This is a genomic window from Acinetobacter sp. SwsAc6, from assembly GCF_013391565.1.
Lineage (GTDB): Bacteria > Pseudomonadota > Gammaproteobacteria > Pseudomonadales > Moraxellaceae > Acinetobacter > Acinetobacter cumulans.
Window position 1 is genome coordinate 115343 of record NZ_JACAXE010000005.1, and the last position, 57671, is coordinate 173013.

Here is a 57671-nt window from a genome sequence, read left to right on the forward strand (position 1 = left end):
TGATCATTTCACCGAGAGATGAGTTTTTCCCACCTACTAGTTCAACGTCATGTTTCCCTAATTTTTCTAGACCAATTACGCGCGCTTCCAAAGTTGTTACTCCACTTTTGCAGTATTAATCACTATCTTGGCATGAAATTATAACAAATTACTTAGCATTTTGGATTTACTAAGTGACAGTCATGTAAGATGGTTTACTATAAAGATTATATAGCACTTAGACAAATATTTGAGGAGAATTTTAATGTCAGAAGGTAAACAAATTCAGCGCAGTGTTTTTTTTATTTCTGATGGTACGGCCATTACCGCTGAAACCCTCGGACACTCTTTGCTGGCGCAGTTTCCGCATGTAGATTTTGACATTCATATCATCCCTTATATTACCTCTGAAGAGGCTGCTACAAACGTCGTAGCTGAGATCAATCAACGCTCACAACAAGACGGTCAAAAGCCTTTGGTGTTTGATACCTTAGTTGACCCTTATGTACGTGATATTATTAATACAGCTGATGCAATAAATCTTGATGTATTTGAAGGGCTTATTAGTAAGTTGTCTGATGAATTAGGCACATCGCCTACGACTTTAGTCGGACAAACTCATGCAGTGACTGATTCTGAGTCATATAAGGCCCGTATTGATGCGGTACATTTTGCTCTAGATAATGATGATGGTGCACGTACACGCCATTATGATAAAGCTGATTTGATTTTGATTGGGGTATCACGTTCGGGTAAAACACCGACGTCAATTTACCTATCTTTGCAGTTTGGAATTCGTGTTGCGAACTATCCTTTAACTGAAGAGGATTTGGATGATAATCGTCTGCCTGCAGTGCTTCGTCCCCATAAAAATAAGCTATTTGGCTTGATGATTGATGCAGAACGTCTTGTAGCGATTCGTTCGGAACGTAAAGCAAATAGCCGTTATGCAAGTTATAACCAGTGTCAAATGGAGTTGCGTGCAATTGAGGGTATTTATATTTCAGAAGGCATTAAGTATTTAAATGTGTCGGAAATGTCGATTGAAGAAATCTCAACACGTGTATTACAGATGACAGGTTTGAAGCGTCGAATCGGTTAACACTCAAATGAGCCACGCCTAAGTGGCTCATTTTTTATAAATATGAAATATGGATTGATAAGAATTTAATATCAGTATGTATAAAATAAATGCCATCTATAATGTCATTTTTTTATAAAAATAACCTCTTGAAAGAGTAGATTAGAGAAAGCGCTTATTTTGAATGGAAATAAAAAACTAAAAATTGAGCAAATTTTATTAGAAAAATTAAATAAAATATTTTAACCATCTAAATAATCATGATGTTTTTATTTGCCAAATTTAGACAAAAGTAGTGCGATTTCTATGTGCTAAATACGGATGAAAATGCTTTGATTCGACCCAACAATGTAGCTTATTTTTCAGATAGTTTTATGTACTAATTTGCTTTGATAGCACTTTTATAAGCACAAAAAAATGAACCAATTGATCACAAAACAATCAAATTAAATTCGTGAGCCTATACGAAACCAGCATAAGCTCATTTAAAAATGGATGAATTATGGTGCTTTTACATGGTGAATGATGACATCACATGGATAAAGATGATCATTAATCGCCTGAATTTCATGACTATGCACTTTCATAATTGGCCATGTCACTAAGGTGCAGTTGGGACGTTGTAAAGCCAAATAATAACTATCTGACTTTAAAAAAGTCTTATTTTGAATGGCTGTATTTGGCATGAGCAAATGCTTAAGCCATGTATCTTTAACTTGATCTTCTAAAAAACGTAGCGCTAAAAGGCTTTTAATGCGGTTGTTAAATAAGCGTCGATTTTTAATCACCAAAGGGTGTTCAATCAGTTTATGTATAAAACGTTCTGTTTTAGGCAAAACAAAATGAGGCTGTATTTGAAATACAGCAACTTGCTGTGCATGTTGACTGATGTGGTTCAGTTGCGTAGCCGTGTCTTGGTCGATACCAATTACTGCGACATTTTTATGGTTAAAGTCAAAATTTTTAATATCTTTTGAAGAAAGAAGTGTGCCTTTAAATTCTTTAAAATCAGTATATATATTTTGAAAGGCCTGATGCGTGCCATCGGGCTGTTGTTTGCTCATAAGTGGTGTTCCAATAATAATTGTTTTCGGGTGTATTTATAGGAATATAGATAGCGAACTTTCGCACAGAGGTAAAATACGGAATGTAATCTGGACAGTCATCCCGAAAATAATGCTGTAATCATCAAAAGATTATGTGAATTTGTGGGAAATTCGCAGAATTATGAATTGTCGAAGATTGGGGGGCTTTGCAAATAGCAACTTTCATTACAGAGATAAGAAGTCGATATGGAAAGAATATGAATGCTATTTGCAGGTCCAAATATTTTAAAGTTGGTTACGAATGCTCATCAAGCGTTCAAAACTGTCTAAGCGTTTCTGTGTGTCATAAATATCACAAGTAAAAATAAATTCATCGACATCATAGCGTTGTGCTAATGCTTCTAAGCCTGCTTTTACTGTGGAATTCGATCCAATTTGAGCTATGGCATAAAAACTTTCAACCGACATTTTTTCGGACGTAGACCAAATGCCTTCCATGCTTGGGATTGGTGCTGGAAGTTTGCCACGTTGGTTGCGAAACATATTTAAAATGCGTTGGTATGGTGTAGTTGCTAAGAATTCAGCTTCAGCATCGGTTTCAGCCACAACAACAGGAACCCCCATAGAGACATAAGGGCGCTCAAGGTATTCCGAAGCTTGGAAATTGTCGCGATAAATTTGAATGGCTTGGCCTAACATACGGGGTGCAAAGTGTGAGGCAAATGAATAGGGTAGGCCAAGCTGTGCTGCCAGTTGTGCGCTGAATAAGCTTGAGCCCAACAGCCAAACTGGAACGTGTGTACTTTGGCCAGGCGTTGCAATAATCCGCTGGTTTGGCATAGGGTCTTTAAAATATTGCAAAATTTCTGTGACATCACGAGGGAATTGATCTTCGGTTTCTTGCTGTCCGCGACGTAAGGCACGCATTGTATTTTGGTCTGTACCAGGTGCACGACCTAAACCTAGCTCAATACGGTTAGGATATAAGGTTGCTAATGTGCCAAATTGTTCAGCAACTACTAATGGTGCATGGTTAGGAAGCATTATTCCGCCTGAACCCAATTTGATCTGTTGTGTATTTGCCAGTAAATAGCCTAAAAGCACTGATGTTGCAGAGCTCGCAATCCCAGCCATATTGTGATGTTCTGCTACCCAAAGGCGTTCGAAACCCAGCTTTTCTGCATGTTGTGCCAGTTCCAAAGCATGATGTAAGGCATCTGCAATCGTTTTGTTTTCACGAACAGGTGCAAGTTCTAATATTGAAAATTTAATTTCATTTAAGTTACGCATAACTGGCCTCGTATTCTTTATATCGACATAATACGATATATGGGTTTGCATGTATATCGATAAATTTCGATATTAATCGCATTCAGCACAATCTATATAAGCATGATTATAAATGTGTTCGGGTCTGGGCTGTATTCCACCTTTAATAGGTATTCCTGTTGTATCGTATATATATTCGTTCTTCTAAAATGATGATTGATATAGTGGTTTAGATGTTTTGCTTGGACATTAAAAAAGCACCCGAAGGTGCTTAATATTGAGCGCTAGCCTAAGAGGCTATCCTACTTAGCGACGGTCTTGTTTGTACCAACCTAGGTGACGGCCGTTGTCATGGCGATAGGCTGAGTTGTTGTAGCGGTATTTAGAATTGCGGTAGCCACGATTGTCATAGCGGTCATCATAACGACGGTCTTGGCTAACTTTTTGGCCTAAAGCTACACCACCTGCAGAGCCCGCTGCAGCACCAATATATCCACCATTTGTGCCACCCATATTTTTACCAACGGTATAACCGCCAGCACCGCCAAGTGCACCACCAATAATTGCGCCATTACGATCACGTTTATTTGAGGCTGCTGCAGCACCTGCGCCACCACCAATTGCAGAACCAATCATAGCGCCAGTTTGGCCACCCATTTGATTACCAATGGCTGCACCTACAACACCACCAAGTGCTGAAGTAAGGGCTGTATTTGTGGCATTGCCTGCATTTGCGGCAGTCATAGTCATTGCTGAAGCAGCAAATACGGCACTAAAGAATACGGTTTTGATTTTCATTTTAAACTCCTAAGAGCATCACAATTTCTTCTTGAGTTAAATGTAAGAAAAAAGATGGAAAAAATAGTGAAGGCTAATATTGCTCAGTAGTATTATTTGGTTAATGCTTTGTAATTTTAGATCTTTAATTGCTTCACAATTAATTGAATATTCACAACACATTGTTTTATATGGTTTTATTTTGGTATTTGATTGTGTGTAAAAATTATAATCTTAAGAAAGATGAGCCTCCCATAAGTCCGCGTTTAGCTTGGGAAATAGAGATGTTGTTTTTTTGTTTTTTTTTCTATAATTTAGTTGTAACAGATTTCAAAAATATAATTTTATAAAAGAAAGACATAAGATATGAATGCCAAAGAAAACTTAAATTATGAAACAGTAATTCAGCTTGTAGAAACATTATATGAAACATGTTTAAACAGGAAGCCTGATGATTCAGGAAAAAAACAATATACTGAAATGATATTGAATGCGTCTGATCGTATATCTGTGACAAATCAGATTATTGCATCAATGATGAGTAGTGAAGAAAAATTAAATGCGAATAGAAATGCGCAATTAAATATACGAAATAAGGGAGCTTTTTTTACTAATAAGCTTCTTAAAAATAATATTCAATTTAAAAATATCGCATTGTTGGGAACATGTGTTTCAGAAAAAATAACAAATTATGGAAATCTTGCTGGTAGAAATATTTCTCATTATTTAATGGGGTCACTTCACTATGATCCAGTTCCTAGAGTTGAAACGAATCAGTTAGATGCAGTAATTGTACATCTCACATTACGGCATTTTTTATGGGATATTTTAGGTGGCTCTGTAGCTGGTGATGTGCTTCATGTACATAGTGATCATCAATTTGCTAAAAATTATGATCAATATTTGGAGCAGTTCAAAAAATATATTGGGGCTAAAATAGATCAAATCAAAAATGAGCTCAAATATGATGGGCCGATATTTTTTCTTTCATTTATAGAACCTCCTTTAAAAGCTCAGGGGGATTTTTTAATAAACCGCTCTAGATCTCTTTATAGATTTGTTCGTGATATAAATGATTATTTAGAGGATATTTTATCAAAAGAAAGTAATGTCTATTATTTTGAAATAAATGACCTTTTGAATTTTGTTGGCGACAGTCTAATAGTTGATAGTGTACAGAGTCATCTTTCACATAGTGGACTTAATGATGGTGAAGATACTCATTTAATGATTGGTTCTATTTTTGAAAGATTAGATAATATGTTGATTCGTATTAAAAATCTTTCTACCATAAAATTAATTATTACAGATTTGGATAATACTTTATGGAGAGGCGTTGCTGCTGAGTTTGAAACGATTATAGCTCATGAATTAACTGAGGGTTGGCCACTGGGTTATGTAGAAGCCTTATTAGAATTCAAACGACGTGGTGGACTTTTAGCAATCTCAAGTAAAAATAATCATGATGAAACTGTAGGTCGGTTTGATCATATTTGGCAAAGCACGATTAAAGTACAAGATTTTTGTGCACTTAAAATTAATTGGGATCCAAAATCTAAGAATATTGCAGAAATATTAGAAGAGACTAATCTTCTCCCTGAAAATGTTTTATTTATTGATGATAATCCGCGTGAAATCGAAGAGGTATTGAGTGTTTTTCCAACAATAAATACATTAGGTGGGGAGCCTCAGATTTGGAAAAATAAAATTTTATACGCACCAGAAATGCAAACTTTGCATATTACAAATGAATCTGCTGCAAGAACTGAGTTGATTCAGGCTAAAATTCAGAGAGATCACTCTGAAAAAACAATGAATCGTGAAGAGTTCTTACTCTCTTTAGAGCTTAAAGTTAATTTTGATATCATTTTGGATCAACAGAATGTCAACTTTATCAGAGCATTTGAACTTATTAATAAAACGAATCAGTTTAATACAACTGGAAAGCGGTGGACTGAGTCAGAGATTATTCAGTTATTAGATAGCAAAAAATTAAAAATTTATACTGCTCAAGTAGAAGATAAATTCAGTAATAACGGTATTGTTGCTGTTGCTTTGGTAGAAGAAGGCACAATTTCTCAAGTTGTAATGTCTTGCCGTGTTTTTGGTTTGGGTGTTGAAACAGCTTTATTGGCATATATTGCTAAAAATGATGTGGTAAAAGAGGCTTTGTACAATGATACAGGGAAAAATAAAGCATCAAGTTTCTATTATGCTGACCATGGCTTTAGTCAAGTAGGAAACGCATATACAGTTTCTGATTTACTTGTGGAGATGCCTCATTGGATTAGTGAGGTTGCTTAATATTATTGCTGTTTTGTTGATACTTGAAGACGATATGAATAGGGGTATTTAGAATAAAAGAGTCTTCTTTAGACATGATGCTCCATTTTTTAGCGTATAGTTTTTTATAATAAAAACCCGCTTAATGTCTGACATTGAGCGGGTTTTAAATTTAGATGTGCCGAATTAACGATGACGACGATGTTTTTTGTATTTACGGCTACTGTTATTGTAATTTTTGTCTTTAGAGATTTTATTCCCTAAAGCCGCACCACCTGCAGCACCAAGAGCAGAACCAACATAACCGCCATTTGTACCACCCATGCTTTTACCTACGGTATAACCAGCACCGCCACCAATTGCACCGCCAATAGCAGAATCTGTACGATTACGACGATCACTGGCTACAGCTGCACCACCAGCACCACCTAATGCAGCACCAATGGTCGCACCAGTATTGCCGCCCATATTTTTACCAATTGCAGTACCTGCAACGCTACCGAGTGCACTAGCAGCAGCAACGCGAGTGGTGTTGTCAGCGTGGGCGCTAACCGTAAATACTGAAGTGAGTGCTAAAGCACTACTAAGTAAAAGTGTATTCATTTTCATGGTTAACTCCATGTCCAATCGTGTTTGGACTCTTTAATTTCTTTAGATGGGGTAAATGTAACAAAAGAATTCTTTATAAATATGGAGAGCCTTCTCCAAATTAATGTGCTTTGGTGTAAGCAATGTTTTTCTTTGTAACAATTGTGAAAAAGTTGCCTTTAATTTCCTCAATTCAAAGCAATGATGAATGAATTAAGTAGAATAATGATTGGCGCTAGTTTTGAAATTTTGTCTAAAACAGCAAAATCATACTTTATTAGGCACAACTGAACGTCCTGAATATGTTCTTATTGAGGGTATTAGCCCTATAAGCACAACAGGATATGTTGTGGCGCTTAAATTTAGCTGAATTTAGGCAGATTAAAAATACGTTTTTGTCGGATTGGCGACATGCATGATATAGCCCATAGAAACAGGCGGAAGATAGAGTGATGTTGTGTCTTATATATAAGTTAAAGACACAAGCAGCTGAATAACAATAAAGATGTCATTTAAAACTGAGAATCTGTAAACTAAGCGCAAAATGAAGATTTGTCTGCTCTAGCCAAATTTTATTTCGCGTATTAGAGCAGGCGTTAAAGAGATATTTTGTAAAATGAAAGAATCACTGCGTTTGCGGTTGGATCAATTATCTGACCGTCACGAAGAATTAAATGCCTTACTCGCAGATGTTGAGGTAATTTCAGATAATAAACGTTTTCGTCAACTTTCACGCGAACATAGTGATTTGAGCGAAATTACTGAAGTATGGCACAAATATACTCAAGCTGAGGCAGATATAGAAACTGCTGAAGCTATGTTGTCTGATCCTGATTTTAAGGAAATGGCTCAGGAAGAAATTAAAGAAAATAAAGCTTTGATTAGCACTTTGGAAGCTGACCTTAACATCTTAATGATTCCTAAAGATCCGAATGATGCGAACTCTGCATATTTGGAAATCCGTGCAGGAACGGGTGGTGATGAAGCTGCGATTTTCTCAGGCGACTTATACCGTATGTATAGCAAATATGCCGAATCTAAAGGTTGGCGTATTGAAGTACTTTCAGAAAATGAAGGCGAGCATGGCGGTTATAAAGAAGTCATTTGCCTTGTAAATGGCGAAGGCGTGTATGGCCGTTTGAAATTTGAAAGCGGTGCGCATCGTGTACAGCGTGTACCAGCGACAGAATCACAGGGTCGTGTGCATACTTCAGCATGTACCGTAGCAATTTTGCCTGAAATAGATGTAGACACCACAGTAGAAATTAACGCATCTGATTTGCGTATTGATACTTATCGTGCGTCAGGTGCGGGTGGTCAGCACATTAACAAAACCGATTCGGCAGTTCGTATTACCCATCTTCCAACAGGAACTGTGGTGGAATGTCAGGATGAGCGTTCACAGCATAAGAACAAAGCCAAAGCGATGGCTTTACTTGCTTCACGTCTGGAAAATGCAAAACGTGCAGCTGCAGATGCGGCAACGTCTGAAATGCGCCGTGACTTGGTTGGCTCGGGCGACCGCTCTGAACGTATCCGTACCTATAACTATCCGCAAGGCCGTATGACCGATCACCGTATTAACTTAACGCTATATAAGTTAGATGCTGTGATGGAAGGCGACTTAACAGAATTGCTGGATAGTTTGCACCGCGAATATCAAGCCGACCAATTGGCAATGTTAGCTCAGCAGAATGGTGGCTAATGAATATTGCACAGGCGTTGGCCTATCGCGGTGAACCTGAAAGCTATGAGCGTCAGGAAAATGCATGGTTGCTCGAGCACATTACGAAAATTGATTCTTTTGATTTAATCATGAAGAAGGATCAAGCGTTAACCGCAGAGCAAGAACAAGCTTATCTCGCTGGTTTAGAACGTATTGCAGCGGGTGAGCCTTTGGCTTATGTTACGGGTTCACAGCCATTTTGGACTTTAGACTTAAAAGTGACTAAAGACACTTTGGTACCGCGTCCGGATACTGAAGTATTGGTTGAAACCGTGTTGCGTTTAGACTTGCCTGAAGATGCGCGTATTGTAGATTTAGGCACAGGAACAGGTGCCGTTGCTTTGTCATTGGCAAGTGAACGGCCTGATTGGTCTGTTACAGCGTCAGACATTTATGAGCCGACACTGGAAGTCGCAGAATACAATGCCAAAGCACATGATTTAGCGCATGTGAAATTTGTATTGGGTTCATGGTTAAAGCCATTTGGCCGTGAATTCTTTGATGTGATTGTGTCGAATCCGCCGTATATCGATGCAGACGATGTGCACATGAAAGATCTAGCGACAGAGCCTGAGCGCGCTTTAGTGGCAGATAAGCATGGTCTTGCAGATATCGAGCAAATTATTCAGCAAGGCAAAAAGCATTTAACCGTGAATGGCTGGGTTGCGCTCGAACATGGATATGATCAAGGTGAAGCGGTACGTCATCTATTTTTACAAGCGGGCTATCGATATGTCCGTACTGTAAAAGATTATGGCGGAAATGACCGTGTGACCTTAGGGCAATGGCAACAGTAATGTAGCTGAGCCAAAAACAAATGATAAAAGCGCATTCAATGCGCTTTTATTTTGAAAGGCGGTTACTGTTTAATAACGTCTCGCCAGCGAAGTAACCAAGTTTCTAGTGCTTGCATGACACGATCGGTTAACTTACCTAATATTGCCAATAAAATAATCGCTAAAATGACAATATCTGGTCGCGAGGTTTCTCGGCCATCACTAAGTAAATAGCCAATTCCTTGTGTTGCTGCAATTAATTCAGCAGCAATCATAAACATCCAAGATAAACTCAGACCATTACGTAGCCCAGTCAATATGCCTGGGGAGGCTGCTGGTAATATGATTTGCTGTACAAGTTGCCAATATTTTAAACGATAGACTTGAGCGACTTCGATTAATTTACGGTCTACGCCTTTAATTGCTGCTACGGTATTGGTATACACAGGAAAAAATGCACCAATTGCAATTAAAGTAATTTTTGAAGCCTCATCAATACCCAGCCAAAGGAGCAAAAGTGGTATCCATGCTAAGCTAGGAATAGACTTAATGGCTGAAAAACTTGGTTCTAAAAAGGCTTCAGCTTGTTTGCTTAGACCAACCCATACTGCAAAAAACAAGGCTAAAAAACTGCCGATTAAAAAGCCAATTAATACACGTAAGCTACTTGTCCAAATATGTTGCCATAAATCTCCAGCTGCCAATTCTGTGAAGCTTTGCCAAAGGCTACTGGGCGCAGGGAGTAAATACGGTTCAATCCAGCCTGCACGAACCAAATATTCACATAATATAAGAACTAAAACTGGGATCGTGAGCGCTTTTGCCCAAGTGCTTAACTTGGGCCTAGATGCTTCACTTTCAATTTTCAGTTTGAGTGAAGTAGGTGCTTTCGGTATTGCTTGAGAATGTGTCATAAGTCAAAAAATGCCTTTTACTTCACAGCATTTTGTGCAAATTTTGCATCAAGTAATTGAGTCACTACTTGGTTTACATCCGTGCCTTTACGTACTAAATCTTCTTCAGTCAAAATATTGCCTGCTTTTTGTAAGGCAGCAATATGTTTTGCAGTTGGAACGTTTTGATCGAAGTTGGTACGGCTAATTTGTAGTTTTGCAACATTTAAAGGAAGCTTAGATTCCTTGGCTAATAGTGTGGCAACTTGATCAGGATGTGCTTTGGCCCATTTTCGTGCTTGTTCATACGCCTTAATCACCGTGGTCACAGTTTCAGAGTTTTCTTTTGCAAAAGCATCTTTTACGCTTAAAACGCTATAGCTATTGAAGCTTACATTGCGGTAAAGCAGTTTAGCTCCAGACTGTAGTTGAGCCGAAGCCATTAATGGATCAAGTCCTGCCCAAGCATCGACTTGGCCACGCTCTAATGCCGTTTTACCATCTGGGTGTTGTAAATGAACCAGTTGTACATCTCGTTTAGTTAAACCAACTGTTTCTAGCGCTTGTAAAGTAAATAAATAGGGATCAGTACCTTTGGTTGCTGCAATTTTTTTAGCTTTTAAATCTTTTAAATTCTTAATATTTGAGTTTTTAGCCACCAGTAATGCGGTCCATTCAGGTTGGCTTTGAATATACACTGTTTTAATAGGGCTACCGTTGGCCTTGCTTAATACCGCAGCTAAACCTGCAGTGGAAGCAAAATCGATACTACCACTATTTAAATACTCTAATGAGCGGTTTGAACCTTGGCTAAATACCCATTTGATTTGGCTCTGAGGGAAGGCTTTTTCTAAAAGTTTTTGATCTTTAACCACTAAACTAGTTGGGGCATAGTAGGCATAATCCAGTTTGATTTCTTTTGGTGGTGCTGCCAAAGTCACTGTGGTTACTAAAGCCGTAGTAGCCAAGATAGCAAGTTGACGAATCGTTTTCATATAACCCCGAAAATGTATAGCGCAAAAATAATTCGTTATAAATACGTGCTGAAGTTAAATAGAGCAAAATAGAAAAAGTGATAACAAAATGAAAAATATAAAAATAGAGTATTTTAAATATTAAGTTATTGAAAAATATTTATTTTAAAAATTTAGTATGTGATTTTGTTTTATATATCAAATAGATCATAAAATTTCAGTTAAATTGATAAGTGTAGTTTAGGGCTGTAAAAAGGTTTTTTATACAAAATAAAGCGGCCATGTCGGCCGCCGTATTTTTAATGATTATTGTACTACTGTGATAGATTACATTGGGTAATCTTGTAGACATTCTGCCACTTCAACTTGGTTGAAAGCATCTGTTTCTACTGCAAGACAATAGGCAACAATTTTAGTAGTTGCTGTAATGTAAGCTTCATCTTTTAAATTGGCACCAGCTTGAACTTCTTGAATGGTTTCCGTTGAAATATCCAAGTGTTGTGCAATTTCAAGTGCCTGCTCATTTAAGAAAAATGTAGAGACAATATTGGCTAAATCAATATCAGAAATCTTAAGTAGTTCCTGATGAAACTGAGCTTCAGTCTGTTCAGTTGCTTGAAAAATTGATTCAGAGAAATTTTGTACCAAGCTTTGCTCGAGTACGTCTATCATCTTAAGCATGTGGGAGCCTTCGAGGTGATGAGATCAGGGAGTGAGATACAGCCAAAATAACAATAAGCAAAATGCTTTAAATTGAGTGAAAAATAACCTATTTAAAGGAGATTGGCAATCTTCTAGCGATGAACGTACAGTCGTATTTGTGTTTTTTAATAAACTATTGATAAATTTGTAAATTTTTCAATTAATCTAAAATTAAGCTTATTTGAGTGGTTTTAAATATTAGACTTCTGAAATTTCATTCTGTTGTTTTTGGCGGTACATCCCTGGGTTGACGCCTGTCCATTTTTTAAAAGCACGGTGAAATGCACTTGCATCATGGAAATTCAGTTGTTCACTAATATCTTGTAAGGTTAAATGGCTTTGTGCGAGCAAATCAATCGCAAGGTCACGTCGTATGTCATTTTTGAGTTGTTGAAAATTAATACCTTCTTGCTTAAGTCTACGTTGCATCGTGGCTTCCGACATATTAAAAAGGGGCGCTAGTTCAGTCAGTTCTTCCCAATCAGCCGTTGCGGTTTGCATAAAGTGTTTACGAATTTGATGGCCCAATGCATTGGGGTTTTTATAACGCACCAATAAGTTATATGGTGTATGCAGAATAAATTGATGCCAAGTTTTTTGGTCTTGCTTAATGGCTAAGTTTAAGTAGTTGGCATCAAACTGAATATAGTTTTCGTCGGCAGCATATTGAATATCATCACAAAATCGAACTTTATAGTCGTGATCATCGCTCGGCGCAGTGCAACGTAGCTGAATTCGATTCAAAACAATACGTTGTCCACATAACCAGCACATCAGGCCATGAATTAACATTAAATACGTGGCATAACTGAACATGCGTTTGGGCAAGGTATTTTCTTGAATCACAATATATACATAGTGTTCTTCCACAAAAAACTTACTTTTAAAATCATCTAAAATAAGATTTAAAAATTGAAGAATTTGCGTTAGAGCTTGTTTTAAATCAGCGCTTTGCGTAACTGATTTGGATAAGAATGTATAACTGCCTCGGCGCATGGGATGCGAGTCCATCCCAAAAAACTCATCATTCATTGCATCGGCAAGTACAATCCAAAGCTGTGCATATTGGCTTACCGACACACGAGTTTTATCCGAATGCAGCAGTTCAGGTGCAATACCCGCTTTTTGCAGTAAAGCAAAAGTGTCATAGCCTTGTTGTTTTGCATGAAGGAGTGCTTCATGTACAAGGCTAATTGAAATTGTCCCTTTGAAATAGTCGTGATCCAATCTAAATTCCATGATTGAGCTGAAGTATATTTTCTATTGTTCAAATACATCACGCGCGATGCAGTATTTGGAAATTGTACTCAATTTATTCTGTGATTACTCTGTGTCTTAAGTCGAATTTTAAAACATGTTGTTTAGGATAAAAGAAAATGAAAATCCAAGGAAAAGTGTTTGTAGTTACAGGTGGTGCGTCTGGTTTAGGGGCGGCTACAGCTACTTATTTGGTTGGGCAAGGCGCAAAAGTCATTATGGTCGATATGAACCAAGACTTAGGTGAAAGCTTACAACATCGCCTAGGTGAGCATGCTGAATTTGTTATGTTAGATGTAACTAGCGAAGCTGCAACAGAAGCTTTTTTTCAACATGTTGAGAATAAATATGGCCAATTAAATGGTTTGGTCAATTGTGCGGGGATCGCACCTTCTGCAAAAGTATTGGGTCGCGATGGTTTGCATGACTTGGCAATGTTCCAAAAAGTATTGAATATCAATGTGTCTGGTACATTTAATATGATTCGTTTTGGCGCGCGCTTAATAGCTAAATATGAATTAAAAGCGGGTGAAGAAGAGCGTGGTGTGATTGTGAATACAGCCTCTGTGGCAGCTTATGATGGTCAGATTGGGCAATCTGCCTATGCAGCTTCAAAAGGTGCAGTTGTCGCAATGACTTTACCCTTAGCTCGTGAGTTGGCTCGCGAAGCGATTCGAGTAATGACCATTGCGCCAGGGATTATGGAAACGCCTATGCTTAAAGGCCTACCGCAAAATGTACAGGATGCTTTAGGGCAAATGGTGCCATTTCCACCGCGTTTAGCAAAACCAGAAGAATTTGCGCACTTGGTAGGGCATATTTTTGAAAATGGCTACCTAAACGGCGAAGTGATTCGTTTGGATGGTGCAATTCGTATGCAACCTAAATAATTCATTTTAAGAAAAAACTTCTTGTTTCCTTTTGATGGGTGAGCAACGAAACTTAATTTATTGTTGGCTAAATGGGATGTTTGGCCAGTAGGTGGAGCAACCGCCACTGCAATGTATCCGATAGTGAAAATAATTAAATTTTAAAAGGATGTAAGCATGATTTTGAATGATGAACAAAAAATGGTTCAGGAAATGATGCGTGATTATTCACAAAATAAACTAAAACCTACTGCTGCAGAACGCGATAAAACTTCGTGCTTTCCAGCGCAAGAATTAAAAGAATTGGGCGCCTTAGGTGCTTTAGGTATAACTGTGTCTGAGCAATGGGGGGGTGCAGGCATGGACTATGTGTCTTTGGTTGTGGCTATTGAAGAAATTGCCGCAGGTGATGGCGCAATTTCGACCATTGTAAGCGTACAAAACTCTTTGCCATGTGGAATTACTCAACGTTATGGAACAGAGCAACAGAAGCAGCAATACTTAAGTAAATTAGCGACTGGAGAAATGTTAGGCTGCTTCTGCTTAACAGAGCCACAAGCTGGTTCAGATGCCAGTGCATTGATGTGTCAGGCTGTACGTGATGGTGATGAGTGGGTTATCAATGGTACCAAGCAATTTATCACCACCGGTAAATATGCTGATGTCGCATTGGTGTTTGCAGTGACAGATAAAGCAGCTGGCAAAAAAGGCATTTCATGCTTTTTAGTACCAACAAGTACTGAAGGTTATATCGTATCGCGTTTAGAAGAAAAAATGGGCCAACATTGCTCAGATACTGCAACGATTATATTTGATAACTGTCGTATACCTGCTGATCATTTATTGGGTAAAGAAGGTGATGGCTACAAAATTGCTTTATCCAATTTAGAATCGGGCCGTATTGGTATTGCAGCCCAGTGTATTGGTATGGCGCGGGCGGCTTTGGATGCAGCCATTGAATATGCCAATGAGCGTCAAGCATTTGGTGTCAATATTGTAGAGCATCAAGCGGTGGCATTTCGTTTGGCCGACATGGCCACACAGATTGAAGCCGCACGTCAGTTGATTTTTCATGCGGCCACTTTAAAAGATGCCAACTTAGCCTGCTTAAAAGAAGCGTCTATGGCGAAGCTATTTGCCTCAACTATGGCAGAGCGGGTGTGTTCAGATGCAATTCAAATTCATGGCGGCTATGGCTATGTTTCGGATTTTCCTGTTGAACGAATTTATAGAGATGTGCGTGTCAGCCAAATTTACGAAGGCGCATCCGATATTCAGCGCCTCGTAATTGCGCGTGAAGTTGCCAAGTCATAAGCATGAAGGCCGAAGTCATTAGACTTTGGTCGATGTTCAAAGCCTGCAATACAGATGAGGTTTATGGAAATTGCAGGCCTTCTTTAAACGTGTTTTTCTAATTATATAAAAAAGGCGTGAGTTTAACTTAGGCCAAATTGAAGTACGGGATGTACAGAGCCACACAGCAAGATGTGTGTAAGCAATATAACAATGCTGAAGTGACATAGAGCAGATGCCAAGTCCTCAGCCCACATGATATAGGGAATACCATGAAAACACTTGAACAAGCATATCTCGATTTTGATTTTGAAAAATTAATTACAATGCAATTACAAGGTCATTCTAAGGAAGTAAATGCCTATGTGGAATGTTGCCAGCGGTACGTTGGACAGTACAAAACAGCGTTTATTTGGGAAGGTAAGAATGGCGAATCGGCAACATGGACTTTTGAGCAACTAGATGAAGCCTCAGGCAAGCTTGCAAATTATTTTAAAGGTTTAGGTATTCAAAAAGGTGATTGCATCGCGGGCTTATTGCCACGTACAGCAGAATTACTCATAACTGTATTGGCTACATGGCGTATTGGAGCAATTTATCAACCCTTATTTACTGCGTTTGAATCTAAAGCAATTGAGCACCGTATTGAAGTTGCACAGACTAAACTGATTGTGACCAATACAGAGCAACGTGCAAAATTAAACAACCTTAAAGTGCCGCATATTTTAACGGTTGGGCAAGTCGATGTAATGCCTAACTCGATAGCTACTGAGGCGGATTTTTGGACAGTGATGGCCCAGCAATCTGTACACTGTGATGCAGAAATGCAAAGCTTTGATGACTATTTTTTAATGATGTTTACCTCAGGTACGACAGGTTTGGCGAAATCTGTACCTGTACCTTTAAAGGCAATGTTAGCTTTTAAAGGTTATATGACCCATGCTGTCGATTTACGTGAAGAAGATTCATTTTGGAACTTAGCTGACCCAGGTTGGGCTTATGGTTTGTACTATGGTATTACAGGGCCATTAAGCTTAGGTCATAGCATTATTATGGATGAGCGTGCATTTAGTGTAGATAACGCATTGCAAATTATTCAAAAATATAAAGTGAGTAACTTAACAGGATCGCCAACAGCATTTCGTTTGTTTTTTGGCTTTAAAGAAAAGTTTGATGAGTCAATTAAAACCCATTTGCGTGTGGTGAGTAGCGCGGGTGAGCCACTTACACCTGAAGTTATTCATTGGTTTAACCATGATCTAAATGTCAATATTTACGATCAATATGGTCAGACTGAATTGGGTATGGTAATTGCCAACCATCATGCCTTAGCGCATGAAAAGAAAGTAGGTTCTGCTGGGTATGCAATTCCTGGGCATCGTTTTGCTGTATTAGATAGTAATAACCAAGAAGTAGTAGCAGGCGGTATTGGTACCTTGGCCATTGATTGCTCACAGTCACCTTTGTTTTGGTTTAATGGCTATGGGGGCAATAATCGTAAATCATTTGTCGGGCACTATTATTTAACAGGTGATACTGTACGTTTAAACGAACATTTGGGCATCGATTTTATTGCTCGTGCTGACGATGTCATTACAACGTCAGGCTATCGCGTGGGTCCTTTTGATGTGGAAAGTACTTTGCTTGAGTGTGAAGAGGTTCTAGAGTCAGCAGTTATTGGTAAGCCAGACCCTGAGCGTACTGAGATTGTGAAAGCTTTTGTGGTGCTTAAAACACAATATGCTGGTACGGCAGAACTCATGAAAAAACTACAAGAATATGTACGTTCACGGTTATCAAAACATGCATATCCAAAAGAAATTGAATTTGTAGACAGCTTACCTAAAACATCAAGTGGTAAAATTCAGCGTAATTTGCTCAAGCAACAAGAAATTGCAAAATTAGAGCAGTTAGCCAAAGTGGGTTGAATAATTTAATTTATCTAAATATAAGGCGGTCAAATGACCGCCTTTATTGTTGATGTAATTTGTTATTTTTTAATATGTCGCATCTTTTTTAATGGTTGGCCATCGGGAGATGCTTTGGAAAAAACACGAAGCAAGTGATGGTGGCAAGCAATGCACAGGTGGCCATAATACTAATTAAGCCTATAGCGCCTACAGCTGAAGTACTTCCCGTAATTGCGGTAATGACTGCACCAAAGCCAAATTGCAGTGCACCCAATAAAGCTGAAGCTGTGCCTGCATTTTGGTGTTGAAAAGTTAATGCCAATTGTGTTCCTGTTGGCATAATAAAACCAAGCAAGGCAACAGCTATAAAGATAATAATACAAAATAGAATTAACTGATTTATACCAAAAATAAGACAACAGAAAAGCATAGCCATGACGATGAGTAAGGCAAATGTTGTAAATTTATAGGCGTTGAGGAGCCCAAACTTTTCATGCATTTTTGGCGTTAAAATGGCCGCAATAATTAAGCCAAAAGCATTAAAGGCAAATAGTAGGCTAAATTGGGTAGAACTCAGCTGATATTGAGAAATAAGGACACTTGCTGAGCCTGCAATGTAGGCAAAGAAAGCAGCCTGTGCAATACATAAGCTCAGTGCATAAATAATAAATTTACGGTCAGTAATGATGCGACCATACAGTTTAAATGTCTGTAAGAGCTTAAATTGTTGACGTAGCTTGATATCACGTGTTTCTGGTAGGTAAAGCGCGACAGCACTCATCACCACAATGCCATATACGGCAAGAAATGCAAAAATATTGCGCCAAGAACCCAAGGTTTGTAGGCCATTGCCGATCAGTGGTGCAACTACGGGTGATAAACCTAGAATTGCCAATACCATAGACATCATTTTACCCATGGCAGGGCCTTGATATTGGTCTTTAATCATCGCAAAAGCGATCACCATTCCAATAGACCCCCCAAGGCCTTGTACAAAACGAATGATTTGGAGTTGCATGACATTTGTTGCAAAAGCGCAGCTGATTGATGCGATTATAAAAATACTCAGCCCTAAATAGATCAGTGGCTTACGACCAAATTTATCTGAAAGTGGGCCATAGACCAATTGCCCAAGCATTAAACCCACAAAGAATGTCATTAAACTGAATTGTACTGCACCTTCGCTACTGCCTAGTGCCTCGGCCATTGCAGGTATGCTAGGCAAATACATATCAATGCCAATGGGGCCAAGTGTTGCAAGCAATGCAATAAGTATTGGCATTGCGCGATTGGGGGATGCTGTCATAATAAATCTGAATTGTTTAAATGGCGCACATTATGAAACTTACTGGTTTCTTAAGTCAAGGAAGAGCACATGGCTAAATTGGGTAGACCTTTGGCAATGACAGTAGAGCAACGCCGTAAAGAAATTTTTGCAGTTGCAGAACAGCTATTTGGTAATTATGGTTTTGAAAATGTCACGATGGCTCAAATTGCCAGTGAAGCAGGAATGTCTAAAAAAACGTTATATGCATATTTTGCAGATAAACGCGCCTTATTGAACTCATTGGTTGAGTCTTCTTATATTTGGCCAGAAGAAGCTTTTTCAGATTCTCCGTTGAATGCTGTAGACAGGTTAAAACAACACATGAAAATGATAGCTGAGCACGTACTTTCTGAGCGTCATATAAAATTATGTCGTCTATCCATTGCGGAACACGCGGATATGGACGGCATGACACATACGTTTTATGAAATGGGGATTGCATCGAGTCGTAATCACCTCATTGTAGCTATTGAGCGTATTTTGCCCTCAGACTGGCGTTTAGCGTTAACTGCAGAGGTTTTGGCAGACATGCTTTTTGGTGCTTCAATTACTAAACCTTTCATTGATGCTTTATTCATCAATAAAGAAGCAAATTTAAAGGAAATTCATCAAAGAATTGACAATACTATCGATGCAATGCTGATAATAGCTTGAATATCGATACCATAATTGTTTAAACGGATATTGAAATAGTGAATCAGTCATCGGACTTGGACTTAGAACTCAGCGAAGCAGAAATGCACCTGTATAGTCGTCAAATACTCTTAGAGGGATGGGATCTTGAAGCACAAGAAAAGCTCAAACTTTCTAATGTGTTGATTGTAGGCTGTGGGGGGATTGGTTGTGCATTGGCTGAGTTATTGGCACGCGCAGGTGTGGGAAAAATTAGCTTAATTGATGCAGATAGCATTGAAGTGAGTAATTTGCAGCGCCAAATGGCTTTTGGACCTGCAGATATTGGTTTTTATAAAGCAGATATATTGGCAAAGCGTTTAACACAAATTAACCCACATATTCAGGTGCACAGTACTGTCGCTAAGTTGGATAAAACCAATGCAGATTGCCTAATAGCATCGCAAGATTTGGTGCTCGATGGCTGTGATAATTTCACAACACGTTATTTGGTGAATCAAATTTGTCAGCAACACGGTGTGCCATTAATTAGTGCTTCAGCAATTGGCTTTCAGGGGCAATTGTTTATGGTCGAAGGCGATTCAGCGTGTTATGAATGTCTGTTTCCAAAAGAAGAACAGCAAAATGAAAGCCTACGCTGTGCGGACTCCGGTGTACTTGCGACCACGCCGAATGTGATGGCCAGCTTACAGGCGCATCATGCGTTATTATATTTGGGTTTAAACCTTAGGCCACTGAAGCAAAAGCTTTTATTGTGGAATGGTTTAAATATGACGCAGCGAATTTTAAATTTTATGCATGATGAAAATTGTGCAAGCTGTCAGGCAAGATAATCCTGCAAGGGCATAAAATTTTGCTACACTCACTACACTTTATTTTTCCTCAGACATTATGAAAAACAATATTTGGCTTGATGGATTACGTTCTGTTGCCCGTATGGGTGAAACAGCTGTGGTGGCAGCCAAGGCTGGCATTAAATACGCCACAGAAAAACCAAGCAATGCAAAGCTCATGCGTGAAACTTTTGAATCGCTCGGTTCTACATATATTAAATTAGGGCAGTTTATTGCCAGTACGCCTTCGCTATTTCCACGTGAATATGTGGAAGAGTTTCAAGGTTGTCTAGATCAGACACCAAGCTTGCCGTTTAGCTATGTACAGCAGGTATTGGCTTCGGAGTTTGCAGGCCGTAATTTAGATGAAATATTTGCATCTATTGATGAAAAACCACTTGCGTCCGCATCTATTGCACAGGTACATGCAGCAACTTTAGTGAGTGGTGAAAATGTCGTAATTAAAGTCCAAAAGCCAGGTGTAGAAACCATTTTATACACTGACTTAAATGTCTTACATTGGGCGACTAAATTACTTGAAAAAGCTGTACCTAAAGTTAAATTTGCGTCTTTGGCAGATATTGTTGAAGAAATAAAAACACGTATGGTGCGTGAAGTTGATTTTATTGAAGAAGCACAAAATTTAGATGATTTTGTGAATTATTTAAATATTACCAATAACCAAGCAGCAACAGCACCTAAGGTTTATCATCAATATTCAACTCGTCGTGTGCTGACTATGCAACGCTTGTATGGTGTACCTTTGACTGATTTTGATATGGTTAAAAAAGTTGCAAAAGATCCATCACAAGTTTTAATTACTGCCATGAATACATGGTTTGGTAGTCTGATGATGTGTAATAGCTTCCATGCGGACTTGCATGCGGGCAATCTTATGTTCTTAGAAGATGGTCGTGTCGGCTTTATCGATTTTGGTATTGTGGGGCAGTTAAAGCCAGAAGTATGGACTGCCTGTATTGCATTTATGGATGCATTGCAAAAGACCGACTATGCTTTAATGGCTGAAAATATGCTGAAAATGGGCATGACGGATCATAAAATTGATACCAAAGTTTTGGCTGATGATTTAGAGCGTCTGTTTAGTGGTGTATTGCTGGCAGATCCGCAAGAATTGCTCACATCAAATCCTTCGGATATCAATGACATTATGATGGATATGGTGGGTGTAGGCGAACGTCATGGCATCCGTTTCCCACGAGATTTTGCCTTGTTATTTAAGCAAATGCTGTATTTTGATCGTTTTATGCGTATTCTAGCGCCGTATACAGATATTTATGCTGACCAGCGCTTACAGATGGTGCAAAGTATAGACCCTAATCTGTTGCTAAAGCACTAAGCTTTAATGCGCTTACAGTCTTTATGGCTTTGACACACTATTTTAAATCCCCCTTATATAAGGGGGACTTTTGTATTTGAGAGATTTATGGACGCGATTATTATTGAAGGCTTAAAGGTAGAGACAGTGGTGGGCTGTTTCAATTGGGAGCGTCAAATTATTCAGCCTTTAATGCTCGATTTGCAGATTAATACCAGTTTAGAGCAGGCATCTAATTCTGATGAGTTAGACGATACACTCAATTATGCGGAAATTTGTGAAATTTCGGCAAAAGTGATTCAAGAAGCGCAACCTAAATTGATCGAACATGCAGCAAAACTGGTTTTGAATGCACTTTTTACTACCTTTCCAGTAGTGGAATCTATTATGATTACCATCCGTAAGCCTGCCATTATCCCGCAAGCAAATTCTGTAGGAATTCGTCTTGAACGTCACCGAAACGATATTCGCCTTAGCACTGGCGAGTAATTGCAATCCAAAACAGCATTTTCAACAAGCAATTGCACAACTCGCTCAATTCGGTGATTTAAGCTTTTCCAGTATTTATTTAATTCCGTGCCGAGATGCGATTGGTGCGGATTATTGGAATGCTGCGTGTTTATTGAAAAGTCATTTATCCGTAACGGATTTAGTCCTGCAATTAAAACGTATGGAAACCGATTCAGGGCGTATTCGACCTTCACATCAAATTACTTTAGATATTGATTTAATTGCATGGGGTAGTTGTTTGTCCAATATGCAGTTTAATGCCAAAAAATTACCTTTGGCATTGGATGTGAAAATTCCTATGTATGAGATTTGGTCAGATGCAGCTTTTGTACATGAGAAACATCACTTTCCTGTGGTCTCATGTCATGCATAGACTTGAGTTTCTATAATTTTATGTATTCAAATGTTGAGCACTTAGCGTTTGATTTGGGTGCTATGTTGGGTTATCGCATAGCAGATCATTTGAGTCTGTAAAACAGCAGTCATGCTAGATTTAGTGCTAAGATAGAAAAAATAATCATCATCAAGTTGTTGGCTGTATGAATTGGACTGAGCTCATTCAGCATTATGGCTATTGGGCCATATTTGCAGGAACTTTGTTTGAAGGCGAAACAGTACTTATGCTGGGTGCTTATGCAGTGCATCAGCATTTACTTAATTTTTGGCTATTACTTTCGGTTGCTATGCTTGGAAGCTTTATTGGTGATCAATTTTATTATCAATTGGGCGCACGCTATGGGCAAAAAATGCTTGAATCTCAGCCAGAGTTTGCCAAAAAATTTCAACGTGCCAGCCAATTTATCGATCGTTATCCAATTTTAACTATTCTGGGTATGCGCTTTGCGTGGGGACTTAGAACAGTATTGCCGATCGCCGTAGGCATAAAAGCTTATCCAATTTGGAAATATGTACTCATTAACATTGTGGCCTGCTTCATTTGGGCATGGGTAGTGATTAGTGCTGGAGTACACATCACGCATGCCTTACATGTATTTTGGCAGTACATATTGCCTTATGACGATGAGCTTTATACGATTGTTGCTGTGATTGCTTGTATTGGGCTTGCGCGGTTGGTGTATGGCTATCGAAAAAAAGTAGCTGAGCAAAGCTCTAAACATTAATAAAAGATAAACGCCGCTATGCATCGCTAATTAATAATGAAAAGCTATATGCTCAATTTAAAATACTAGTTTCTAAAATTTAAAAAGCCCGCAGATTAGCGGGCTTTTACATCTTATGTATGGCTTAAATAAAATAACTAGTTTTGGTCATGAGCTTTGAAATGGCTGTCATGGTGATTTTAACAGGTGCTGGAAGGTCAACACCGCCTGCATTAAGCGCCGTATCGCGATGGTGCAACTCATCAATGTTCATTTGATTTAAAATTTGATATGAGCGCTGATCTTGTACAGGTAGCTGACTCATGTGGTGTTCTAAATGCATGCTCACTTGACGTTCTGTTTCAGCGACAAAGCCCAAGCTATATTTATCGCCCGCAATACCTGCTAAAGCACCCATACCAAAAGACAGACCATACCATACAGGGTTTAGTAAGCTGGTATGGCTATCCAGTTCTTTGAGTCGATCTTCACACCATGCTAAATGATCTTGCTCTTCAATGGCTGCTTGTTGCATTTCACGACGTACATTGGGTAACTTTGCAGTGAGCGCTTGGCCATGATAAAGCGCTTGTGCGCATACTTCGCCACTATGGTTGACACGCATTAAGCCTGCAACATGGCGAGCTTCACTTACAGCCAACTGTGTGTTGGTTCCATTGGCAGGGTTCTCACGTTGCGCAGAAGTGCTTCCAGGAACTAAACTGCGTAGCGCTTGGTCAAAAGAATGGATGAATTTGTCTAGACCGGTGTATTGACGCATGAATTAATCCTCCAACGAGACGTGTGCAGTTTTAAGCATAGGTTTTAAACGCAGGAGGAGCCAAATAGAGAAAATAGCACTCAACACTGCGGTTATGCAGAAAAGTATTTTAATATCAATCTTCAATATACTTAAGATGATAATTGAAAATATAGCAGAAGATACCATGAAAACAGCATTTAATATGTTGTTTGCCGCTACGATGCGCGCACGATGTGAGCGAGGTGAATAGGCTTGCATCATGGCATAGAGTGGCACAATATAAAAACCACCACTAATACCAAGTAAAGTCACTGCAAACATCACATTATAATAACTCCAGCCCCCTTGGAATACATCACTGAGGCTGAGTAGCGCACCTGTACGCTCTGGTACAAAAGTAAGGCTGGCTGCTAAATATAAAGCGAATACTGTAAGCCCAATGGCACCTAATGGGACCATTTTAATATTGACTTCTGTACCCCCAATTTTACGGCACAATAATGAACCTACACCAATACCAACAGAAAAGAAGGTCAGTAATAAACTCACGACATTTTCAGATGCATGTAAATTTTGCTGTGTCAGCTGTGGAATTTGAGTGAGGTAGGTTGCACCATAAAACCAATACCATGAGTTGCCTAATAAAATCGTAAAAATTAAAGGCAGGCTTTTGGCATAGCGCAAGGTTTGACCACTGGTACGAAAGAAATTCCAGTCAATGTCTATATTGGGTGAGGTGACTTGCTGTTTTAAAATAAAGCGACTTGATAAATAGCCTAAGCAAGCAATTGTGATTACCGTGAGGCTAATCCATAGCAAATTGCCTTGCGATAGGGAAATCACCGCACCACCCAAAATCATCCCGATCAAGATGGCCATAGATGTGCCTGATTGGAATAGCGCATTGCCTGACATAAGCTCTTGTGGCTTAAGGATTTCAGGCAAAATAGCGTATTTGATGGGCCCAAAGAAGGTGGAATGTGTGCCCATTAAAAACAGTGCGCACAATAATAGCCATAAATTGCCTAATAAAAAGCCTGCAGTCCCTAAGAGCATAATCAAAATTTCAGCAATTTTAAGCATTCGAACAAGCTGTGAACGCTCGTACTTATCTGCAAGCTGTCCAGCCGTCGCAGAGAAGATGAAGTAGGGTAAAATAAACAGTAAGGCTGCTAAGTTATTTAAAGTACTAATACTTGCTGTTTGTTGTTGAATCCATCCATACGTGATAACGAGAAGTAAGGCTTGCTTATAAACATTATCATTTAATGCCCCAAAAAATTGGGTGAGAAACATGGGTAGGAAACGACGGCTACCGAGTAAATGTTCACTGTTCTTCATATGATATGTGCTACATAAAGTTTTATTAAGAAATGTGAGTGTTTAGTAAAACGACGAAGAAAATCATGTAAGATACTTTAAAGCCTAGGAAAATGGCTCAACTCCACTGAATTTTGGTTCTTGAACTTAACTTCAATGGATTGAAAGATCCATTTCATAAACACGTATGTTTAGAGTTCGCTATGCCAGAAAAAATAAATTTTAAAAAGACCGCACTTCACTTAAGTATAAGTCATTTGACACTCGGGCATCATAACAACAAACGTTTGTGTTTAAGTATCTTTTTAACATTGTTTGCTCAGCATATCATGGCTCAAACAGTTGAAAAACATACGCCTGTCGCCGATGCAACCCAAGTGGAAATGGTAAATGCATTAAAGACTGAAGCCAGTCAGCAAGGTGTTTCTGAGGAAGAGCTTCGTCAAAAAGTTGAACAACAGCTGACACAGCCAGCTCCTGTAGACAGCGTACAAATGTTACAAGAACAACAAAATTCTCAGACATCAATAGATGCCTTTAAACCAATTGAGTTTGAAGATTTAGAAAGTTTGCCAGTTGAACCAATTGATCAACAGCTTGCAAATGAAATCTTTAAAGTTGCAGAAGAGGCGAAAAAGTCTGCTCAGAACTATAGAGCAACACAAAATAATGAAGTTGCAGTTGCAGATATCACACAACAAGAACTGCAAGAAATTAACCAAGCTCCAGTCAATGTAGATGTATTAATGCAATCTATCCGCGCGGATAGCGACATTGCGATTCAAGAAAATCAAACGGGTCGTGAGCTGGTGGTGGGTTTAGATAATCAAGAAGCTGTTGACGATAAGCAACCCAATTTCTTTAAACGGTTATTATATAAAGTGCGCCCGCCACGCCAAATGAATACAGCAAAAGTGCCACGGATTACTGCAGATGTTGTTTTGGTGTCTTCGCAAAATGAAAGCAATGTCTCAAATAAAGATTATGCGGAAGCATTAGAAAACTTAAAAGCCAATATTAAAGGTAAGTTGTCGAGTTTTACGCAAGAATCGTTCAGCGACTTTCCTTCTGCTTTACCTCAGCTACGTGCGTTGTCAATTCAGGCTTCACAGGCTGTGGGTTTTTATAATTCTGAGTTTAAATTTGAGAAAACTAGTAATTCTCGTGTTCGCGTACTTGTTACACCAAATAGCCCTGTAGTCATTCAACAGCAAAATGTTGAGTTTACAGGCCCTGGGGCGAATCAAGCACAGTTCAAAGTGATTGGTGTATTGCCAGATCAAGAAGAAGGTGGTGTGTTTAATCATGGTTTATATGAAAACACTAAAGTTCGTATAGATAATGCAGCATCTAATAACGGCTATTTTGACTCATATTGGCGTTTGCATGATGTGAAGGTTGCGCAGCCACAAAATACTGCCGATATTAACTTGCGCTTTGAAACAGGTGAGCGTTATAAGTTGGGTGATGTCGAATTTAGAATGAGCGACCCAACTAAACCATTCCCTTTGAATGATAAAATTTTACGTAGTTTAGTGACATGGCAAGAAGGTGCGGATTATGCTTTTTGGCGGGTAAATGGCTTAGCCAACAATCTAACCAACTCACGTTACTTTAACTACACTTTGGTGGATGCAGTCCGTCCAGATCCAATAGAAAAAGAGCTAGACTTACCGCCAGATTTACAAAAGCTGGTCGATCAAAATCAACTGTCAGCAGATGATTTAGCAGTACAAGATAAAAAAGCGGTAGCTTCAGATCATGAAGTTACACAGCATGTAGTCAATGAAGATCAATTTGCAGGTGTGAAAGACCCAGAGCAAAAAGCGAGCCTACGCAGTTTGGCGGAGCAACAAGAGCAAAAAGATAACGAGCAAGATGTATTAAAAGATAAAGCACGTGAAAGCAAAGTTGTTCCTGTGATTGTCACTTTAAATGCTGACAAGCTAAATAGTGCAGAAATGGGTGCTGGTTTTGGTACAGATACAGGTGTTCGTTTACGTGGGCAATATCGCCGTGCCATTGTAAATGAGCGTGGACATTCATTTGATGCCAATATGGAGCTGTCACAAATTCGACAGTCTATAGATGGTCGCTATAACATTCCTTATAAACACCCACTGAATGATTACATTAGCCTAGTAGGCGGTTATGAGCGTGAAGAGCGTGATAATGTCGGTGGTGATGTTAACTTGTTAATTGAATCTGCAGTTGCAGGTGCTGACCGAATTATTAAAAACCCACGTGGTCAATGGCAACAAACTTATGGTCTACGCTATCGATTAGACCGTATTACAGAAAACGGCTTAGCTGCTGTCGATATTGATAAAATACCTGAAGCTTTCTTAGTAAATGCCAATAGCCAGCAACAATCTTTATTGGTGGGTTATGAAGTATCTAGAACAGACACGGACAAACGTGTAAACCCAACGGTTGGTTTTAAGCAGACTTATAAAGTCGAGTTAGGTTCCGAAAAATTATTGACCGATGCTGACATGGCAATCGTGAATGCGGGTTGGCGTTTTATTTACTCTTTAGGTGAAAATGACAACCATCAGTTTGTGGGTCGTGCCGATGCAGGTTATATTTTTACTAAAGATTTTAGTAAAGTGCCCTATAACTTACGCTACTTTACAGGTGGCGATCAAACCATTCGTGGATTTGACTACAAGAGCTTAGCTGCATCTGAGTCGGGCTATAAAATTGGTGGTCAAGCATTGGCGGTCGGTTCTTTAGAATATAACTATCAATTTAAAGATGGTTGGCGTGCGGCAATTTTTAGTGATGCAGGCAATGCCTATGACAAAGATTTTAATACCAAAACCGCTTATAGCGCAGGTTTAGGTATTCGCTGGGCATCACCAATTGGGCCAATTCGTATTGATGTTGCATCGGGTTTATCTGATGATAATCACCCAATACGAATTCATTTCTTCATTGGCTCACAATTATAAAATACGGTAATAGAGAGAGTTATGGCTGATCAAGAACAGCAGCAAGAAAACAATAACCAGCCAGAAGAAAGTGTACCTAAGCGACGCCGTATTTTAAGAAGTGTCTTGCTTACACTTGGCCTTATTATTGTATCGCTCGCGGCTGCATTGGCTGTGATGTTTTCTACAGACAAGGGCAGTAAGTTTTTGCTCGACCGTGTTTTAGAGCGCCAACAAATTATTCAGTATGAATATGAGGGTGGTAATTTATGGCGAGGCATTATTTTACGTAATGTTTTGGTCAGCCTAAAACCTGTAGACGTCAAAATTGATCGTGCTGATGTAAAATTAGGCTGGCGTGCAATTTTAAATAAAGAAATTCACTTAAGCCATGCTGATGTTAGAAATCTACAGATCATCACTAAACTCCCACCAAGTGATACACCTTTTAGCTATAGTGATATTCGTTTGCCATTTGTATTACGTGTAGATGATGCAGATGTAGACTATATGCTCATTAAAACCCATTCAGCAGGCGTAGATTTTTATGATATTCATTTAAATGATGCCTTGTGGTCAGGTACAAAACTTGAGTTTAAAGACTCGCGTGTTGATATGGGCTATTTAGCCGTACGTAGTGCAACGGGTTCAATGGACTTTACAGGTCGTTATCCAATTCATGCAGATGCTGTGGTGAATTTACCTTCATTACGAGAAAGCTTAAATATTCATGATATTAACGTTGCAGCTCGCGGTACTTTAGAAAGTATTCAGGCGGGTGTGGCAACCAATACGCCAGACTTACTGACGGGTTGGGCAGTTGTACGTCCAATGGATCATCACGTGCCAATGAAAGGTGCATTAAAGTTTAAAAACTACAATTGGCCACTCTTAACAGACTTCAAGCTACATTCTAAAAAAGGTGTGGCAGAGTTTCAGGGCAATATCGATCGTTTAGACTTAAATGTCAGAACGGATCTGAAAGGAAAAGATCTACCTGAAGGCCAGTACAGTGCCATCATGCATACCGATTTGATTCATCAACTAAATATTGACGACTTAAATGCACAGTTAATGCAAGGTGCTGTGAGCGCTGCTGGTGTGGTGAGTTGGAAGGATCATGTCACTTGGGATATTCGTGGTGCATTATCCAAAATTAATCCTAAAGATAAATTAATTCCACAAGTGGTACAGGACTTTTTACCACCAAGTCTAGACGGCAAAATAGGCTCTAAGGGTACACTAGAAAATGGTCTGCATTTAACAGCTTTGGTTGACTTTGATAAATACGAAACATGGAATCTAAAGTTAGATCAAAATCCAGTTAAAAATGATAAACCACAGCCAATGCTGATGAATGTGTCTTGGAAGAATATTGATCGCGCTGTGCCTTATGTTGGATGGTTAAGTAGTGCTTCTGGTGATGCGAAATTAGCATTGGTTGAAGGTCAGCAAAATATTTTTGTTGCAACAGCTGTGTCCGCACATGATAAAGGCATGCTTCCTGCAGGCCAGTATCAGGCTCAATTAAACCTCAAAAATAACAATTTGAATGTGCCAAGCTTTAGCTATATTGCACAGCAAGGCGCACTTAAAGGCAGTGCCGTGGTTCAGCTTCCAGATGACAAGCGCATGCTGAAGTGGAACGCACAGCTTTATGCAGATCATTTTAATCCGCAGAGTATTGCTGCTGCCGCACCTATCGATGTTTTAAATGGTCAAGTAAAAGCCAATGGTTATGCCAAGCCAAATCAGCAAATTATTCACTTAGATGCAGTTGATTTAACTGGGCGTTTAGTGGGTCAAAAAGATACTGTTCGTTTGACAGGTAAGAGCACAGCAGCCTTACTTTTCCAAGATGCTAAACAAGGCGGTGCGTTTAAAAGCTTTGCTGTGCAATATGATGGCGGTTTAACCGCAAGTCAGTTAGCAGCCAGCCAAGGTGTATTAAAGTTAAATGTAGCAGGCACACCTGAGTTAATTAAAATTTCAGAGTTACGCCATGATGGTGTCGCTGGCAAAATTTTGGCCAATGGGGTTTTAAACCTTAAAGATGGTTTGGCTTGGAATGTGAATGCCTCATTGGTACGTTTTAAACCGCATTATTTTGCATCGAATGTGCGTGGCGAATTATCAGGTAATGTAAAAACACAGGGCCAATGGTCAGATCGTTTGAAACGCGTGCAGTTAGACGGTTTGAATTTGGCGGGTGTAATTAATGACAAGTCTATACGTGGTAAAGGTAACCTAGCTATTGTGGTTAATTCAAATCAAAGTGGATTATTGCCACAGCAGTTTGAAGCCAATAATTTGTACTTGGCGTATGCAAGTAACCAGATACAAGCCACAGGTAATGCACAAAACTTAAGGCTTAAAGTCAATGCGCCAGCTTTATATGAAATTTACCCAGGTTTAAGAGGTCGGGCATACGGCTATTTAAATATGCAAGTGCAACCTCGACTACAAGCCTCTGCAAACTTAGCGATTGATAATTTCGGTTTAAATAACCTGTTTAGCATTCAAAAAGTACGCATACAGGGACAATTGCCAACATCGCAAAGTGTTCCGTCATTGTTGACCGCAACTTTAGACAACTTACGCAGTGGTAACCGTGGTATTTCGAAGGCCTCACTGTCACTGGCAGGTACACGTAATGCACATGTGCTCAAAGTAAATGCAGAAAATAAAATTACTAAATTTGGCGTACAGTTTGCAGGCGGATTTAATGCGCAAAATAACTGGCTAGGCCAAATCCAAAAAGGTGATTTCGACTCACTGCGTACTCGTCTTGTACAACGTCAAAATGCTTCGATTATTTATAATACAGCACAGTCGGATGTTTTTATTGGCGCACATTGTTGGATGAGTCAGCAAAGTGAGTTGTGTTTTGATCAACCTATTCGTGTTAATCCCAACCGTGGCAATGTGTCATTTACTACGCGTAACGTGGACTTAAATGACTTTGCGGCCTTCATGCCCGACGGTTTAGCGCTGACAGGTAAGGTCAATGGTTATGCCAAAGCCTCATGGGCAAAAGGTGCAAAACCTAAAATTGATGCACGTTTACTCACGCGCGACGGGGTAATGGGCTTGGCTGCAGAAGATCCGCAGTATCTTGGCTCAACCATGAAATACGATGAAGTGGCGTTGGTACTCAAAAGCGTTGCACAAGGTTTACAGCTTCGATTAGATGTAAAAGCCCCTGATATTGGTACAGGTTATGCCAATGTGGTGATTGATCCTTATAAAGAGTCAAAACCAATGAACGGTGAGATTGCCTTTAATCAAGTGCAATTGAAAATTTTGAAACCGTTTATTCAAGATGTGCGCGCGTTAGGGGGCACCATCTCGTATGCGGGTAAAATCAGAGGAACACTGACATCGCCATTATTAGAAGGTGAAGCACGTATTAAAGATGGTTCAATCAGTATGATTTCTTTACCTGTGAACCTAACCAATATTCAGTTGTATTCTGCCATTCGCCAAAACAATGCTTCAATTAACGGTGCATTTAATAGTGGACGTGGTGTTGGTAAATTAACAGGTAGTGTGGATTGGAAAGATGAACCACGGGTACAGCTCAGCTTAAAAGGCAGTGATCTGCTTATACGCCAAGCACCACTGATTACGGCCCAAGTCACACCAGACTTAAATTTAGATGTTTACCCATTTAAAAAACGTTTAACTCTGAATGGTACGGTTGAAGTACCGCGTGCACTTATTTCAATGCCTGAGTCTTCAGTGCCTGTTACGGCTGTTTCATCTGACGTTCGTATTGTGCATGAAGGCGATAATCAGCTCGAAATTTTAAAATCAGCACGCCCTTGGGATATCCGTGCTGACCTTAGTGTAAGCTTGGGCAATCAAGTGATTTTCCAAGGTTTTGATAGTCGTATTCCATTAATTGGTCGCTTGAATTTATCACAACGTGGTTTAGAAACAGCAATGCGTGCCAATGGTGCAATTGGTGTATCTAAACGTGTGAAAATTGAAGCTTATGGCCAAAGCCTAGATTTGAATCGTGCGATTGCTCGTTTCAATGGCCCATTGTCTAATCCAACCTTAGATGTGGATGCCAATAAAACTATTCAGAGCAGTACTGTGGGCGTACGTGTAACAGGAACTGCAACAAGTCCGAGTATTCAAGTGTATAACGATGCTGGCTTATCTGAACAAGAAGCGATGAATGCATTAATTACGGGACGTATTAATGAAGGCGCGACAGGCTTAAGTCAAACTGAGAGCTTTAAATCCGATGTAAACAATACCATTGCAGCTGCTGGTATTAGTATGGGCTTGGGCGGTACACGTGCCTTAACCAATCAGATTGGTCGTACATTTGGTCTAAGTGGTTTGGCGTTGGATGCACAAGGTACAGGTGATGATACCCAAGTATCTGTAACGGGTTATATTACACCAGACTTGTTTATTCGTTATGGTGTAGGTGTATTTACTCCAGTCAATAAATTGACATTGCGTTATCAAATGAACCAACGCCTGTATTTAGAAGCAAGCCAATCTTTAGAACGCGCAATAGACGTATTTTATAACTGGCGCTTCTAATCTTGTTTGTTCTGTAGACCTAAAAATATCCGCCTAAATTTAAAACCATTTAGGCGGTTTTTTTATTACGGTGCATTTTAAATGGCGCAAACAATTACATCATGTGGCATTTATTGGTATTGGGTGAGTTAAATTTACTAAAGTATTTTTAGTATGTAATGATAAAGATATACGGTTATAAATCTAGCTGAAGAGGTTGGTACAATTTAATAGTAGAAACTGATAAAAGTATGCTAAAAAAGAAATAGAACACATCAGGATAATAAAATGTACTTAAAAACTTTAATAAATTTTACGGTGGGTTTAGCGCTAATAGCGAGTCAATCAGCAATTGCAAATGAGATTTCGGATACATTTAAAGGAAAAACGAAACTCAATTTGAATCTTTATGTTTTTGTTGCGGATATCGATGGCGATATTAGCAAAGGTCCTATTTCCTATGAGGTTGAACAGCCTTTTAAAGAGACGTTAAAAGAGTTAGATAAATCCTATATGGCACATTTGGATTTGAGTAAAGGCAAATGGGGGATTTATGCAGATCGTCAATATGTAAAAACTTCTCAAGATAAACAGGTTTTGCATGTTCCTTTGGCTTTGGCGACTAAGTTGGATCAAAGTAGCTACGGTATTTATTATCAGGCCTATGTTTCCCCTGAGCAAACCAAAGATCAATACGCTAAATTCATTGTTGAGCCCACTATAGGTATGCATCATACAGATGCCAGTGCAACACTTGGTGCTTTAAATCATAAGATTCAAGCTTCTACAGACTGGGATGAATTCTTTTGGGGTGCACGATTTAAATATAACCTCGATTCTGCGTGGAATTTTGCTTCAGAAATCACTTTTGGGGTTGAAGATACCCGTTCTGTACAAGCTTATGTCGGTTACCGCATTCCTGTATTTAACCGACATTTGAATATACGTGGGGGCTATCGTTATTTTGAGCAAGATTATACAAGTGGTGATTTCAAGTGGGATATTAAAGAACACGGACCAGTCGTCGGCATAAATTTACCAATTTTTTAAATAGAGGCGTTTCATGAATAAAGCATTACAAAAAGTGTTATTCGCAGCAGGATTGATGTTTGCTGCTGAAATGGCTTCGGCATGTACGCGTGTTATTTTTCAGGGCAATAATGAGATTATGACAGCCCGCTCAATGGATTGGAAAAGTGATGTCGGCACAAACCTATGGATTTTACCCAGTGAGGTTAAGCGTAGTGGTTTGGCTGGTCCAAAATCTGTGCAATGGACGTCTAAATACGGCAGTGTGGTTGCAACAGGCTACGATATTGCCACGACTGATGGCGTCAATGAAAAAGGCCTCATGGCAAATTTATTGTGGTTAGTAGAGTCTGAATATCCTGCAGTGCAAAAAAATACCAAAGCAACTTTAAGTATTTCACTATGGGCTCAATATGTATTGGATAATTTTAGCTCGGTAGATGAAGCGATCAAGTTTTTAGAAAAAGAACCGTTTGTAGTCGTATCAGATCACGTGCCAGGTGAAAATCGCTTAGCGACGTTACATTTATCAATTTCAGATGCAACAGGCGACAGTGCCATTATTGAATATATTAATGGCAAGCAGGTCATTCATCATAACCGCAAGTATCAAGTGATGACCAATTCACCTACCTTTGATCAGCAACTGGCGCTCAATACATATTGGCAACAAATCGGTGGCACCACCATGCTACCAGGAACAAACCGCGCAGCTGATCGTTTTGCTCGTGCATCGTTCTACACCAATGCCATTCCAAAAAATGCAGATCAAAAACATTCTTTGGCAGGTGTATTTAGCGTGATTCGAAATGCTTCAGTACCTTTTGGCTTAAATACAGAAGAAGAGCCGAATATTTCATCTACTCGCTGGCGAACAGTTGTAGACCATAAGCGTGGTTTGTATTTCTTTGAGTCGGCTGTTTCGCCTAATGTGTTTTGGGTGGATTTAAAAGATATCAACTTTAAAGATGGTCAAGCCAAGAAGTTGGAGCTGAGTGCAGATCAGGCCAAAGTATATGCCGGCAAAGCCAATGATTCATTTAAAGTGACTAAACCATTTGAGTTTTTAGGCGCTCGTTAATCTAAACAAAATAGATTAAAAAAAAGTAATCCTAGGATTACTTTTTTATTTTGCAGTGTATTTACGCCGTATACATACTTTATTCTTTGAAAGTTTCATTGAGTGCATTTTGCACAGCGTCAACTCGAGATTTACAAGCTTTATAGGCTTGCATAGATTCCTCAACAATTTTCATCAAATTATCAATATCTGGTTCTTGTTGCGATTCTAGCAATTCAGCATTTTTCTTTAAAACGTCGTAGCCTTGTTTAAAGCTGATGGATTCATTACTCATGGTAATACTCCCGTATGCGGGTGAATATGGATCAGTTTGGCATCTAAAATGCCATCCTGAAGTTCAATTTGGATAGGTTGAGAGGCCTTTAGCTGTTGAACATGACGAATGCTGTGACCATCTTGACGCACAACAGCAAAGCCTTTGGAAATTACTGTGCGTGGGTTTTGTAGTAACGCTTCACGCATTAAAGCTTCTACTTGATGTTTGGCAAATTTCAGTTGCTGATTGGCATAGTTTTCAGTCAGTCCAATGAGCTGCGTGAGCTGCTTGGAGGCATCCTGTAGCTGGTTTTGTGCAAGGGTTTGAATCAGGGTTAAGAGTTGGTCATTTTGATTTTGATAGACGCTAATTTGCTGTTGTGACATGAGCTGGATGCTTTGCAAATAGTCGCTGACTTCCTGTGCACGTTCCACAATATGATTTCGGATACCTGCGATGACTTTACTTGGCGTATCAAAAGAACGGTGCGCGATTTCATCTAAAATTGTACGGTCTTTTTCATGACCGATGCCGACCCAAATAGGAACGCTACGCTTACAAAGTAAAGCCGCTAAGTCATAGTCATTTAAATAGGCTAGATCATTGACTGCACCACCACCACGAATAATCACAATGAGGTCTGGGGCGGTATCATATTGGTTTGCCCATTGTCTTAAACCTAAGGCCAAGGCATCTCGAATACTTTGCGCCGCTGTATTGCCTTGAAACGTCGCATAATGATAAATAAATTGGCACACTTTTGCATTGGACAGCGCATCTGCATCTTTTTTAAAGTCACCCAAGCCTGCTGCTTTTTCTGGAGCAATAACCAACACACGTTGAATATCAAAAGGGGATGCTAAACGTATATTACGTTCGATTAAACCTTCTTCTGTTAATTTTACTAAGATTTGCTGGTAGCGTTTGGCTAAATCACCTAGCGTAAAGCTAGAGTCAATTTCTTCTACATTCACAGAAAAGCCGTACTGTGGATCAAATCGGGCACGTACTTTAATAAGAACATTCAAATCACGACTGAGTTCAATACCACTTTCTTTTTCAAATGTGCCGACGATTTTTGACGCCGTAAATTTCCATATCGTCGCTTTACAGCTGGCAATGACTTTGTCACTGTCAGGATCTTTTTCTGCCAGTTCTAAATAGTAATGACCACCTTTAATATTTAGATTACGAATCTCCGCCTTGACCCATACAGCATCATCAAAAGCCAGTTTGATGACGTTTTGAACGGCTGATAGATATTCACTCAGTGAAAGTTGTGAGTCGTTCATTAATTAATAGAGTATAAATTATGCAAAATGTTAACAAATTATAAGTTTTTTTAGCGGGTGAAAACATGAATTTTGTATAAATTATTTAAGTAGTTCATAAGCTGAGTGAATCTAAATTATTGTGGGCCTCACGAGATGAAAAAAATTAAATATATATGTAAAATAACCATATATTTGGTTTTTTGAATTTAACCATTTAAATAACGAAAAATAATTAAAAAAATCACTGTAAATTATTATTAATTATTGTTTTTTTTATTCCTTTGATAGTTATTGCTAATTGGGTTGCTGTTTTTTGTAAAGATAAGCTAAATATAAAAATATATTTATTAAAAAATAGAAAATAAAAATTGGCTTAAAATTCTACAAATTTTGATTAAAAAATCGATTTTTTCAGCGTTATTTTTTGCTTTTTTTAGTATTTTTTCTTATGTTTATATTTGTTTTGTTAATTAATTATTGAGTTTTTCTATATGTTAGCCATTATTTTTGGATGATTTTAATTGATCTAATTTGCCAATGAACGATAGGTTGTTTGATGATATTTTTTTACCGCAGTAATTTATTTTTTAAATATTATCAAAATATAATCTAAATTCAGGGGGAGTACAGCATGGCTAAAGTATCATTAGATTCTTTGCTTGAAATTGATGGTTTTATCGCGAGTGCGCTTGTGGATAGTGAGAGTGGTTTAGCTCTTGCTACACAAGGTAATAATACAATTGATTTAGAGCTTGCGGCAGCAGGTAATACAGAAGTAATTCGTGCAAAGCGAAAAGTATCTAAAGCATTAAATTTGAATGATTCGATTGAGGATGTTTTGATTACGTTGGGTAAGCAGTATCACTTAATCCGTCCATTGGATTCAAATGAAGCATTATTTCTTTACTTAGTGTTAGATCGAAGTAAAGCTAACTTGGCTATGGCGCGTCATGAGTTAAAGCGCTTCGAGAAAGAGCTTGATTTTTCTTAATTGAAATAAAGGTTATTGCACCTAGCAATAACCTTTTTAATTTTTAACCAATATGATTGTCTAAAATTATGGCTAAATCAGTTTATGTTTCAATATTCGGTTTAAGTCTTTCGACGATTAATGATTTAAAAAATATTATTTATAATAAATTTTCTAGCCAGTTTGATATTTGTTGGACACCTATTTCAGATGATAGGTTGCAAATTTTATTAATAAATGATGATTTTTCAGATATTAATTATGTTGAAAAAATAAATAAATCGAATGTAAGAATTTTAAAATTAAAGAAAAATGAAAAATTATCAGGTGAACTTTTTAATAATACACTATATTTACCCATAAATTCATCACAGATATTGAATGAATGGATTAGTAATGCGTTAGATGATATTCATGAAACTTATTATAATAATGAAAATTCATGCAATATTTTTCCAGAAAATGCTGATATTTCGAATACCATTAAGCATCAAATTCTTACGTCTGCTTTTTTGCAAGTTACGCAAGAATATTCAGGGATTAGTCATTTTGTTATTGAAAATAATGACAAAATAATCGCCTGTTTTGATTTGAAAAATAGGGAGTTTTATCAACATCCAGAACTGACCAGTATTACGGGGCAAGATCTATCAATTGTACCGGCAAACCTTAATATTATTGTTAAGTTTAAGAAAAATTTTCAATATAAAGAACTCAATACTGGAATTTGGCAATTTATTTGGGATCATTCCCCGTCAGATTTACCTGAATATTATGGTGCATATCGTTTACGTCATTGGCCACAACCTGAGCTAGATCAGCAACGTCATGTAGTATTAAAAATTTCTGCTTATTTTAGCCGAGGATGTACGGTGCAATATATTGAGCAAAAAACCAGTATTAATGCAACATTGATCAATCGCTACCTATTTGCATGTCACATTGCTCAAATTGTAGAAGAAATTCCTGAAAAAGATTCATTGGGTCAAATTACGACGCCTTTAGAAATTCAGGAAGTAAGTAAGGTGCGTGGTTTTTTTAACAGCTTGCGTAAAAAGCTAGGGTTATAGTGGAATAAAATGATTTTACATCAATACAAAATAGTTTTTGCAGGGACAATGGGTGCGGGGAAAAGTGAGGCAATTAAGTCATTATCCAGCGTTGGCGTTGTATCCACGGAAGCAATTAACACGGATACTCAGTCTCACACTAAAATGTTTACTACAGTCGGAATCGACTATGGTGAATTAATCTTAGATGATGGAACGAAAGTAGGGTTATATGGTACGCCAGGCCAAGAACGCTTTGATTTTATTTGGAGTGAGATTTGCAAAGGGGCTTTAGGTACAATTATTTTAATAGATCATAGCACTGAGAATCCAATCAAAGAGCTTGATTTTTATTTAAATTATTTTAAAACTGTTTCTGAAAATATTATTATTGGTATAACGCATTTAGATGTGAAAACAGCTTATAACACATCTATTTATAGAGATTGGGAAAAAAGTCAAATAGATACAAAATATCCGCTATTCTTTATTGACGCCCGTGAAAAAAATGATGTGCTTTTACTCATTGAAGCATTGATTGCCAATGCAGAAGTTCAATTTTCAATTTAATTATTTAAGGTAAAAGTATGTTAGCACATCAATTGAATCGTCAAGCGCCAGAGGCACTTGTAGAATATGCTCACGAGCATCTTAATGCATTGCTCAGAGATATTTCGGAAGTTGAATTTACTATGCTGTGTTCTACAGATGGGTTTGAGCTTAGTTCAGCATCTAAGAAGAAGATTGAGAATGCCGGTAAATTGGCCGCTGTAAGTAGTTCTATCCTAGCTATGGTACAGGCTTTTATGGGCGAGATAAATTTGGAAGGTTGTCAAAGCTTAACTTTGGACGCCAATAATGGCAAAGTCGTATTAACGGCTATTCCAAATGCTAAATACCCAATGGTCTTGGTCGTACTAACCTCAAAAAATGTGCTTTTAGGTCAGCTATTGTATTCCATCAAGAAAATTGCTGAAGCAATCACGCAAAAAACCGAAATCATCAATCATGGTTAATGCAGTTTTGCTCTATAGATGTTTTTAAAAATATGCTGATTATTTTTGATGCCGTAAATTTTTGAATTTTGGTTTTACAGTTGGCAATCATCTTGTCGCGGTTAGGTTTTATTTCTACTAAGTTTAAATAGCCATAACCGCGCTTGATGCATAACTGAAGAATGTCTATATAGCCTATTTCACCCTTAAGAGTTCATTCCAGTTACTTAAATAAGCGGGCGAGCATAGATTTTGTTTCATACGCCATGTGGAAGCATCATCTTGGGGGAGCCCGATAGAAACAAAGTGATGACCAAATCTTTTTTGAATATTATCGAGTGTATCGGAGAGTTTGGAGCGACTTTGACGTTGCGCAAGATCACAAAATAAGTCGGGTACAAAATTTTGCTTGGCTTGTAGTTGCAATAAAACGACGCCTGCTTTTTTATATTTAAATCCAGCTTTATAAATTGTCTCAACGGCATACGTTGCTGCTTGTGTGATGCTGAGTAAATCATCGGTGTGTTCATTGAGCGTAATGGCGGTATAAGGTGCATATTTTTCGTTATTACCAAAACGTCCTGTCTGAATAAATACACCCACCATACGGCATAAAGACTGATCTGCTCTTAAACGCGTGACAGCACGGGCAATATAAAGCCGTATAGATGCTTTAATGTCTTCAAGTGCATAAACTGGCTGTCCATACGAGCGACTGCTAATAATTTGATATTTACATGGTGCGTCTTGCTCAATGTCTATACAGGCTATACCTTGCAGTTCACGTACAGTTTTTTCCATCATCACACTAAATAAGCGACGCATGTCCTTTGGGTTAGTTTCAATTAAATCCAATACACTGAAAATATTTATCTGGTTTAATGATTTGTGGTGATTGCGCCCAATTCCCCAAACTTCATTTACAGGCATTTGGGCCAGTAGTTGTTCTGAGGCGCAAGGATCCATTGTGACTAAATTGCAAACCCCATTTAAGTATGTATTTTGCTTTGCAATATGATTGGCTATTTTTGCTTCAGTTTTTGAGCGTCCAATACCAATACAGCAGGGAATACCTAGCCATTGATTGACGGTTTGAATAATTTTGCGTGCATAGTCCGTTAAATCAAATAAATTTTGATAACTGGTGAAATCTAAAAAGCATTCATCAATTGAATAAATTTCCCGCTCTTCGTCGTTTACAAATTGCCCTAGGATATTCATAAAGCGTTTTGACATTTCGGTGTATAAACCGTAATTGCTCGAAAGTACTTGTACATTGTGCTGTTGTATTAAGTCTTGAATTTGATATACAGGCACCGCCATTTTAATGCCTAAAGCTTTGGCTTCGGCGCTACGCGATACCACACAACCATCGTTGTTTGAGAGAACAACAACAGGCACATTATTTAATTTGGGATTAAAAACACGTTCACAGCTGACGTAATAATTGTTCACGTCGACTAACGCAAATATTTTATTTTCGGCTTTCATAGCAATGCTCTATATTTTACAAACGCTTATAGAGCTGCTTAAGATTAAATGTCACCACACCCTGAATGCTAATAGTTTGCGAGTCTTCTGGAATGATATGTTCATAAGCAGGATTTTCTGCTTTTAACCACATTTCAGGCAAGACTTTATTGGCATCGCCAAAGATATCGGCAATTTCATCTTTAGACATTTTTGCGCTAATCATCAGGCGTTTTAGTGTAATTTCACGGTTATCAATCAGTGCAACCACAATATCGCCATGCTTGGCTTCTAAACTACGGTCAACCAAAAAGGTGTCATTAATTTCAAAGCCTGCATGAAGGAGTGATTCACTATCTACATGTGCAATAAAGGTTGCTAATGGATTAATCACCAAATAATCATTTAAGTCTAAGGCTTTTTCAAAGACATCTTTATTGGCAAAAGCAGGCCCTGCAGGAATTCGCTCGAGTGCAACAGGAAGTTGAATATGCGAGTTTCGCTTGATGGCTTGCACATTGAGATTCGAGTGTAAAAATGCATCTGAAATATCTTGCTGTTCAAGCAAGGCATTAATAGTCGGACTGGGTTTGCCATTGTCGCCCATGAGGTGTTGTAAGGACGACCACGCTTGGTCCGAAAAATAAATCGGCAGCTTTTTTGACATATTTGCTCCTACGCTACAAGGCGTGTTTGAAGGAAATCTACTTTTTAGCATAAGGGTTGCGTGGTTCAATTTTCAAATTTAAAAAGCTTTAAAAATCAGTAGCACGTCAATTTAGGACGTTTAAAATGGAAGAGCTTGATGCTAAGCATGCGCTTGTATTTGGTTTTAAGACTGGATTTAAGATGAGAATAATCAATAGTAAAGTGAAAATGCAGATTGAAAATCAATAAAACCATACTAAAAATATGTGTATATTGAAAGAATATGATTTCTCATTTGAGTATAAGACGATGTCAACTAAATTTACGCTAAGATTTGCCATGATTTTGCTATTTGTTTTGGTGTTTACAGCAATTGCGATTCATTTTTTCTTTAACCCAGGTGCGACAGTCATTCTTTGGATTTTTGCAATGCCAATGATTTTAGGTGTACCAATTTTATCTTCAGTGGTTTTAGCGACTAACGAAGAACTTGATATTCATTCGGTCAATTAAGTATTTTGTTTTAAGCGCTTTTTATATTTTCGTGTGGCTTTGCAATAAAGCAGTTTTCGCTTTGAAATAACTGTTAATTTAAAGGCTAATCATGAAGGAAAGACCAATGAAAAATATGATTTGGATGAGTTTGATGGTGGTTGGGCTCGCAGGTTGTGCGACTCATAATAGTCAAAGCACAGTGCCAAAAGTGGGGATGGCTAATCCTGCAAGTCAATACTGTGTGGATCAAGGTGGAAAGCTTGAAATACGTAATGAAACGAATGGTCAGGTTGGATATTGCCATTTAGCCAATGGGCGGGTAGTAGAAGAATGGGCATTGTTCCGTGCAAGTCAGGCCAATTGTTCTGCTGAAGAGGCGAAGCGTTTGGTTGGACAATCGAATTTATCTAAAGATCAAATTAAAGTGCTCACAAAATCTCAAATTGTCAGAATGGTTCAACCCGGACAACCTGTAACAATGGATTATCGTGCAGAGCGTGTAACGGTTACAGTCGATCCAAGTAGCAAAAAAATTACTGCTGCAAGTTGTGGTTAAGTCAAATTGTTCAAAAAGCCCGTAAGGGCTTTTTGTTTGTTTAGAATGCTCTCATTATTTACATGACAAAAGCCGAGCGATCTTTTATATTGCCTGTCGTAAGGAGAAATTCATGAAAAAGTTACTCGCTTTATCTGTTTTGGTGGCTTTGGTTGGTTGTGCCGAAAAGAAACCATTAACACCTGAAGAGCAATGGCATGGTTATTGTCGTAGTGTGGGTAATGCTGCACGTACTGTAATGTTAGATCGTCAAAATGCGATTGAAAAAGACAAAGCAGTAGAACATGCTTCAAAAATTGAAGATGAAACTACGAAAAAGTTTCTGATCAGTATTATTGACGAAGTGTATGCCTTGCCTGAAGATGCGATCAAAAATGATGTAGAAGCATCACGCGAAAAAATCCGAGCTGAATTTACAGCCAAATGTATTGCAACGCCACATGACGAAATGCCAGATTACAAACCATTTTAAGCGTGTAGCTTGATACAAAAACCGTTCATATTTGAACGGTTTTTTTATGGGTATCTATTTTTTTATGTATAGACAGGAATACTTATAAATAGCCTAAGCAGAATGTGATCACAAATTGACACAAAACCTATTTCTAAAATATAGAAAAGCTTATCTTTTTAATGAATAATGATTTTGAAGATCCGCATTAAAAGGAGTAGCAAATGGATGTTGTTGGCTATATGAACCATGCAGATTTACTTTTGGAAGATGAACAGGGCCTTGTCATTATTGGTGGCGTAAATTATGTGCTGAGCATTGGGGACAAGGTTTATTTTAAGCATAATATTATGCAGGGAACATCGCGTTGCGAAGTCGATATTTCGTTCGCAAGTAATCAGCACTGCGGTAGATTTGAAGACCAGTGTCAGGTGAAATTTAGTGGCAGTCGTACAGAATTAAACCAATATATTTCGGCAACTACAGTACACTAAGGTGGAATATCCAATCTTAAAAAATATAGGCAACATTTAGTTGCCTTTTTTTATGGGGTGAATTCCACTTCAAAGTTAATTTGTGAGTGAAAAGCATGCAATAACTGTTGAATTTGATTGTAGATTAAGCAAAATCGATACCATTTATTTACAAAATAACGGGCATCACAAAGAAACACTTTACTTGCATTAACTTTTAACTGGAATTTTAGTAAAATTTAGCAGTCCATATTACTTGTGAAGCTTTTATAAAGCAGGAATTCGTGAGTAATTTTTTAAAAAAGAGGAATAACACTGTGCTAGAAGCTTACCGCCAACACGTTGAAGAACGTGCCGCACTCGGAGTCCCACCGAAGCCACTTGATGACGCTCAAACAGCTGCATTAGTTGAATTATTAAAAAATCCACCAGCTGGCGAAGAAGCATTCTTAGTTGATTTGCTTGAAAACCGCGTTCCTGCAGGTGTTGACCAAGCTGCTTACGTTAAGGCTGCTTTCTTAGCTGCTTTGGCAAAAGGTGAAGCGACTTCTCCACTTGTAACTAAAGAACGTGCGGTTTACCTACTAGGTACTATGCTTGGTGGTTATAACGTTGCTCCTTTAGTTGCTCTTCTTGATGATGCTGAGCTTGCTGAACTTGCAGCTGACGCGCTTAAGAAAACTCTTCTTGTATTTGATGCGTTCCACGACGTTGCTGATAAAGCAAAAGCGGGCAATGCAAATGCACAAGCAGTTATGCAATCTTGGGCAGACGCTGAATGGTTCACTAGTCGTAAAGACGTTCCTGAAGAAATCAAACTTACAGTTTTCAAAGTAACTGGCGAAACTAACACAGACGACTTGTCACCTGCACAAGACGCTTGGAGCCGTCCAGACATTCCGTTACACGCTAACGCAATGCTTAAAAACGTACGTGACGGTATCAACCCAGAAGTTCCTGGTGAAGTTGGTCCGCTTAACCAAATTAAAGACCTTATCGCGAAAGGCAACCAAGTTGCTTACGTAGGTGACGTTGTTGGTACTGGTTCTTCTCGTAAGTCAGCAACTAACTCTGTACTTTGGTTCTTCGGTGAAGAAATTGCTCACATCCCGAACAAAAAAGACGGCGGTTACTGCTTAGGTTCTAAAATTGCTCCGATTTTCTTCAACACAATGGAAGATGCTGGTGCATTACCAGTAGAAATCGATGTTCAAAACATGAACATGGGCGACGAAATCGTTCTTAAGATTGATCACGCTGCTGCTAAAGTTACTGCGTTCAAAGATGGCGCTCAAATCGCTGAATCTGAACTTAAAACTCCAGTTCTTCTAGACGAAGTACGTGCTGGTGGCCGTATCAACCTTATCGTTGGTCGTGGTTTAACAACTAAAGCTCGTGAAGCGCTAGGTCTTGCACCTTCAACTTTATTCCGTACTCCAGTTCAACCTGCAGCTACTGGTAAAGGTTTCACTCAAGCTCAAAAAATGGTTGGTCGCGCTTGTGGTCTTCCTGAAGGTCAAGGTGTACTTCCAGGTACTTACTGTGAACCTAAGATGACGACTGTTGGTTCTCAAGATACAACAGGTCCAATGACTCGTGACGAATTGAAAGACTTAGCTTGCCTAGGCTTCTCTGCTGACCTAGTTATGCAATCTTTCTGTCATACAGCTGCTTATCCAAAACCAGTTGACGTTCAAATGCAACACTCGCTTCCTGATTTCATCATGAACCGTGGCGGTGTATCACTACGTCCAGGTGACGGTATTATCCACTCTTGGTTAAACCGTATGCTTCTTCCAGATACAGTAGGTACTGGCGGTGACTCGCATACTCGTTTCCCAATTGGTATTTCATTCCCAGCGGGTTCTGGTCTTGTAGCATTTGCTGCTGCAACTGGCGTTATGCCGCTAGACATGCCTGAGTCTGTTCTTGTTAAGTTCAAAGGTAAAATGCAACCTGGTATCACTCTACGTGACCTAGTACATGCGATTCCTTACGTTGCGATTCAGCAAGGCGACTTAACTGTAGAGAAAAAAGGTAAGAAGAACATCTTCTCTGGCCGTATCCTTGAGATCGACCTTACAGAAATGGAAACTGACCTTACTGTTGAGCAAGCGTTCGAACTTTCTGACGCATCTGCTGAACGTTCTGCAGCTGGCTGTTCAATCACACTTTCTGAAGAGAAAGTTGCTGAATACCTTCGTTCGAACATCACTATGCTTAAGTGGATGATCTCTGAAGGTTATGGCGATGCGCGTACTATGGCTCGTCGTGTAGAGAACATGGAAAAATGGTTGGCTAACCCATCACTTCTTAAAGCTGATGCTGACGCTGAATACACTAAAGTGTACGAAATCGACCTTTCTACAATCACTGAACCAGTTCTTTGCTGCCCGAATGACCCAGATGACGCTAAATTGCTTTCTGACGTTCAAGGCGTGAAAATTGACGAAGTATTCGTTGGTTCATGTATGACTAACATCGGTCACTTCCGTGCAGCTGGTAAACTTCTAGACAAAGTTCCTGGTGGTTCTTTATCTACTCGTCTATGGTTGGCTCCTCCAACTCGTATGGACGAGCGTCAATTGATGGAAGAAGGTTTCTACAACATTTATGGTAAAGCTGGCGCTCGTACTGAAATGCCAGGATGTTCATTATGTATGGGTAACCAAGCGCGCGTAGCTCCGAACACTACATGTGTTTCGACTTCTACTCGTAACTTCCCGAACCGTTTAGGTCAAGGCGCTAACGTTTACTTAGCTTCTGCTGAACTTGCATCTGTTGCTGCTGTACTTGGTAAATTACCAACTCCAGAAGAATACCAACAATATGCAGCTCAAATTGATAGCATGTCTGCTGACATCTACCAATACTTAAGCTTCGACAAAATGGAAACGTATACTGACGCTTCTAAAGAAGTTGATACGAAGAAAATTGCTGCTGCTCAATTATCTTAATAATTAATAATTAATAATTAATAATTAAGATAAAGTAGTTTATAAAAGCTTCACTTAGGTGGGGCTTTTTTTTATGAAATTAATTAAATTTGATATTCAAAACTTTAGAAATATTACGAATGCTAATGAAATAAATTTTAAAAATTATTCAGTACTAGTTGGACGTGGCTTTGTTGCACAAAGATTTGAAATACAAAGCCCCCTAATTGAGCCAAATTTAAGGCGTAACTTGGGTAAGTGGTCGACCTAATTCCGTAAATCTGTTGAGGACTGCTACACGTGCATGAATTTCATTGACTTGGCTATCAAATTTTCTTGCACTGAGTTTATCCCCCAATAATTTGATGCAATGAATCTTAGTTTCGACCAAACTTCGGCAATGATAGCCGGACCATTTTTTCCATAATGTCCTGCCTAAACGTTTAACTGTTCGAAGTAATTCATTTCGCGCTAGCGAGCTGATCTTTGTATCTTTCCATGGTTTCGCATTTTTTCTAGGTGGAATCACCGCATGCGCTTGCCGATCTGCAATGACCTGACGGCATTGCTTGGTGTCATAAGCTCCATCGGTATAAACAGAGTCAATCTGCTCATCTTGTGGAATCTGATCGAGTAAATCACCAAGCACTTGTGAATCACTCACATTATTTGTAGTGAGTTGAATAGCGCGTATTTGAAGGGTTTCAGCATCTATACCAATATGAAGTTTACGCCATTGGCGACGATATTCAGGTCCATGTTTCTTCCTTTTCCATTCACCTTCACCTAAAAACTTTAGACCGGTAGAGTCTACCAGCAAGTTAAGCCCACCACTGCTTTTTTGATAATTAATCGCAATATCAATATGTTTTTGTCTTCTGCAAAGCGTACTGTAATCTGGTGCGGTCCAATTTAATCCACAAAGTTTAATCAGACTTTGCACAAAGCCAGTGACCATACGTAAAGATAGACGGAATAAGGATTTAATCATTAAGCAGCATTGGATAGCTGCGTCGGAGTAGGTTTGATTTCGCCCTTGTTTGCCTTTTGATGGAGCATACCATTGCGTAGCAGGATCAAACCAAATGGCAATATTTCCGCGACTCATGAGTGCTCGGTTATATGCGGGCCAATTGGTTGTGCGATAGATTTTGTGTGTAGGCTTCTTCATTTGAAAATTATATCGCTGAAAAAGCCTTTACAGATAGGTTTGTGCAACAAAGCCGTTTAGTTGTTAACTTTGTTTGCGCATGGTTATTGCATGATAGTGGTCACCACCACCACCACCATCATCATGAGCATGACGACCATCACGGTCATGGCCATCACCACCACGCTGAAGATGAACAGCATGATCATGATTTAAATCAAAAAGCAGCATTTTTGCATGTTGTAGCTGATGCCGTAACATCTGTATTGGCCATCATTGCATTGTTTGCAGCTAAATATTTTGGTTGGGATTTTTTAGATGCAGTGCTGGGAATTGTTGGTGCTATTTTGGTTGCACATTGGTCTTGGGGGCTCATTCGCGAAACAGCTAAAACTTTACTGGATGCAGAAATGGAGCATCCTGTCGTTGAAGAAATTCAAGAGGTCATAGAAGATTTAGACAGCCGAATTGTGATTACGGATATTCATGTATGGAAGGTGGGTAAAGGCAAATTTTCTTGTATTCTATCCTTAGACGTAGGCAACATGAATATAACTGCGGATCAAGTTCGCAAAGCACTATCCATCCATGAAGAAATTGTACATGTTTCTGCTGAAATTAATCACAGTTGCAGGCTACAAGCGGCAGTATAAACATGGTGTGTTATAAGCAGGTCAATGATCTGCTTATTTTTACCTGCTGAGTTGAATGAATATGCCAAGTAAAGCAGCTAGGCCAATGACACGTAATACGCTTTGATGAAATTTAAAGAGCGCAATGCAGGCAAGGAACGTTATGATAGCTGCTATGTAATCAAATGCCCCATCAAAACCTTTTGGCCATAGTACATGGTATACAAAGAAAATGGCTAAATTTAGTATGACGCCCACCACTGCAGCTGTAATTGCTACAAGAGGTGCTGTAAATTGAATTTGATTATGTGTCGATTCAATCATTGGTGCGCCACCAAGAATAAATACAAATGAAAATAAGAAAGTGAACCATGTAACAATCATTGCACCTAAAGCACCCGCAATAAATGTATGTTCAGGCCCGAGTAGTTCAAGGTTATATCCACCCATAAATCCAACAAAAGCCACGACCATAATCAGTGGACCGGGTGTACTTTCACCCAATGCTAAACCATCAATCATTTGTGTTGGTTTTAACCAACCATAAAAGTTTACAGCGCCTTGATACATATAGGGTAAAACTGCGTATGCGCCACCAAATGTCATTAGAGCGGCTTTGCTAAAGAACCAAGCCATTTGTGTGAAGTCATGCGACCAGCCATAAATTATTGTCAGTATGCTCATAGGTAGGCACCACAGTACTGCAGCAAAAACTAATAATTGAATCAGTCGAGACACTTTAAAAATGGCATGCTGCGGTGCTGGCGTGTGATCGTCAATAATCGCTTGGCCATAACTTTTTGAGTTTGTGCTTTGGTGATTGTCTGAGAAAAGCTCAGCTTTAAATTTACTGAGTACATAACCGCTGATTGCAGCTAAAAGTACAATCCAAGGAAAGGGAACTTTAAATGCAAATATTAAAATAAACGCAATACATGCAATTGAGTACATATAATTATTTTTAAGTGATTTATGTGCAATACGATAAGTGGCATGAAAAACGACAGCAGTAACAGCTGGTTTAATGCCATAAAATAGGCCTGCAATGATGGGGATATTGCCAAATTGAGCATAGACCCACGACAGACCTATTAAAATAAAAAGTGAAGGTAAAATAAAAAATAAACCAGCAATAACACCACCTTTTGTCTTATGCATTAACCAGCCCATATAGATGGCCAGTTGTTGGGCTTCAGGCCCAGGTAACAGCATGCAATAATTTAATGCATGCATAAAACGTTTTTCTGAAATCCATTTTTTTTGTTCGACAAGTTCTTGATGCATGAGGGAAATTTGACCCGCTGGCCCACCAAAGCTAATAAAACCAAGTTTTAACCAAAATAAGATAGCTTCTTTAAAGCTAATTTCGGGCTTCGTTTCTTTAATCGTGTCCATAAAGTTTCGCTGTTAAAATGGGGTGAAAGGGTCAAACAAATATCTGATTTTAATAATATAATGTGAAATTTTTTAGGCCTGATGACAGGCAATGAATTTCATGAAATATTTAAGTATTTGAAGTGCACAAAAAAAGAACCCTAAAAACGTGAAATGTAAAATGATGATTACTGCCGTGTCAGTAAGCTAGTTCATACTTAGATCTGTCATGTACTGTATTTAATTTAGCGTATGAGTCGTCAAGCCGAGTTGTATCAACGGTATCTTTAATCTTCTTATGAGCATTGAATAAATCCTTATACTTGATAAAATGCCTGTCTTATTTATGTTTTGAACTTTATTTGCGTTTTGCATTAATGGTGCAATTCGAAAATAAAATATAAAAAACAGTGCTTTAATTAAAGGTTGTTTAAATGTTTGATATTTATTTAACATGGTTGTGAATTGTTTCTAAGTATCTATTTTTATTGATCTTTATATTGTTTCTTTTGCTTAAAATAGTGTCAAAAATGGCAATTATGGAATTTATGTAAAACAATAACTTACAGTATAGTTTTGCTAAGGTTTTCTCTGTCAAAAAGGCAAATAAAAAGGCTCATGTAGTAGAGCCTTCTGTAGTGATAATCGGTTGTTATTTAAACGGCAATTCAATTCCAACGTCAGCATCATTCCAAATAATCTCATGCCCAGAGGCATACATTTCAGTCATTTTTTCTGTAGCATGGCCAGCTAATACTTGAGCAGATTTTCCTGATTTTTTGTGCAAGTGAATCGATAAAGCTCGAATCTCATGAAAGCTCGGTAACTGACGTCCACTTAGATCAGGATAGGCGTTTGAAATTTGAAGCGCTTTTTGGAATTCGCGTGAAACATAAGGTGCCTCTACCTGTGACCAATGCTCTTTAAGCTGACTTTTATTTTTCGTTTTACCCTTCGGCACACGATGAATAATGAAGGGGCTAAGGACATTATCTTTACATCGATCTAAAACCGCCTGCAATTCTGCATTCACTTTGATTCGAACATAACCTGCACCTTCCAATAGCTCAAATTCATCTTCAGGATCATCAGTAGTTTTTTGTTGTGCGACATGTAAATAACCATCAACAATATCTGTCCATTTCATATTGATGATGTCAACACGTCGTTGAGTTGTGAGCATTGCTAAATCAATAGCATTCTTTAACCATTGAGGGGAAGCATCACGAATCTTAGCCAAACCTTCAAGTGTGTGGCGTTTACGTTGTTTAACACGGAAGCGCTTAATGGTTTGTGCAGCCGGGTTCTCTGTCACTAATCCTTTACTGATTGCCAAATCAAAAATTTGAATCAATAAACTTCGGGTTTCAATGCTTGTTGAAGCGGGTAAGCTTTCAAGTAGCTTATTTGTCATAAATAGGGTGATTGATGACAATGGCTTATCGCTCCATTCACTACAGCGATTTAAGCTATGTGTATACGTCTTAATAGAGTTTGGAGCGAGAGAACGTCCATCTTTTCGACGTTTTTCAGACAAGAACTTTTGTGAAAACTCACCGAATGTTACTTCTCCCATAACCACTGAAACAAGATCGGTCGAAGGGGTTAGTATGTCATTCAATTTACGTGCAGCAGTGATTGCTTTCGCTTTTTCATTACCCATACTGTGCCATTTACCAGTTAACGGATGACGATAGCGCCATCCATTTCCGGTATTTCGGTATAGATTTGCAGGTAAATCTTTATTTCGCTTGGTGCGTGGTCGTGCCATGCGCTTAACTTCCTAAAACCTTATCAACAAGATCATCACCAGTTTGCTTCTGGTAAATATTCCATTTGATGTACCACAATTTACCTTTTTGCTCTGCGGGCAATTGACCAAGACGGCATTGTCGCACAATGGTTTGGCGAGTGGGTGGTGTTGCTCCCTGATCGCCATACACTCTTTTGATAAATTCAGATACTTTGACCAAACAAATATCCATCACGCCACCTTCGCTAAATTGATCTGACGCTGTACTTCAGCAAATTTGCACATCATTGAATTATCCAACTCTTCAACCCACGATTTGCCATACTTCAGCCACTGCAAGCTAAATAATTTAAAGCGTTCAATCATGTAGTCGTTCATAGCGTAACTGGCTTGGATTGAGCCACGCTTCGCAATAATTTCACCAGTCTTCTGGGCTTTTTTAATTACAATGCGATCCTTTTTGACTTTGATGTCATGGCCACCACGCACTAACCATTCCATGAATGCAGTACAAAGTTCATTGGGAAGTCGTGTGATAACTTTGATTTGCTCAACCATGGCGATGTCCCCAGCTAGCTACAAACTGCTTAATACAATCCTCAATCCCAAATAGATTGATATTGCGGTAACTTTTTACCCGACCGTTGTGCTGAATAATCAGCACGCGGGTAATTGATGAGTATTGATAAGACATTAAGAAGCCTCACTTGCTTGATTCTCAAGCTCAAAGCGACGTTGCTTCACATAGCCCATAAGCTTTGGCTGAATATCCACATGGCGTGTAGATACATCAATCTCTAATGCATCCAGTGTTGTTAGATCTGGCGCATTTTGAATTTGGACCATCAGGGATGGAGGCATTTTAATTTCAGCTTCTGCTGGCGCAAGTTCTTGCAGGCGCTTATGAATCGCATCTAACAAAGGTTTTCGCTGGATTTCTGTCCAAGATTTTGTGTCGCGAATATGCGCATTTACTTCTGCAGGTGTGCTCGAATTGGCTACACTGCTCAATAATTCTTTTAAGCTTTTTAAATACTCCCGATATGCCGTGATAAGAGCTTTGTCTGAGCTGGTCAGCAATTTATTCACAAGTGCCATGCCGTGAACGCCATTGATATCTTTCTCTGTCTTGCACGTGCTAAACATGTGAATAAAATCATCTTTAATTTTAGAAGACCGCTGTATAAAAGCTTGATCCTGTTCAGCTGGATCTTCTTCTGTGTTGAGTTGATTTCTAGATGTCTTTTCTTCAACATCATTTGATGTTGGATTTTGGACATTTTTATCTTCCCAAGGCAATTCATTGTCAGCTGTAGAAGCTTCGTCTGCTTTGAATGATCCATGACTAATCGTAATGAGGGCTTGTGCATGGATAACAGCATTTTCTTTGTACAAATGAACTTGGCCACGTTGTAACAATGCTAAATCCAAGTCTGAGTTTTTCCATTTGAATGATTTACTCAACTCAGTTGTTAAAAGTGAAGGGGTGAAGCATAGCGTTCCTTTTGCTGGTGCTTCTTTTGTAGCCTCTGGTACTCGTATTGCACCTATCAGCATATAAACAACAGCAACACGAAATTCATATTCTTGATCAATAAAAACAGTTGCAGGGAAATTGCGAATCTCATCAAAATCTAGATCAGATCCAACATGACGACATTCAATTTTTTGACCTGCAGACATTGCTTCAAAGGCTTTAGTTCCATTTAAAATATTCATGCTTGAGTTCCTTCTTTAGCGAGTTGATCAATGTCTTGTTTTACAGCTTGAATTTTTGTTGAATCGATTTGCATTAATGAATCAATGCCCAAGTGCTCACACACTGCTTTCACATCTAAGCCACGTTCAGCAATGAATGCCTGTAGGTCATCGCGTTGAGCATCTGTAATGGCATTAAACTCGGGCGGGCTAATCCACATTTCTTTATGCTTATCAAAGGTACAGTTCAGCTCTTTTGCCTTGAATAGCATGGCTTGGCGCATGTTTTGGTAATACATGTGGCTTTTATCAAGTGACTCGGTTAATTGGTTTAGATCACTTGCATACAAAGCTTCTTCACAGCTTTGTTTCCAATTGTCCAAGTCTTCAAGTGCTTTAGCGGAGGCCAATTGCGCAGGGGTTAATGTGTTGATATGTGCCTTGGCTTGAGCAATCAAATCTGCCAAAAAGGTAGGGTTGGTTTTTAAGTCAGGCAACCAAACTTCACCAGTTTCACCGCCCAATGCACCTGAGTTTTTTGCATGATGAGTTGGTGATGGCTTGAAATTGATGACACGGGCATTTTTGCCTTCGCCAGTAGTAACAGTGGTCAAATACCCCATAATGTCAGCAATGCGGTACAGCTCATTGCGGTTTTTACCACCCAATTCAGGACGGTAAATCACTTGATCGCCGTTTTGATCTTCCGATGCATGGGCAATAAACACCACATCCTTGCCAAAACTAAGTAGGGTATAGATGTATTGCTTAAACTTCATATTGGCCAAGCCTTGGGCTTTAAGTTTTAAAGCACCATCTTGTTGACGGTTATTTGCAGTTTTCAGCAAATGAGTCTTAATTGACTCAAGCATTGCGCCAACCGTATCAATGACCACTGTGTTGAATGGAGCAAGATCCTGCTCTTTGATATTTTCAATATCAGCCCATTGTTGCACTGGCACTACGGCACCGCGACGTAGCTCACCAGTACGGTGTGCACCACGGTCAAAATCGAAAGAAATCGCTTTATCCGCTGTAAAGCCCAGTGATGTTTTACCCACACCCGGATCGGCATAGATGTAAGTAATAATCGCGCTGACGTTTAAGGCTTGATCTGCTGGAATAATTTGAATAGACATAATTTATTCTCCTTAATCAAGCAGAGCGCTTAATGCATAAAGATTTATGCTTGCGATACTGAGCACCTGCAGTTCGGCTTGGGGTATTCAAAGCAACACGTTGCTCAATACGGTCTATGCGACGTCGAGCGTTTAGGCAGTTTTTAAATACGCGCTGAAATTCAGGATTGCTAACCTCATTTTCAGTGACAGCACGCAATACACCGTTGTCATTCACCAGCAGGCTACTAAACATAAAGATTGGTGCATAAGGGGAGCTGACATAACTATCTAGACCGCTGGTAGGATATGTAGATACACGTGCTGTGTACTGCACGCCATTCACATCAATCACGTAACCACGACGGCTTTTGAATGCAAAATGCGCTTTGAATTTTAGGTTTTGGCCAAGCACTTCATTTACATTGCGACGGATCCAAGACTTGGCACTAAGCGTGCTTTCATCTACTTGGGTGAGTCGGCCATCTGCAGACAAGATGTAAATGACATTATTTTTTACGCAGTAAACTGTGTTGCCCATACGGATGCGGTGGAAGCCTGTATCATCAAGGCCTAAATCTTTACGGAAAGGTTTGTTATTTGTATTCATTTAAACAGCCTCCAACATTTTGTTTTGAAGCATGTGAGCAACCAGCATTGCGTTGATGGTCAAGTGGTCATTGAAGTCGGTAAAGTCGCGGATTGGATAGCCAGATGTATCCATGACTTTGTCTACAGATAGATTTGTAATATCGGCATTGGTAAATTCACTACCAGGTACACCGTATGAGTCGTTGATGCGTTCGAAGTTAAAGCTAACGTCTAGGGTGAAGCCGTCTAAGCGGATGACTGCGGTACCAGAGTTAGCAGAGGTAAAGTGCATGGCTGCAACTGCAGTTTGTGCAGGAGCTGTTTGCTTTGCAGTTTGAATGCTGAAGTCTGGGTTATATGCGAAGGCTAAAGCGCCAAACGCGATAGCAGAAGTAACAAGAGTTACTTTAAAGCTATTGATTGGGGTTAAGGTTTTGTTCATACTTATCTCGCAAGTTTGCAAAGCACATCGGAGTTAGAAGGACGGTGTGCTTTTTTGTTGTCTGTGAGATAAAGGTAAGTTAACTTACCTATCGAGTCAAGTGATTTTGGTAATAAAAGTTACTTTATATGCTTTTTGATTTATAGTAAGCAAAAGAAAACCCACCGTGGTGGTGGGTTGTTTAATCAAATTATTTCAGCACTGCACATTGTCTTTTTTCTTATAGTAGTCCAAAGCTATGTCCAGATCCTTCAGCAGTTTTGCCCGCGTATATTCAGTTGGTGACAATTTAAGTAAGGCTGGTATGTAATTGGTTTTGTATTCTGTAGGGTAGTCTTTACAGAGGATTTGAGTTCTTTCCGTTTGTGGAGTGTCTGCACTATCCAGCTTGTCTAAGTAGGTATTGATGATTGCATCCGACTTCTCAAATTGGGCTTTTGCTACGGGATCAGTTGTGTTGGCAGATGCTGATTGATCTGGTTGTTTCTGGCAGCCGGTGATTGAAAGAGTTAGAAGTAGGGTAGTGAATATTTTTGTTTTCATGGTTTGGTTTTGTTGTTATTGGTTGATGAATTATAGGCGGAAATAGGAAAAGAAAACCCATCATAGGGATGGGTTGGGTGGGGTTTGTTAAAAGTCATCAATTAACTGATCTAACCAATTTTTTTGATTCAAAATCTGGATCAGATTAAATGAATTATTAATTTCTTCAAACTCTTCATTAAATATAGAAGGTAAGCTTGGTTTTATCTTATTTAATAAAAAATAGCAATTTCTAGCCAAGATGAAATAGAAATAAATAAGAGAATTATCTGAAGATTTATCTTTCAAATCTAATTTAGCATAAATATCAGGAGTAAATCCTTTAACCCAAGATAAGTCATCAATACTTATGCAGTCTTTAGTTAAATCATCAGAATTAATCCAAAAATTATTTAAATATTGAAGTTGATGTCTTTTAAAACCAATAGCAGTCTCATCAATTTCATCTATAAAGGCTAGGAAATGTGGGTCAAATGGTAAATTTTTCGATGTATTCAATATGCGTTTTAAAATCAACCATATTTCAATGTGACCGGGTTGCTTATTTCCAATTTTTATAAAGTTAAACATACCGTTTATGGATTTTTCTTTACTAGGATAAATATCAATTATCCAAAAAGACTCATGTAACTTTTTAGGTGAGACCCAAATACCTAGATAAAGGAGAATGCATCTTGCCCAAAATAAACATCCATTGTATGCAGTTACTTCAGCATAACTATGTTGCCCACTATTAAGATCACGCATAAAGCTCCTTCCAGTAACCAATGCTTTATGTACGAGTATGTTGCTTTCGTTAATTAAAGAAGTGGGAATAGTTACTTCTGAAATATGCCTTTCTTTTTCTGTTTGATGAAACTCTAATTTATCTTTTAAAGACTCTAGAGTATCTTGAACGGGAATAGAATCATTGTTATCAACAAGGTGATAAGACCAAATATCTCCTAAAAAAAGCCCATTTCTATGTTTGAGCTTTTTTAGAGATAAATCTATAGGGTGTTTAGATTTACTCATGTGATTTAGAATAGTTTAATTTTAGATTCACTACCACCATGGGTAAAACCATCTTCAATAGCATTAATTAAATCAGTACCAGCTCTTTTTTCAGCATCTGAGCCTGTTCCTGCTTTTTCCCAAGAAGTAAAATTAAAATCAGTATGATCAATTTTAAGAAACCCTTGTTCAACAGTTTCAATAGTAAATGTACTATTATATTCTTTGGCTACCCATTGAAAAAAAGTTGGTAAAGCATTTATTAATGCCCCAAAGCCTAAAGTTTTAAAGAAAATATTCTTTTCAGCAGACTTAAAAAAATCAGGTTCATATTTGGATAAGCCTTTATAGTAATTGTCTAGAATGATAGCTACTTCCTGACTGGTATATGTTGCAAAAGCGCCTTTTCCCTCCACTAAATGAGGATGCACTTTTCTAACAAAGTTGTTAAGGGAAATTTGACCTTTTGATGGTGAAGATGTAACTGCAATTTTTTCAAAAAATATACTTTTAGGATTTTTTCTGAGCACATCTGCAATATCTACAGTTTTTTCTTTAGCAACTTCTGTCGCAGTTTTTGCATTTAATGTTGGTATTTGTCTTTTTAGGTCTAAGTATAGAGAAGCAGGGACACTCTTCGCTTCTTGGTTAATTGTAATAAACTGCTCGACTTGATCACTTTCACTTAAATTTAGAAAAGCAATAACAGCCAATTCAATATCGATTCCTTCATCCGCTGCTAATTTAGCTCCTCTTAATCTATGTTGTCCATCAATCACCCATCCAGCGTTTGTTTGATCAGGAATTGTAATAGTGGACTCGTTTTCATCAAAAGATGAATTTTCGAATACAACAACTAGACCTGGAGCTATTGGTCTTTGCTTTTGAGTTATATATTTCGAAATTGCTTTAGCTCTCGAAATTGATAGTGTTCGTTGATATCCTGTATCTTTATCATCTTCACGTTGATTAAT

Annotated in this window: 54 protein-coding genes and 1 pseudogene (2 of these 55 running past the window's edge); 27 read left to right on the plus strand and 28 right to left on the minus strand. The window is 38.6% G+C overall.

The window, feature by feature from the left end:
- A protein-coding gene (gene ppsA, locus HYG93_RS05245) for a phosphoenolpyruvate synthase (protein WP_121531242.1) crosses the window boundary here: on the minus strand, positions 1-91 show its 5' end (the start). The gene continues 2288 nt to the left of window position 1, outside the view; only the first 91 of its 2379 coding nucleotides appear in the window; it begins with the start codon at positions 89-91; its stop codon lies beyond the left edge, outside the window.
- 153 nt (positions 92-244) lie between these two features.
- Between ppsA and HYG93_RS05250 the strand changes: the two genes are divergently transcribed.
- Complete coding sequence (locus HYG93_RS05250; protein WP_121531240.1) at positions 245-1081, plus strand: pyruvate, water dikinase regulatory protein; 837 nt, start codon at positions 245-247, stop codon at positions 1079-1081.
- Positions 1082-1560: 479 nt separating this feature from the next.
- Here HYG93_RS05250 and HYG93_RS05255 read toward each other — a convergent pair whose 3' ends face one another.
- The 3 genes from HYG93_RS05255 to HYG93_RS05265 all read right to left on the minus strand — a co-directional run bounded on the left by HYG93_RS05255 (position 1561) and on the right by HYG93_RS05265 (position 4173).
- A complete protein-coding gene (locus HYG93_RS05255) occupies positions 1561-2124 on the minus strand; it encodes a flavoprotein (RefSeq protein ID WP_121531238.1) in 564 nt (187 codons plus the stop codon).
- 267 nt (positions 2125-2391) lie between these two features.
- A complete protein-coding gene (locus HYG93_RS05260; protein ID WP_106984879.1) occupies positions 2392-3396 on the minus strand; it encodes an LLM class flavin-dependent oxidoreductase in 1005 nt (334 codons plus the stop codon).
- Positions 3397-3681: 285 nt separating this feature from the next.
- Positions 3682-4173, minus strand: coding sequence for a hypothetical protein (locus HYG93_RS05265; protein ID WP_178961940.1), 492 nt, complete (start codon positions 4171-4173; stop codon positions 3682-3684).
- 345 nt (positions 4174-4518) lie between these two features.
- On the opposite strand from HYG93_RS05265, the gene HYG93_RS05270 reads away from it, so the two are divergent.
- Complete coding sequence (locus HYG93_RS05270) at positions 4519-6456, plus strand: HAD-IIIC family phosphatase (RefSeq protein WP_120365450.1); 1938 nt, start codon at positions 4519-4521, stop codon at positions 6454-6456.
- A 165-nt stretch (positions 6457-6621) separates the two neighbouring features.
- Here HYG93_RS05270 and HYG93_RS05275 read toward each other — a convergent pair whose 3' ends face one another.
- Entirely contained in the window at positions 6622-7044 is a 423-nt protein-coding gene (locus HYG93_RS05275; RefSeq protein WP_106984931.1) for a glycine zipper domain-containing protein, read from the minus strand.
- 595 nt (positions 7045-7639) lie between these two features.
- Between HYG93_RS05275 and prfA the strand changes: the two genes are divergently transcribed.
- Both prfA and prmC read left to right on the plus strand, forming a co-directional pair.
- Positions 7640-8728: a peptide chain release factor 1 gene (gene prfA, locus HYG93_RS05280; RefSeq protein ID WP_106984876.1), complete on the plus strand. Its 1089-nt coding sequence runs from the start codon at positions 7640-7642 to the stop codon at positions 8726-8728.
- Entirely contained in the window at positions 8728-9546 is an 819-nt protein-coding gene (gene prmC, locus HYG93_RS05285) for a peptide chain release factor N(5)-glutamine methyltransferase (protein ID WP_117007032.1), read from the plus strand. Before prfA ends, prmC begins: the two co-directional genes overlap by 1 nt.
- A 62-nt stretch (positions 9547-9608) precedes the next feature.
- Here the strand turns inward: prmC and HYG93_RS05290 are convergent, their stop codons facing one another.
- From HYG93_RS05290 to HYG93_RS05305, 4 genes are all read right to left on the minus strand, one after another.
- Positions 9609-10439, minus strand: coding sequence for an ABC transporter permease (locus HYG93_RS05290; protein ID WP_120365449.1), 831 nt, complete (start codon positions 10437-10439; stop codon positions 9609-9611).
- A 17-nt stretch (positions 10440-10456) separates the two neighbouring features.
- Complete coding sequence (locus HYG93_RS05295; RefSeq protein ID WP_120365448.1) at positions 10457-11413, minus strand: aliphatic sulfonate ABC transporter substrate-binding protein; 957 nt, start codon at positions 11411-11413, stop codon at positions 10457-10459.
- A 306-nt stretch (positions 11414-11719) separates the two neighbouring features.
- Positions 11720-12073 carry a hypothetical protein gene (locus HYG93_RS05300; protein WP_106984872.1) on the minus strand — a complete coding sequence of 118 codons (354 nt, stop codon included), beginning with the start codon at positions 12071-12073 and terminating at the stop codon, positions 11720-11722.
- A 219-nt stretch (positions 12074-12292) separates the two neighbouring features.
- Positions 12293-13333, minus strand: a complete 1041-nt coding sequence (locus tag HYG93_RS05305; RefSeq protein WP_120365447.1) for an AraC family transcriptional regulator — start codon at positions 13331-13333, stop codon at positions 12293-12295.
- Between the two features lie 137 nt (positions 13334-13470).
- Here HYG93_RS05305 and HYG93_RS05310 point away from each other — a divergent pair, with 137 nt between their 5' ends.
- From HYG93_RS05310 to HYG93_RS05320, 3 genes are all read left to right on the plus strand, one after another.
- Positions 13471-14241, plus strand: a complete 771-nt coding sequence (locus HYG93_RS05310; protein WP_106984870.1) for a 3-hydroxyacyl-CoA dehydrogenase — start codon at positions 13471-13473, stop codon at positions 14239-14241.
- 156 nt (positions 14242-14397) lie between these two features.
- Complete coding sequence (locus tag HYG93_RS05315) at positions 14398-15534, plus strand: acyl-CoA dehydrogenase family protein (RefSeq protein WP_120365446.1); 1137 nt, start codon at positions 14398-14400, stop codon at positions 15532-15534.
- A gap of 251 nt (positions 15535-15785) precedes the next feature.
- A complete protein-coding gene (locus HYG93_RS05320; protein ID WP_120365445.1) occupies positions 15786-17441 on the plus strand; it encodes an AMP-binding protein in 1656 nt (551 codons plus the stop codon).
- Between the two features lie 88 nt (positions 17442-17529).
- Here HYG93_RS05320 and HYG93_RS05325 read toward each other — a convergent pair whose 3' ends face one another.
- Positions 17530-18729, minus strand: a complete 1200-nt coding sequence (locus HYG93_RS05325) for a multidrug effflux MFS transporter (protein WP_228198905.1) — start codon at positions 18727-18729, stop codon at positions 17530-17532.
- A 69-nt stretch (positions 18730-18798) separates the two neighbouring features.
- Between HYG93_RS05325 and HYG93_RS05330 the strand changes: the two genes are divergently transcribed.
- The 6 genes from HYG93_RS05330 (at position 18799) to HYG93_RS05355 (ending at position 23183) form a co-directional block, all read left to right on the plus strand.
- A complete protein-coding gene (locus HYG93_RS05330) occupies positions 18799-19404 on the plus strand; it encodes a TetR/AcrR family transcriptional regulator (RefSeq protein ID WP_117007034.1) in 606 nt (201 codons plus the stop codon).
- Between the two features lie 83 nt (positions 19405-19487).
- Positions 19488-20216, plus strand: coding sequence for a HesA/MoeB/ThiF family protein (locus HYG93_RS05335; RefSeq protein ID WP_120365473.1), 729 nt, complete (start codon positions 19488-19490; stop codon positions 20214-20216).
- A gap of 58 nt (positions 20217-20274) precedes the next feature.
- Positions 20275-21573 carry an AarF/ABC1/UbiB kinase family protein gene (locus HYG93_RS05340; protein WP_106984865.1) on the plus strand — a complete coding sequence of 433 codons (1299 nt, stop codon included), beginning with the start codon at positions 20275-20277 and terminating at the stop codon, positions 21571-21573.
- 87 nt (positions 21574-21660) lie between these two features.
- Entirely contained in the window at positions 21661-22041 is a 381-nt protein-coding gene (gene folB / locus HYG93_RS05345) for a dihydroneopterin aldolase (protein WP_106984864.1), read from the plus strand.
- Positions 21998-22435: a 2-amino-4-hydroxy-6-hydroxymethyldihydropteridine diphosphokinase gene (locus tag HYG93_RS05350; RefSeq protein ID WP_120365444.1), complete on the plus strand. Its 438-nt coding sequence runs from the start codon at positions 21998-22000 to the stop codon at positions 22433-22435. The genes folB and HYG93_RS05350 overlap by 44 nt, the downstream gene beginning before the upstream one ends.
- Positions 22436-22601: 166 nt before the next feature.
- Positions 22602-23183 carry a DedA family protein gene (locus tag HYG93_RS05355; RefSeq protein ID WP_240627364.1) on the plus strand — a complete coding sequence of 194 codons (582 nt, stop codon included), beginning with the start codon at positions 22602-22604 and terminating at the stop codon, positions 23181-23183.
- 124 nt (positions 23184-23307) lie between these two features.
- Here the strand turns inward: HYG93_RS05355 and coq7 are convergent, their stop codons facing one another.
- Positions 23308-23943 (minus strand): 2-polyprenyl-3-methyl-6-methoxy-1,4-benzoquinone monooxygenase, encoded by a 636-nt coding sequence (gene coq7, locus HYG93_RS05360; protein ID WP_117007035.1) that lies wholly within the window; start codon positions 23941-23943, stop codon positions 23308-23310.
- Between the two features lie 3 nt (positions 23944-23946).
- Complete coding sequence (locus HYG93_RS05365; protein ID WP_120365442.1) at positions 23947-25266, minus strand: MFS transporter; 1320 nt, start codon at positions 25264-25266, stop codon at positions 23947-23949.
- A 182-nt stretch (positions 25267-25448) separates the two neighbouring features.
- On the opposite strand from HYG93_RS05365, the gene HYG93_RS05370 reads away from it, so the two are divergent.
- The 4 genes from HYG93_RS05370 to HYG93_RS05385 all read left to right on the plus strand — a co-directional run bounded on the left by HYG93_RS05370 (position 25449) and on the right by HYG93_RS05385 (position 34830).
- Entirely contained in the window at positions 25449-28199 is a 2751-nt protein-coding gene (locus tag HYG93_RS05370) for an autotransporter assembly complex family protein (RefSeq protein ID WP_120365441.1), read from the plus strand.
- 21 nt (positions 28200-28220) lie between these two features.
- Positions 28221-32741, plus strand: coding sequence for a translocation/assembly module TamB domain-containing protein (locus tag HYG93_RS05375; RefSeq protein WP_120365440.1), 4521 nt, complete (start codon positions 28221-28223; stop codon positions 32739-32741).
- 267 nt (positions 32742-33008) lie between these two features.
- Positions 33009-33770: a hypothetical protein gene (locus tag HYG93_RS05380; RefSeq protein WP_120365439.1), complete on the plus strand. Its 762-nt coding sequence runs from the start codon at positions 33009-33011 to the stop codon at positions 33768-33770.
- Between the two features lie 13 nt (positions 33771-33783).
- Positions 33784-34830 (plus strand): linear amide C-N hydrolase, encoded by a 1047-nt coding sequence (locus tag HYG93_RS05385; RefSeq protein WP_120365438.1) that lies wholly within the window; start codon positions 33784-33786, stop codon positions 34828-34830.
- 79 nt (positions 34831-34909) lie between these two features.
- On the opposite strand, the gene xseB is transcribed toward HYG93_RS05385, so the two are convergent.
- Together xseB and xseA are read right to left on the minus strand one after the other, a co-directional pair.
- Positions 34910-35104, minus strand: a complete 195-nt coding sequence (gene xseB, locus HYG93_RS05390; protein ID WP_106984856.1) for an exodeoxyribonuclease VII small subunit — start codon at positions 35102-35104, stop codon at positions 34910-34912.
- A complete protein-coding gene (xseA, locus tag HYG93_RS05395) occupies positions 35101-36378 on the minus strand; it encodes an exodeoxyribonuclease VII large subunit (protein WP_120365437.1) in 1278 nt (425 codons plus the stop codon). The genes xseB and xseA overlap by 4 nt, the downstream gene beginning before the upstream one ends.
- A 613-nt stretch (positions 36379-36991) precedes the next feature.
- Here xseA and HYG93_RS05400 point away from each other — a divergent pair.
- The 4 genes from HYG93_RS05400 to HYG93_RS05415 all read left to right on the plus strand — a co-directional run bounded on the left by HYG93_RS05400 (position 36992) and on the right by HYG93_RS05415 (position 39395).
- Positions 36992-37351, plus strand: a complete 360-nt coding sequence (locus HYG93_RS05400) for a roadblock/LC7 domain-containing protein (protein WP_120365436.1) — start codon at positions 36992-36994, stop codon at positions 37349-37351.
- A 68-nt stretch (positions 37352-37419) separates the two neighbouring features.
- The gene (locus HYG93_RS05405; protein WP_120365435.1) at positions 37420-38400 is read left to right on the plus strand and encodes a hypothetical protein; all 981 of its coding nucleotides are present in this window, start codon (positions 37420-37422) and stop codon (positions 38398-38400) included.
- Between the two features lie 9 nt (positions 38401-38409).
- Positions 38410-38949 (plus strand): ATP/GTP-binding protein, encoded by a 540-nt coding sequence (locus HYG93_RS05410; RefSeq protein ID WP_106984852.1) that lies wholly within the window; start codon positions 38410-38412, stop codon positions 38947-38949.
- Between the two features lie 17 nt (positions 38950-38966).
- The gene (locus tag HYG93_RS05415) at positions 38967-39395 is read left to right on the plus strand and encodes a roadblock/LC7 domain-containing protein (protein WP_120365434.1); all 429 of its coding nucleotides are present in this window, start codon (positions 38967-38969) and stop codon (positions 39393-39395) included.
- Positions 39396-39569: 174 nt separating this feature from the next.
- On the opposite strand, the gene HYG93_RS05420 is transcribed toward HYG93_RS05415, so the two are convergent.
- Both HYG93_RS05420 and HYG93_RS05425 read right to left on the minus strand, forming a co-directional pair.
- A complete protein-coding gene (locus HYG93_RS05420) occupies positions 39570-40865 on the minus strand; it encodes a Y-family DNA polymerase (protein ID WP_120365433.1) in 1296 nt (431 codons plus the stop codon).
- A 16-nt stretch (positions 40866-40881) separates the two neighbouring features.
- Positions 40882-41511 (minus strand): LexA family transcriptional regulator, encoded by a 630-nt coding sequence (locus tag HYG93_RS05425; RefSeq protein WP_106984849.1) that lies wholly within the window; start codon positions 41509-41511, stop codon positions 40882-40884.
- 290 nt (positions 41512-41801) lie between these two features.
- Here HYG93_RS05425 and HYG93_RS05430 point away from each other — a divergent pair, with 290 nt between their 5' ends.
- The 5 genes from HYG93_RS05430 (at position 41802) to HYG93_RS05450 (ending at position 46424) form a co-directional block, all read left to right on the plus strand.
- Positions 41802-42005, plus strand: coding sequence for a hypothetical protein (locus HYG93_RS05430; protein ID WP_106984848.1), 204 nt, complete (start codon positions 41802-41804; stop codon positions 42003-42005).
- Between the two features lie 106 nt (positions 42006-42111).
- Positions 42112-42543 (plus strand): I78 family peptidase inhibitor, encoded by a 432-nt coding sequence (locus HYG93_RS05435; protein WP_106984847.1) that lies wholly within the window; start codon positions 42112-42114, stop codon positions 42541-42543.
- 112 nt (positions 42544-42655) lie between these two features.
- Complete coding sequence (locus HYG93_RS05440) at positions 42656-43015, plus strand: hypothetical protein (protein WP_106984846.1); 360 nt, start codon at positions 42656-42658, stop codon at positions 43013-43015.
- Positions 43016-43218: 203 nt separating this feature from the next.
- Positions 43219-43488: a hypothetical protein gene (locus HYG93_RS05445; protein WP_117007113.1), complete on the plus strand. Its 270-nt coding sequence runs from the start codon at positions 43219-43221 to the stop codon at positions 43486-43488.
- A gap of 296 nt (positions 43489-43784) precedes the next feature.
- Positions 43785-46424, plus strand: coding sequence for a bifunctional aconitate hydratase 2/2-methylisocitrate dehydratase (locus tag HYG93_RS05450; RefSeq protein WP_120365432.1), 2640 nt, complete (start codon positions 43785-43787; stop codon positions 46422-46424).
- Positions 46425-46641: 217 nt separating this feature from the next.
- Here HYG93_RS05450 and HYG93_RS05455 read toward each other — a convergent pair whose 3' ends face one another.
- Positions 46642-47574 carry an IS5 family transposase gene (locus HYG93_RS05455; protein WP_120365431.1) on the minus strand — a complete coding sequence of 311 codons (933 nt, stop codon included), beginning with the start codon at positions 47572-47574 and terminating at the stop codon, positions 46642-46644.
- A 56-nt stretch (positions 47575-47630) separates the two neighbouring features.
- Between HYG93_RS05455 and HYG93_RS05460 the strand changes: the two are divergent.
- Positions 47631-48206: pseudogene (locus HYG93_RS05460) on the plus strand (cation diffusion facilitator family transporter); the annotation flags it as partial.
- A 39-nt stretch (positions 48207-48245) separates the two neighbouring features.
- On the opposite strand, the gene chrA reads toward HYG93_RS05460, so the two are convergent.
- The 11 genes from chrA to HYG93_RS05515 all read right to left on the minus strand — a co-directional run.
- Entirely contained in the window at positions 48246-49580 is a 1335-nt protein-coding gene (gene chrA / locus HYG93_RS05465) for a chromate efflux transporter (protein ID WP_120365430.1), read from the minus strand.
- 631 nt (positions 49581-50211) lie between these two features.
- Positions 50212-51330 carry a phage integrase Arm DNA-binding domain-containing protein gene (locus tag HYG93_RS05470; protein ID WP_120365429.1) on the minus strand — a complete coding sequence of 373 codons (1119 nt, stop codon included), beginning with the start codon at positions 51328-51330 and terminating at the stop codon, positions 50212-50214.
- A 4-nt stretch (positions 51331-51334) separates the two neighbouring features.
- Positions 51335-51544 (minus strand): hypothetical protein, encoded by a 210-nt coding sequence (locus tag HYG93_RS05475; protein ID WP_106986592.1) that lies wholly within the window; start codon positions 51542-51544, stop codon positions 51335-51337.
- Positions 51544-51870, minus strand: a complete 327-nt coding sequence (locus HYG93_RS05480; protein ID WP_178961942.1) for a hypothetical protein — start codon at positions 51868-51870, stop codon at positions 51544-51546. The genes HYG93_RS05475 and HYG93_RS05480 overlap by 1 nt, the downstream gene beginning before the upstream one ends.
- 135 nt (positions 51871-52005) lie before the next feature.
- Positions 52006-53031, minus strand: coding sequence for a hypothetical protein (locus HYG93_RS05485; protein WP_178961943.1), 1026 nt, complete (start codon positions 53029-53031; stop codon positions 52006-52008).
- Positions 53028-54149, minus strand: a complete 1122-nt coding sequence (locus HYG93_RS05490; protein ID WP_178961945.1) for an ATP-binding protein — start codon at positions 54147-54149, stop codon at positions 53028-53030. Before HYG93_RS05490 ends, HYG93_RS05485 begins: the two co-directional genes overlap by 4 nt.
- Before the next feature lie 16 nt (positions 54150-54165).
- The gene (locus tag HYG93_RS05495; RefSeq protein WP_178961947.1) at positions 54166-54738 is read right to left on the minus strand and encodes a hypothetical protein; all 573 of its coding nucleotides are present in this window, start codon (positions 54736-54738) and stop codon (positions 54166-54168) included.
- Entirely contained in the window at positions 54739-55161 is a 423-nt protein-coding gene (locus HYG93_RS05500) for a hypothetical protein (protein WP_178961949.1), read from the minus strand.
- A gap of 195 nt (positions 55162-55356) precedes the next feature.
- A complete protein-coding gene (locus HYG93_RS05505) occupies positions 55357-55704 on the minus strand; it encodes a hypothetical protein (RefSeq protein WP_178961951.1) in 348 nt (115 codons plus the stop codon).
- Positions 55705-55791: 87 nt separating this feature from the next.
- On the minus strand, positions 55792-56718 hold the full coding sequence (locus HYG93_RS05510) for a hypothetical protein (protein ID WP_111884009.1): 927 nt from the start codon (positions 56716-56718) through the stop codon (positions 55792-55794).
- Between the two features lie 5 nt (positions 56719-56723).
- Positions 56724-57671 carry the 3' portion of a DGQHR domain-containing protein gene (locus HYG93_RS05515; protein WP_111884010.1) on the minus strand. The gene runs 90 nt beyond the window's last position, so the window shows 948 of its 1038 coding nt (coding positions 91-1038); its start codon lies beyond the right edge, outside the window; the stop codon is at positions 56724-56726.

Coding starts and splice junctions, on each gene's coding strand:
- HYG93_RS05250 (WP_121531240.1), top strand. CDS start 245: ATGTCAGAAGGTAAACAAATTCAGCGCAGTGTTTTTTTTATTTCTGAT.
- HYG93_RS05255 (WP_121531238.1), bottom strand. CDS start 2,124: ATGAGCAAACAACAGCCCGATGGCACGCATCAGGCCTTTCAAAATATA.
- HYG93_RS05260 (WP_106984879.1), bottom strand. CDS start 3,396: ATGCGTAACTTAAATGAAATTAAATTTTCAATATTAGAACTTGCACCT.
- HYG93_RS05265 (WP_178961940.1), bottom strand. CDS start 4,173: ATGAAAATCAAAACCGTATTCTTTAGTGCCGTATTTGCTGCTTCAGCA.
- HYG93_RS05270 (WP_120365450.1), top strand. CDS start 4,519: ATGAATGCCAAAGAAAACTTAAATTATGAAACAGTAATTCAGCTTGTA.
- HYG93_RS05275 (WP_106984931.1), bottom strand. CDS start 7,044: ATGAAAATGAATACACTTTTACTTAGTAGTGCTTTAGCACTCACTTCA.
- prfA (WP_106984876.1), top strand. CDS start 7,640: ATGAAAGAATCACTGCGTTTGCGGTTGGATCAATTATCTGACCGTCAC.
- prmC (WP_117007032.1), top strand. CDS start 8,728: ATGAATATTGCACAGGCGTTGGCCTATCGCGGTGAACCTGAAAGCTAT.
- HYG93_RS05290 (WP_120365449.1), bottom strand. CDS start 10,439: ATGACACATTCTCAAGCAATACCGAAAGCACCTACTTCACTCAAACTG.
- HYG93_RS05295 (WP_120365448.1), bottom strand. CDS start 11,413: ATGAAAACGATTCGTCAACTTGCTATCTTGGCTACTACGGCTTTAGTA.
- HYG93_RS05300 (WP_106984872.1), bottom strand. CDS start 12,073: ATGCTTAAGATGATAGACGTACTCGAGCAAAGCTTGGTACAAAATTTC.
- HYG93_RS05305 (WP_120365447.1), bottom strand. CDS start 13,333: ATGGAATTTAGATTGGATCACGACTATTTCAAAGGGACAATTTCAATT.
- HYG93_RS05310 (WP_106984870.1), top strand. CDS start 13,471: ATGAAAATCCAAGGAAAAGTGTTTGTAGTTACAGGTGGTGCGTCTGGT.
- HYG93_RS05315 (WP_120365446.1), top strand. CDS start 14,398: ATGATTTTGAATGATGAACAAAAAATGGTTCAGGAAATGATGCGTGAT.
- HYG93_RS05320 (WP_120365445.1), top strand. CDS start 15,786: ATGAAAACACTTGAACAAGCATATCTCGATTTTGATTTTGAAAAATTA.
- HYG93_RS05325 (WP_228198905.1), bottom strand. CDS start 18,729: ATGACAGCATCCCCCAATCGCGCAATGCCAATACTTATTGCATTGCTT.
- HYG93_RS05330 (WP_117007034.1), top strand. CDS start 18,799: ATGGCTAAATTGGGTAGACCTTTGGCAATGACAGTAGAGCAACGCCGT.
- HYG93_RS05335 (WP_120365473.1), top strand. CDS start 19,488: ATGCACCTGTATAGTCGTCAAATACTCTTAGAGGGATGGGATCTTGAA.
- HYG93_RS05340 (WP_106984865.1), top strand. CDS start 20,275: ATGAAAAACAATATTTGGCTTGATGGATTACGTTCTGTTGCCCGTATG.
- folB (WP_106984864.1), top strand. CDS start 21,661: ATGGACGCGATTATTATTGAAGGCTTAAAGGTAGAGACAGTGGTGGGC.
- HYG93_RS05355 (WP_240627364.1), top strand. CDS start 22,602: ATGAATTGGACTGAGCTCATTCAGCATTATGGCTATTGGGCCATATTT.
- coq7 (WP_117007035.1), bottom strand. CDS start 23,943: ATGCGTCAATACACCGGTCTAGACAAATTCATCCATTCTTTTGACCAA.
- HYG93_RS05365 (WP_120365442.1), bottom strand. CDS start 25,266: ATGAAGAACAGTGAACATTTACTCGGTAGCCGTCGTTTCCTACCCATG.
- HYG93_RS05370 (WP_120365441.1), top strand. CDS start 25,449: ATGCCAGAAAAAATAAATTTTAAAAAGACCGCACTTCACTTAAGTATA.
- HYG93_RS05375 (WP_120365440.1), top strand. CDS start 28,221: ATGGCTGATCAAGAACAGCAGCAAGAAAACAATAACCAGCCAGAAGAA.
- HYG93_RS05380 (WP_120365439.1), top strand. CDS start 33,009: ATGTACTTAAAAACTTTAATAAATTTTACGGTGGGTTTAGCGCTAATA.
- HYG93_RS05385 (WP_120365438.1), top strand. CDS start 33,784: ATGAATAAAGCATTACAAAAAGTGTTATTCGCAGCAGGATTGATGTTT.
- xseB (WP_106984856.1), bottom strand. CDS start 35,104: ATGAGTAATGAATCCATCAGCTTTAAACAAGGCTACGACGTTTTAAAG.
- xseA (WP_120365437.1), bottom strand. CDS start 36,378: ATGAACGACTCACAACTTTCACTGAGTGAATATCTATCAGCCGTTCAA.
- HYG93_RS05400 (WP_120365436.1), top strand. CDS start 36,992: ATGGCTAAAGTATCATTAGATTCTTTGCTTGAAATTGATGGTTTTATC.
- HYG93_RS05405 (WP_120365435.1), top strand. CDS start 37,420: ATGGCTAAATCAGTTTATGTTTCAATATTCGGTTTAAGTCTTTCGACG.
- HYG93_RS05410 (WP_106984852.1), top strand. CDS start 38,410: ATGATTTTACATCAATACAAAATAGTTTTTGCAGGGACAATGGGTGCG.
- HYG93_RS05415 (WP_120365434.1), top strand. CDS start 38,967: ATGTTAGCACATCAATTGAATCGTCAAGCGCCAGAGGCACTTGTAGAA.
- HYG93_RS05420 (WP_120365433.1), bottom strand. CDS start 40,865: ATGAAAGCCGAAAATAAAATATTTGCGTTAGTCGACGTGAACAATTAT.
- HYG93_RS05425 (WP_106984849.1), bottom strand. CDS start 41,511: ATGTCAAAAAAGCTGCCGATTTATTTTTCGGACCAAGCGTGGTCGTCC.
- HYG93_RS05430 (WP_106984848.1), top strand. CDS start 41,802: ATGTCAACTAAATTTACGCTAAGATTTGCCATGATTTTGCTATTTGTT.
- HYG93_RS05435 (WP_106984847.1), top strand. CDS start 42,112: ATGAAAAATATGATTTGGATGAGTTTGATGGTGGTTGGGCTCGCAGGT.
- HYG93_RS05440 (WP_106984846.1), top strand. CDS start 42,656: ATGAAAAAGTTACTCGCTTTATCTGTTTTGGTGGCTTTGGTTGGTTGT.
- HYG93_RS05445 (WP_117007113.1), top strand. CDS start 43,219: ATGGATGTTGTTGGCTATATGAACCATGCAGATTTACTTTTGGAAGAT.
- HYG93_RS05455 (WP_120365431.1), bottom strand. CDS start 47,574: ATGAAGAAGCCTACACACAAAATCTATCGCACAACCAATTGGCCCGCA.
- chrA (WP_120365430.1), bottom strand. CDS start 49,580: ATGGACACGATTAAAGAAACGAAGCCCGAAATTAGCTTTAAAGAAGCT.
- HYG93_RS05470 (WP_120365429.1), bottom strand. CDS start 51,330: ATGGCACGACCACGCACCAAGCGAAATAAAGATTTACCTGCAAATCTA.
- HYG93_RS05475 (WP_106986592.1), bottom strand. CDS start 51,544: ATGGATATTTGTTTGGTCAAAGTATCTGAATTTATCAAAAGAGTGTAT.
- HYG93_RS05480 (WP_178961942.1), bottom strand. CDS start 51,870: ATGGTTGAGCAAATCAAAGTTATCACACGACTTCCCAATGAACTTTGT.
- HYG93_RS05485 (WP_178961943.1), bottom strand. CDS start 53,031: ATGAATATTTTAAATGGAACTAAAGCCTTTGAAGCAATGTCTGCAGGT.
- HYG93_RS05490 (WP_178961945.1), bottom strand. CDS start 54,149: ATGTCTATTCAAATTATTCCAGCAGATCAAGCCTTAAACGTCAGCGCG.
- HYG93_RS05495 (WP_178961947.1), bottom strand. CDS start 54,738: ATGAATACAAATAACAAACCTTTCCGTAAAGATTTAGGCCTTGATGAT.
- HYG93_RS05500 (WP_178961949.1), bottom strand. CDS start 55,161: ATGAACAAAACCTTAACCCCAATCAATAGCTTTAAAGTAACTCTTGTT.
- HYG93_RS05505 (WP_178961951.1), bottom strand. CDS start 55,704: ATGAAAACAAAAATATTCACTACCCTACTTCTAACTCTTTCAATCACC.
- HYG93_RS05510 (WP_111884009.1), bottom strand. CDS start 56,718: ATGAGTAAATCTAAACACCCTATAGATTTATCTCTAAAAAAGCTCAAA.